The 56,160-nt window shown below is 60.0% G+C and carries 50 protein-coding genes and 2 tRNA genes (1 of these 52 only partly in view); 23 read left to right on the forward strand and 29 right to left on the reverse strand.

Annotated features, from left to right (window positions below):
- From ileS to ispH, 4 genes are all read left to right on the forward strand, one after another.
- Nucleotides 1-2,571 (forward strand): isoleucine--tRNA ligase (gene ileS / locus ACIGDJ_RS20615; protein ID WP_397504602.1); only part of this gene is annotated, 2,571 nt, incomplete at its 5' end.
- Nucleotides 2,564-3,076, forward strand: a complete 513-nt coding sequence (gene lspA / locus ACIGDJ_RS20620) for a signal peptidase II (RefSeq protein WP_101157573.1) — start codon at nucleotides 2,564-2,566, stop codon at nucleotides 3,074-3,076. The genes ileS and lspA, both read left to right, overlap by 8 nt.
- The gene (fkpB, locus tag ACIGDJ_RS20625; RefSeq protein WP_101157575.1) at nucleotides 3,069-3,521 is read left to right on the forward strand and encodes an FKBP-type peptidyl-prolyl cis-trans isomerase; all 453 of its coding nucleotides are present in this window, start codon (nucleotides 3,069-3,071) and stop codon (nucleotides 3,519-3,521) included. The genes lspA and fkpB overlap by 8 nt, the downstream gene beginning before the upstream one ends.
- Nucleotides 3,522-3,712: 191 nt before the next feature.
- Nucleotides 3,713-4,657 carry a 4-hydroxy-3-methylbut-2-enyl diphosphate reductase gene (gene ispH / locus ACIGDJ_RS20630; protein WP_313005357.1) on the forward strand — a complete coding sequence of 315 codons (945 nt, stop codon included), beginning with the start codon at nucleotides 3,713-3,715 and terminating at the stop codon, nucleotides 4,655-4,657.
- Here ispH and ACIGDJ_RS20635 read toward each other — a convergent pair.
- A complete protein-coding gene (locus ACIGDJ_RS20635) occupies nucleotides 4,614-5,183 on the reverse strand; it encodes a GspH/FimT family protein (RefSeq protein ID WP_101157577.1) in 570 nt (189 codons plus the stop codon). The two genes, ispH and ACIGDJ_RS20635, sit on opposite strands and share 44 nt — an antisense overlap.
- A 130-nt stretch (nucleotides 5,184-5,313) precedes the next feature.
- On the opposite strand from ACIGDJ_RS20635, the gene ACIGDJ_RS20640 reads away from it, so the two are divergent.
- Genes ACIGDJ_RS20640 through thiO form a run of 7 tightly spaced genes read left to right on the forward strand, consistent with a single transcriptional unit; the run spans nucleotide 5,314 to nucleotide 12,084 of the window.
- Entirely contained in the window at nucleotides 5,314-5,787 is a 474-nt protein-coding gene (locus ACIGDJ_RS20640; protein ID WP_101157579.1) for a GspH/FimT family pseudopilin, read from the forward strand.
- Nucleotides 5,784-6,233: a type IV pilus modification protein PilV gene (gene pilV / locus ACIGDJ_RS20645; protein WP_101157581.1), complete on the forward strand. Its 450-nt coding sequence runs from the start codon at nucleotides 5,784-5,786 to the stop codon at nucleotides 6,231-6,233. The genes ACIGDJ_RS20640 and pilV overlap by 4 nt, the downstream gene beginning before the upstream one ends.
- A complete protein-coding gene (locus ACIGDJ_RS20650) occupies nucleotides 6,230-6,943 on the forward strand; it encodes a prepilin-type N-terminal cleavage/methylation domain-containing protein (protein ID WP_313005352.1) in 714 nt (237 codons plus the stop codon). Before pilV ends, ACIGDJ_RS20650 begins: the two co-directional genes overlap by 4 nt.
- Before the next feature lie 10 nt (nucleotides 6,944-6,953).
- Nucleotides 6,954-7,433 carry a PilX N-terminal domain-containing pilus assembly protein gene (locus ACIGDJ_RS20655; RefSeq protein WP_313005449.1) on the forward strand — a complete coding sequence of 160 codons (480 nt, stop codon included), beginning with the start codon at nucleotides 6,954-6,956 and terminating at the stop codon, nucleotides 7,431-7,433.
- On the forward strand, nucleotides 7,420-10,509 hold the full coding sequence (locus ACIGDJ_RS20660) for a PilC/PilY family type IV pilus protein (protein ID WP_313005350.1): 3,090 nt from the start codon (nucleotides 7,420-7,422) through the stop codon (nucleotides 10,507-10,509). The genes ACIGDJ_RS20655 and ACIGDJ_RS20660 overlap by 14 nt, the downstream gene beginning before the upstream one ends.
- 15 nt (nucleotides 10,510-10,524) lie before the next feature.
- Entirely contained in the window at nucleotides 10,525-10,926 is a 402-nt protein-coding gene (locus tag ACIGDJ_RS20665) for a type IV pilin protein (protein WP_101157586.1), read from the forward strand.
- Between the two features lie 57 nt (nucleotides 10,927-10,983).
- Nucleotides 10,984-12,084, forward strand: coding sequence for a glycine oxidase ThiO (gene thiO / locus ACIGDJ_RS20670; protein WP_397479513.1), 1,101 nt, complete (start codon nucleotides 10,984-10,986; stop codon nucleotides 12,082-12,084).
- An 88-nt stretch (nucleotides 12,085-12,172) separates the two neighbouring features.
- On the opposite strand, the gene ACIGDJ_RS20675 is transcribed toward thiO, so the two are convergent.
- The 4 genes from ACIGDJ_RS20675 to ACIGDJ_RS20690 all read right to left on the reverse strand — a co-directional run bounded on the left by ACIGDJ_RS20675 (nucleotide 12,173) and on the right by ACIGDJ_RS20690 (nucleotide 16,471).
- Nucleotides 12,173-13,519 (reverse strand): sigma-54-dependent transcriptional regulator, encoded by a 1,347-nt coding sequence (locus tag ACIGDJ_RS20675; protein ID WP_397479512.1) that lies wholly within the window; start codon nucleotides 13,517-13,519, stop codon nucleotides 12,173-12,175.
- The gene (locus tag ACIGDJ_RS20680; RefSeq protein WP_397479511.1) at nucleotides 13,516-15,105 is read right to left on the reverse strand and encodes a sensor histidine kinase; all 1,590 of its coding nucleotides are present in this window, start codon (nucleotides 15,103-15,105) and stop codon (nucleotides 13,516-13,518) included. Before ACIGDJ_RS20680 ends, ACIGDJ_RS20675 begins: the two co-directional genes overlap by 4 nt.
- Nucleotides 15,095-15,328, reverse strand: coding sequence for a PP0621 family protein (locus ACIGDJ_RS20685; protein WP_101157594.1), 234 nt, complete (start codon nucleotides 15,326-15,328; stop codon nucleotides 15,095-15,097). The genes ACIGDJ_RS20680 and ACIGDJ_RS20685 overlap by 11 nt, the downstream gene beginning before the upstream one ends.
- Before the next feature lie 126 nt (nucleotides 15,329-15,454).
- A complete protein-coding gene (locus ACIGDJ_RS20690) occupies nucleotides 15,455-16,471 on the reverse strand; it encodes an outer membrane protein assembly factor BamD (protein ID WP_101157596.1) in 1,017 nt (338 codons plus the stop codon).
- Between the two features lie 151 nt (nucleotides 16,472-16,622).
- Here ACIGDJ_RS20690 and rluD point away from each other — a divergent pair, with 151 nt between their 5' ends.
- The 6 genes from rluD to ACIGDJ_RS20720 all read left to right on the forward strand — a co-directional run bounded on the left by rluD (nucleotide 16,623) and on the right by ACIGDJ_RS20720 (nucleotide 23,244).
- The gene (rluD, locus tag ACIGDJ_RS20695; protein ID WP_042610487.1) at nucleotides 16,623-17,585 is read left to right on the forward strand and encodes a 23S rRNA pseudouridine(1911/1915/1917) synthase RluD; all 963 of its coding nucleotides are present in this window, start codon (nucleotides 16,623-16,625) and stop codon (nucleotides 17,583-17,585) included.
- Nucleotides 17,582-18,304, forward strand: a complete 723-nt coding sequence (gene pgeF, locus ACIGDJ_RS20700; protein WP_397479509.1) for a peptidoglycan editing factor PgeF — start codon at nucleotides 17,582-17,584, stop codon at nucleotides 18,302-18,304. The genes rluD and pgeF overlap by 4 nt, the downstream gene beginning before the upstream one ends.
- Before the next feature lie 130 nt (nucleotides 18,305-18,434).
- Entirely contained in the window at nucleotides 18,435-20,999 is a 2,565-nt protein-coding gene (clpB, locus tag ACIGDJ_RS20705) for an ATP-dependent chaperone ClpB (RefSeq protein WP_016773142.1), read from the forward strand.
- 296 nt (nucleotides 21,000-21,295) lie between these two features.
- Nucleotides 21,296-21,371 (forward strand) — tRNA-Asn (locus ACIGDJ_RS20710).
- A gap of 9 nt (nucleotides 21,372-21,380) precedes the next feature.
- Nucleotides 21,381-21,457: transfer RNA gene (locus tag ACIGDJ_RS20715), tRNA-Pro, on the forward strand.
- Nucleotides 21,458-21,618: 161 nt separating this feature from the next.
- Nucleotides 21,619-23,244, forward strand: coding sequence for a methyl-accepting chemotaxis protein (locus ACIGDJ_RS20720; protein ID WP_313005939.1), 1,626 nt, complete (start codon nucleotides 21,619-21,621; stop codon nucleotides 23,242-23,244).
- Between the two features lie 152 nt (nucleotides 23,245-23,396).
- Here ACIGDJ_RS20720 and ACIGDJ_RS20725 read toward each other — a convergent pair whose 3' ends face one another.
- From ACIGDJ_RS20725 to ACIGDJ_RS20740, 4 genes are all read right to left on the reverse strand, one after another.
- Nucleotides 23,397-24,695: an NAD(P)/FAD-dependent oxidoreductase gene (locus ACIGDJ_RS20725; RefSeq protein ID WP_101157603.1), complete on the reverse strand. Its 1,299-nt coding sequence runs from the start codon at nucleotides 24,693-24,695 to the stop codon at nucleotides 23,397-23,399.
- Nucleotides 24,696-24,758: 63 nt separating this feature from the next.
- Nucleotides 24,759-24,932 (reverse strand): DUF3094 domain-containing protein, encoded by a 174-nt coding sequence (locus tag ACIGDJ_RS20730; protein WP_007909875.1) that lies wholly within the window; start codon nucleotides 24,930-24,932, stop codon nucleotides 24,759-24,761.
- Nucleotides 24,933-24,983: 51 nt separating this feature from the next.
- Entirely contained in the window at nucleotides 24,984-25,511 is a 528-nt protein-coding gene (locus ACIGDJ_RS20735; protein WP_101157605.1) for an MOSC domain-containing protein, read from the reverse strand.
- Nucleotides 25,508-26,134, reverse strand: a complete 627-nt coding sequence (locus ACIGDJ_RS20740; RefSeq protein WP_101157607.1) for a DUF1780 domain-containing protein — start codon at nucleotides 26,132-26,134, stop codon at nucleotides 25,508-25,510. The genes ACIGDJ_RS20735 and ACIGDJ_RS20740 overlap by 4 nt, the downstream gene beginning before the upstream one ends.
- A 189-nt stretch (nucleotides 26,135-26,323) precedes the next feature.
- Between ACIGDJ_RS20740 and ACIGDJ_RS20745 the strand changes: the two genes are divergently transcribed.
- The gene (locus ACIGDJ_RS20745) at nucleotides 26,324-27,013 is read left to right on the forward strand and encodes an energy-coupling factor ABC transporter permease (RefSeq protein WP_397479508.1); all 690 of its coding nucleotides are present in this window, start codon (nucleotides 26,324-26,326) and stop codon (nucleotides 27,011-27,013) included.
- 50 nt (nucleotides 27,014-27,063) lie between these two features.
- On the opposite strand, the gene yacG is transcribed toward ACIGDJ_RS20745, so the two are convergent.
- Genes yacG through pilB form a run of 5 tightly spaced genes read right to left on the reverse strand, consistent with a single transcriptional unit; the run spans nucleotide 27,064 to nucleotide 31,675 of the window.
- Nucleotides 27,064-27,264 (reverse strand): DNA gyrase inhibitor YacG, encoded by a 201-nt coding sequence (gene yacG, locus ACIGDJ_RS20750; protein WP_016773149.1) that lies wholly within the window; start codon nucleotides 27,262-27,264, stop codon nucleotides 27,064-27,066.
- Nucleotides 27,261-27,884, reverse strand: coding sequence for a dephospho-CoA kinase (coaE, locus tag ACIGDJ_RS20755; RefSeq protein WP_313005931.1), 624 nt, complete (start codon nucleotides 27,882-27,884; stop codon nucleotides 27,261-27,263). Before coaE ends, yacG begins: the two co-directional genes overlap by 4 nt.
- Entirely contained in the window at nucleotides 27,881-28,753 is an 873-nt protein-coding gene (locus ACIGDJ_RS20760) for a prepilin peptidase (protein ID WP_397479507.1), read from the reverse strand. Before ACIGDJ_RS20760 ends, coaE begins: the two co-directional genes overlap by 4 nt.
- Before the next feature lies 1 nt (nucleotide 28,754).
- On the reverse strand, nucleotides 28,755-29,972 hold the full coding sequence (locus tag ACIGDJ_RS20765; RefSeq protein ID WP_101157615.1) for a type II secretion system F family protein: 1,218 nt from the start codon (nucleotides 29,970-29,972) through the stop codon (nucleotides 28,755-28,757).
- Nucleotides 29,973-29,974: 2 nt separating this feature from the next.
- The gene (gene pilB / locus ACIGDJ_RS20770) at nucleotides 29,975-31,675 is read right to left on the reverse strand and encodes a type IV-A pilus assembly ATPase PilB (RefSeq protein ID WP_101157617.1); all 1,701 of its coding nucleotides are present in this window, start codon (nucleotides 31,673-31,675) and stop codon (nucleotides 29,975-29,977) included.
- A gap of 226 nt (nucleotides 31,676-31,901) precedes the next feature.
- Between pilB and ACIGDJ_RS20775 the strand changes: the two genes are divergently transcribed.
- Both ACIGDJ_RS20775 and ACIGDJ_RS20780 read left to right on the forward strand, forming a co-directional pair.
- Nucleotides 31,902-32,339 (forward strand): pilin, encoded by a 438-nt coding sequence (locus ACIGDJ_RS20775; RefSeq protein WP_101157619.1) that lies wholly within the window; start codon nucleotides 31,902-31,904, stop codon nucleotides 32,337-32,339.
- Between the two features lie 298 nt (nucleotides 32,340-32,637).
- Nucleotides 32,638-32,991, forward strand: coding sequence for a BON domain-containing protein (locus tag ACIGDJ_RS20780; protein ID WP_101157621.1), 354 nt, complete (start codon nucleotides 32,638-32,640; stop codon nucleotides 32,989-32,991).
- A 178-nt stretch (nucleotides 32,992-33,169) separates the two neighbouring features.
- Here the strand turns inward: ACIGDJ_RS20780 and ACIGDJ_RS20785 are convergent, their stop codons facing one another.
- The 14 genes from ACIGDJ_RS20785 to dksA all read right to left on the reverse strand — a co-directional run bounded on the left by ACIGDJ_RS20785 (nucleotide 33,170) and on the right by dksA (nucleotide 52,895).
- Nucleotides 33,170-33,469 (reverse strand): DUF2845 domain-containing protein, encoded by a 300-nt coding sequence (locus ACIGDJ_RS20785; protein ID WP_101157623.1) that lies wholly within the window; start codon nucleotides 33,467-33,469, stop codon nucleotides 33,170-33,172.
- The gene (locus ACIGDJ_RS20790) at nucleotides 33,466-36,417 is read right to left on the reverse strand and encodes a DUF748 domain-containing protein (RefSeq protein WP_397479506.1); all 2,952 of its coding nucleotides are present in this window, start codon (nucleotides 36,415-36,417) and stop codon (nucleotides 33,466-33,468) included. Before ACIGDJ_RS20790 ends, ACIGDJ_RS20785 begins: the two co-directional genes overlap by 4 nt.
- Nucleotides 36,418-36,637: 220 nt before the next feature.
- Nucleotides 36,638-37,654: a class I SAM-dependent rRNA methyltransferase gene (locus ACIGDJ_RS20795; RefSeq protein ID WP_101157627.1), complete on the reverse strand. Its 1,017-nt coding sequence runs from the start codon at nucleotides 37,652-37,654 to the stop codon at nucleotides 36,638-36,640.
- Nucleotides 37,655-37,797: 143 nt separating this feature from the next.
- Nucleotides 37,798-39,735, reverse strand: a complete 1,938-nt coding sequence (acs, locus tag ACIGDJ_RS20800) for an acetate--CoA ligase (protein WP_397479505.1) — start codon at nucleotides 39,733-39,735, stop codon at nucleotides 37,798-37,800.
- A gap of 248 nt (nucleotides 39,736-39,983) precedes the next feature.
- Nucleotides 39,984-41,648 carry a glucose-6-phosphate isomerase gene (gene pgi, locus ACIGDJ_RS20805; RefSeq protein ID WP_101157631.1) on the reverse strand — a complete coding sequence of 555 codons (1,665 nt, stop codon included), beginning with the start codon at nucleotides 41,646-41,648 and terminating at the stop codon, nucleotides 39,984-39,986.
- A 378-nt stretch (nucleotides 41,649-42,026) separates the two neighbouring features.
- Nucleotides 42,027-42,887 (reverse strand): pantoate--beta-alanine ligase, encoded by an 861-nt coding sequence (gene panC / locus ACIGDJ_RS20810; RefSeq protein WP_101157633.1) that lies wholly within the window; start codon nucleotides 42,885-42,887, stop codon nucleotides 42,027-42,029.
- On the reverse strand, nucleotides 42,884-43,684 hold the full coding sequence (gene panB, locus ACIGDJ_RS20815; protein WP_101157635.1) for a 3-methyl-2-oxobutanoate hydroxymethyltransferase: 801 nt from the start codon (nucleotides 43,682-43,684) through the stop codon (nucleotides 42,884-42,886). Before panB ends, panC begins: the two co-directional genes overlap by 4 nt.
- 398 nt (nucleotides 43,685-44,082) lie before the next feature.
- The gene (folK, locus tag ACIGDJ_RS20820) at nucleotides 44,083-44,568 is read right to left on the reverse strand and encodes a 2-amino-4-hydroxy-6-hydroxymethyldihydropteridine diphosphokinase (RefSeq protein ID WP_101157637.1); all 486 of its coding nucleotides are present in this window, start codon (nucleotides 44,566-44,568) and stop codon (nucleotides 44,083-44,085) included.
- A 3-nt stretch (nucleotides 44,569-44,571) separates the two neighbouring features.
- The gene (locus tag ACIGDJ_RS20825) at nucleotides 44,572-45,972 is read right to left on the reverse strand and encodes a polynucleotide adenylyltransferase PcnB (protein ID WP_178081161.1); all 1,401 of its coding nucleotides are present in this window, start codon (nucleotides 45,970-45,972) and stop codon (nucleotides 44,572-44,574) included.
- 736 nt (nucleotides 45,973-46,708) lie between these two features.
- Nucleotides 46,709-48,145 carry a sigma-54-dependent transcriptional regulator gene (locus ACIGDJ_RS20830; protein WP_397479504.1) on the reverse strand — a complete coding sequence of 479 codons (1,437 nt, stop codon included), beginning with the start codon at nucleotides 48,143-48,145 and terminating at the stop codon, nucleotides 46,709-46,711.
- Nucleotides 48,146-48,167: 22 nt separating this feature from the next.
- Complete coding sequence (locus ACIGDJ_RS20835; RefSeq protein WP_178081162.1) at nucleotides 48,168-51,122, reverse strand: sensor histidine kinase; 2,955 nt, start codon at nucleotides 51,120-51,122, stop codon at nucleotides 48,168-48,170.
- Nucleotides 51,106-51,282: a hypothetical protein gene (locus tag ACIGDJ_RS20840; protein ID WP_003176118.1), complete on the reverse strand. Its 177-nt coding sequence runs from the start codon at nucleotides 51,280-51,282 to the stop codon at nucleotides 51,106-51,108. Before ACIGDJ_RS20840 ends, ACIGDJ_RS20835 begins: the two co-directional genes overlap by 17 nt.
- 77 nt (nucleotides 51,283-51,359) lie before the next feature.
- Nucleotides 51,360-52,256 carry a tRNA glutamyl-Q(34) synthetase GluQRS gene (gene gluQRS, locus ACIGDJ_RS20845; protein WP_397479503.1) on the reverse strand — a complete coding sequence of 299 codons (897 nt, stop codon included), beginning with the start codon at nucleotides 52,254-52,256 and terminating at the stop codon, nucleotides 51,360-51,362.
- A gap of 195 nt (nucleotides 52,257-52,451) precedes the next feature.
- Nucleotides 52,452-52,895 (reverse strand): RNA polymerase-binding protein DksA, encoded by a 444-nt coding sequence (dksA, locus tag ACIGDJ_RS20850; RefSeq protein ID WP_101157646.1) that lies wholly within the window; start codon nucleotides 52,893-52,895, stop codon nucleotides 52,452-52,454.
- Nucleotides 52,896-53,228: 333 nt separating this feature from the next.
- On the opposite strand from dksA, the gene ACIGDJ_RS20855 reads away from it, so the two are divergent.
- Both ACIGDJ_RS20855 and sfsA read left to right on the forward strand, forming a co-directional pair.
- Nucleotides 53,229-54,398 (forward strand): pyridoxal phosphate-dependent aminotransferase, encoded by a 1,170-nt coding sequence (locus tag ACIGDJ_RS20855; protein ID WP_313005901.1) that lies wholly within the window; start codon nucleotides 53,229-53,231, stop codon nucleotides 54,396-54,398.
- On the forward strand, nucleotides 54,398-55,111 hold the full coding sequence (gene sfsA, locus ACIGDJ_RS20860) for a DNA/RNA nuclease SfsA (protein WP_101157650.1): 714 nt from the start codon (nucleotides 54,398-54,400) through the stop codon (nucleotides 55,109-55,111). Before ACIGDJ_RS20855 ends, sfsA begins: the two co-directional genes overlap by 1 nt.
- Here sfsA and ACIGDJ_RS20865 read toward each other — a convergent pair.
- Nucleotides 55,108-55,425 carry a Rieske (2Fe-2S) protein gene (locus ACIGDJ_RS20865; protein WP_101157652.1) on the reverse strand — a complete coding sequence of 106 codons (318 nt, stop codon included), beginning with the start codon at nucleotides 55,423-55,425 and terminating at the stop codon, nucleotides 55,108-55,110. The two genes, sfsA and ACIGDJ_RS20865, sit on opposite strands and share 4 nt — an antisense overlap.
- A gap of 164 nt (nucleotides 55,426-55,589) precedes the next feature.
- On the opposite strand from ACIGDJ_RS20865, the gene ACIGDJ_RS20870 reads away from it, so the two are divergent.
- Nucleotides 55,590-56,160, forward strand: partial view of a hemin ABC transporter substrate-binding protein gene (locus tag ACIGDJ_RS20870; RefSeq protein WP_101157654.1) — the 5' portion only. The gene runs 302 nt beyond the window's last position; 571 of the gene's 873 nt are visible here — the first part of the coding sequence; its start codon is at nucleotides 55,590-55,592; its stop codon lies beyond the right edge, outside the window.

Raw genomic sequence — 56,160 nt, forward strand, 5'->3', positions numbered from 1 at the left:
GACGCGCCGTATGTTCCGGGCTGGGACTGCCACGGCCTGCCGATCGAACACAAGGTTGAAGAGACCCACGGCAAGAACCTGGGCGCAGACAAGACCCGCGAACTGTGCCGTGCCTACGCCACCGAGCAGATCGAAGGGCAGAAGTCCGAGTTCATTCGTCTCGGCGTGCTGGGCGACTTCGCCAATCCGTACAAGACCATGAACTTCACGAACGAGGCCGGTGAAATTCGCGCCCTCGCCGAAATCGTCAAGGGCGGTTTCGTCTTCAAGGGCCTCAAGCCGGTGAACTGGTGCTTCGATTGCGGTTCGGCGCTGGCTGAAGCGGAAGTCGAGTACGAGAACAAGAAGTCCTCGACCATCGACGTCGCGTTCCCGATCGCTGATGAAGCCAAACTGGCTGCCGCGTTCGGTCTGGCCTCGCTGAGCAAACCTGCTGCGATCGTGATCTGGACCACCACCCCGTGGACCATCCCGGCCAACCAGGCGCTGAACGTGCACCCGGAATTCAACTACGCGCTGGTGGATATCGGCGACAAGTTGCTGGTACTGGCTGAAGAACTGGTTGAAGCCTGCCTGACCCGCTATGGCATCGAAGGCTCGGTCATCGCCACGACCACTGGTAAGCAACTGGAACTGATCAACTTCCGTCACCCGTTTTACGACCGTCTGTCGCCGGTGTACCTGGCTGACTACGTCGAACTGGGCGCTGGCACCGGCGTGGTTCACTCCGCCCCGGCCTACGGCGTGGACGACTTCGTGACCTGCAAGAAATACGGCATGGTCAACGACGACATCCTCAACCCGGTACAGAGCAACGGCGTGTACGTGCCGTCGCTGGAATTCTTCGGCGGTCAGTACATCTGGAAGGCCAACCCGGCGATCGTCGACAAGCTGACCGAAGTCGGTGCGCTGATGCACACCACGGTCATCGAGCACAGCTACATGCACTGCTGGCGCCACAAGACTCCGCTGATCTACCGCGCCACCGCGCAGTGGTTCATCGGCATGGACAAAGAGCCCACCAGTGGCGACACCCTGCGCGTGCGCTCGCTCAAAGCCATCGAAGACACCACATTCGTTCCGGCCTGGGGCCAGGCGCGTCTGCACTCGATGATCGCCAACCGTCCGGACTGGTGCATCTCGCGTCAGCGCAACTGGGGCGTGCCGATCCCGTTCTTCCTCAACAAGGAAAGCGGCGAGCTGCACCCACGCACTGTCGAGCTGATGGAAGAAGTGGCCAAGCGCGTCGAAGTCGAAGGCATCGAAGCCTGGTTCAAGCTCGACGCCGCCGAACTGCTCGGTGATGAAGCGCCGCAGTACGACAAGATCAGCGACACCCTCGACGTCTGGTTCGACTCGGGTACCACGCACTGGCACGTCCTGCGCGGTTCGCACCCGATGGGTCACAAGACCGGCCCGCGTGCCGACCTGTACCTGGAAGGCTCGGACCAGCACCGTGGCTGGTTCCACTCGTCCTTGCTGACCGGTTGCGCCATCGACAATCACGCGCCGTACCGCGAACTGCTGACGCACGGTTTCACCGTCGACGAAGCCGGGCGCAAGATGTCCAAGTCGCTGGGCAACGTGATCGCGCCGCAGAAAGTCAACGACACCCTGGGCGCCGACATCATGCGTCTGTGGGTCGCTTCGACCGACTACTCCGGCGAAATGGCGGTATCCGACCAGATCCTGCAACGTAGCGCCGACGCCTATCGTCGTATCCGTAACACCGCGCGCTTCCTGCTTTCCAACCTGACCGGTTTCAACCCGGCCACCGACCTGCTGCCGGCCGAAGACATGCTGGCGCTGGATCGCTGGGCGGTGGATCGCACGCTGCTGCTGCAACGCGAGTTGCAAGAGCACTACGGCGAATACCGTTTCTGGAACGTGTACTCGAAGATCCACAACTTCTGCGTGCAGGAGCTGGGTGGTTTCTACCTCGACATCATCAAGGACCGCCAGTACACCACCGGCGCCGACAGCAAGGCCCGTCGCTCGTGCCAGACCGCTCTGTTCCACATCTCCGAGGCGCTGGTGCGCTGGATCGCGCCGATCCTTGCCTTCACTGCTGACGAACTGTGGCAATACCTGCCGGGCGAGCGTAACGAATCGGTCATGCTCAACACCTGGTACGAAGGTCTGACCGAACTGCCGGAAGGCTTCGAGCTGGGTCGCGCCTACTGGGATCGCATCATGGAAGTGAAAGTCGCGGTCAACAAAGAGATGGAAATCCAGCGCGCGGCGAAAGCCGTCGGTGGCAACCTGCAGGCCGAAGTGACGCTGTTTGCCGAAGAGGCGCTGAGCGCCGATCTGGCCAAGCTGAGCAACGAACTGCGCTTCGTGTTGATCACCTCGACCGCCAGTGTTGCGCCGTTTGTTCAGGCTCCAGCGGACGCGGTCGCCACCGAAGTCAGCGGCCTGAAACTGAAGATCGTCAAGTCGGCATTCCCGAAATGTGCGCGTTGCTGGCATTGCCGCGAAGACGTCGGCGTGAACCCGGAACATCCGGAAATCTGCGGACGTTGCGTCGACAACATCAGCGGCGCTGGCGAGGTTCGCCACTATGCCTAATGCCGTTGGCCGTTTCGGACGGCTGAGCTGGCTGTGGTTGAGCTTGCTGGTCCTGGTCATAGACCAGGCCAGCAAGTTCTACTTCGAAAGCAAACTCGAAATGTTCCAGCAGATCGTGATCATTCCCGATCTGTTCAGCTGGACACTGGCCTACAACACCGGCGCTGCCTTCAGTTTCCTCGCCGACAGCTCCGGCTGGCAGCGCTGGCTGTTTGCCCTGATCGCGATTGTCGTCAGTGCCGTGCTGGTGGTCTGGCTCAAGCGCCTGGGCCGCGATGACACCTGGCTGGCCATCGCGCTGGCCCTGGTATTGGGCGGCGCGCTGGGGAATCTGTACGACCGCGTTGCCCTGGGCCATGTGATCGACTTCATTCTGGTGCACTGGCAGAACAGCTGGTATTTCCCGGCGTTCAACGTTGCCGACAGCGCAATTACGGTTGGCGCGATCATGCTGGCTCTGGACATGTTCAAATCGAAAAAAACCGAAGGGACCGCTCATGACTGATCCGCTATCGACTGAGCAACGCATCGGCCAGAACACCGAAGTCACCTTGCACTTTGCCTTGCGCCTGGAAAACGGCGACACCGTCGACAGCACCTTCGACAAGGCGCCGGCGACCTTCAAGGTCGGTGACGGCAACCTGCTTCCGGGTTTCGAAGCCGCGCTGTTCGGTTTCAAGGCCGGCGACAAGCGCACCCTGACCGTCGAGCCGGAAAACGCTTTTGGTCAGCCGAACCCGCAGAACGTGCAGACCATCCCGCGCTCGCAGTTCACCGACATGGAGTTGTCACCGGGCTTGCTGGTGATCTTCAACGATGCGGCCAATACTGAATTGCCGGGCGTGGTAAAAGAGTTCGACGACGCGCAAGTGACCGTTGACTTCAACCACCCGCTGTCCGGCAAGACATTGACCTTTGACGTGGAAATCATTTCAGTCAAAGCGCTATAACTGACCGCACGTGGTCAAAAATGTGGGAGCGGGCTTGCTCGCGAATGCTGACAGACATTCAAAATTGAAGTTGTCTGACACACCGCTTTCGCGAGCAAGCCCGCTCCCACATTAGATTTTTGCTGTTTTTGAGCATAGTGCTCGATCAGCAGGACGTACCTATATTTCGCGCGCAAGACACGAGGCACAGCATGCAAATCAAACTCGCCAACCCCCGTGGCTTCTGCGCCGGTGTGGACCGGGCGATCGAAATCGTCAACCGCGCCCTGGAAGTCTTCGGGCCGCCGATCTATGTGCGTCATGAAGTGGTGCACAACAAGTTCGTCGTCGAAGATCTGCGCAGCCGTGGCGCGATTTTCGTCGAAGAGCTCGATCAGGTGCCCGATGACGTAATCGTCATCTTCAGCGCCCACGGTGTTTCGCAAGCCGTGCGCAACGAAGCCGCCGGTCGTGGCTTGAAAGTTTTCGATGCAACCTGCCCGCTGGTCACCAAGGTGCACATCGAAGTCGCCAAATACAGCCGTGACGGTCGCGAGTGCATCCTGATCGGCCACGCCGGTCACCCGGAAGTCGAAGGCACCATGGGCCAGTACGATGCCAGCAACGGCGGCGCGATCTACCTCGTCGAAGACGAGAAAGATGTCGCCGAGTTGCAGGTGCGCAACCCGGACAAACTCGCCTTCGTCACCCAGACAACCTTGTCGATGGATGACACCAGTCGCGTTATCGATGCGCTGCGCACTCGCTTCCCGGCGATTGGTGGCCCGCGCAAGGACGATATCTGCTACGCCACCCAAAACCGCCAGGACGCCGTCAAGCAACTGGCCGACGAGTGCGACGTGGTGCTGGTGGTCGGCAGCCCGAACAGCTCCAACTCCAACCGTCTGCGTGAACTGGCTGAGCGCATGGCGACCCCGGCCTACCTGATTGACGGTGCCGAAGACCTGCAACAGAGCTGGTTCGACGGCGTCGAGCGTATCGGCATCACCGCTGGCGCCTCGGCACCGGAAGTGCTGGTGCGTGGCGTGATCCAGCAATTGCAGGCCTGGGGCGCGACCGGTGCAGACGAACTGGCCGGTCGTGAAGAAAACATCACGTTCTCGATGCCGAAAGAGCTGCGCGTCCGTTCAATCTGAGGTTTCTGCTTCTGTCGCACAATGCCTGTTCGGTCTCCTGACTGTTCAGGCGCACGCGACCGGTCGCCGCCAACACGATCTGGCGCTGGCTGACGGGTGCGCGCGGCGAGCAGATGTGTATCGTCCCCGCCTGGAATCGCCGTCCCGGCATCAGCGGCTGCCCCAGATGACTGAACCGCACGTAGCGGCTTACCCACCAGTTGCCGACAATCGGCACCTTCGCCTCACTGGCGCGCTCAACCAGCAGCGGGTTGCTGCTGTCCTGCGGCCCCTTGCCGCTGATATCCAGAATGATGCGCCAGCCCTGACTCCAGTCACCGTCGATGCCATGGATCACCACGACTTGATTGTGGGTCATAGCCAGTGTTCGAGCGTGGCGGATACCTTCGAGCAGCGACTGCGCGGCATGATCGCGTTGAGTCGCTTGCGTGAGCGCGGCGAACGCCGGGCTGACCAGCAGCAGAACAATTGCGGCAATCGCCAGTCCCATAAGCAGTTCAATCAGGCTGAAACCGTGTTGGGGCATGAAACATCCCTCCTTGGAATGGTATGAGCGGCGCAATCCGTGCGCCGCGCAGGGCAAATCAGTCGGCGCGTGCCGAGCGAATGTTCTAGCGTGTAGAAGCAGGTATAGCCGACGGCAACGGAGGGCATCGATGGATCTTCGTACAAAAGGTTTCACGCTGGTCGAGTTGCTGGTCGCCATCGCGGTGTTCCTGGTGCTGATCACGTTGGCGGTGCCGGCCTTTACCCGTACGATCCAGAGCAGCAAGGCGGATACCGAAGTCGGCGACTTGCAGCGCGCAATAAATTTCGCCCGGCTCGAAGCCATCAACCGTGGCGTGACCACGCGTCTGCGCCCGACCGCTGGCGGCAGTGTCTGGACCGGTGAGCTGGCGGTCTATGACAGTACTGGCAATCCGGCCAATGTGTTGCGGGTTGTTCCAGCAATGAGCAGTGGCGCGACTCTGACGCTACCCTCAGGAGTGACCGCACTGGATTTCAATAATCTCGGCGGCTTGGCGGCGCCGTCGACGGCGGTGGCCATCGGTTACACGCTGGGCACGCAAAGCAGGACGCTGAACGTGTGTTTGAACGGACGCATTCAACTGGGTGGAAATTGCGGATGAGGGCAGGGAGCAAAAACGCACAGGAGGGCATGACGCTGATCGAAGTGCTCGTCGCGTTACTGATTCTGACCGTTGGGCTGTTGGGCGCGGCAGCGGTGCAACTCAATGCGCTGAAGTACACCGACAGTTCACGGATGACCAGTCAGGCGAGCTTCATTGCCTATGACATGATGGACCGCATTCGCGCCAACTCCGGCGCTAACTACACCGTTACCCCACCAACCTCGGGCAATCTCAGTGTTGCGCGGGATCAGGATCTCTACGACTTCACCAGCAATATCGCAAGCTTCGGCGGCCCGACCGCGACGGGCAGCATCACCCTCAATCAACGGGTCTATACCATCACCATTACCTGGAGCGATGCTCGCGCGGCCAACGCTGCCAGCGCCCAGCGCAGTTTCGTGCTGACCAGCCGTGCGGCGGTCGACCCGGTGGCGACGCCATGAAGCACGCCAACCGCGGTTTCGGCCTGATCGAATTGCTGATCGCGTTGGCGTTGGGGCTGATCGTCGTGCTAGGTGTGGTGCAGATCTTCATCGCCGCGAAAAACACCTACGTCAGTCAGAACAGCGCCGCAGCAATGCAGGAAGACGCGCGTTTCGTTCTCAGCAAGATGATTCAGGAAATCCGTATGGTCGGCATGTTCGGCTGTCTCGGCACCATCACCGATTCGAGCAGCGCGGGCGATTTCAACACAGCGCAGCTCATTCCGATCGACTGGGATAACGCCAATCTCAAATTGACCCTGGTCACTGCCGATGTCGGCAGCGGCGGGGGGACACCAACGTGGACGGTGATCTCCGATTGTCGCAACAGCGCGGTCGCCTACAGCGGGTTGCGCAGCCCGACCACGGGGCAAATTGCTTTCCCGATCCGGCGCCTGATCTACAGTTTCAGCAATAACCAGATCCTCATGGGCACTGGCAGCGGCAATCCGGCGCAGCAAGTGCTGGTGAACAACGTCAGCGCCTTCAACGTCACGTTCGGCCTGGCCAGCTCGGCGACCGAAGTCGCAGCCTCAACCTACAGCAGTAACCCCGCCGATCCCGCGCGCATCCGCAGTGTGCGCCTGAGCCTGACCCTCACCGACCCGAACAACCGGGTGCGCAACCAAACCTTCAACGTGGTTGCGGCATTGCGCAACCGCTTGCAATGAGGGGGGGATGATGAGGATTTGCTTGCAACAACGTCAGGCACAGCGCGGCATGGTCTTGTTGGTCAGTCTGGTGTTCCTGCTGTTGCTTACCTTGATCGGATTGTCCTCAATGCAAAGCGCCAACCTGCAGGAAAAAATGGCCGGTAGCGTCAGCCTGCGCAATCAATCATTTCAGGCGGCCGAAGCGGCGCTGCGTGTTGGTGAGAGCGCTGTGCAACTGGACAGCTACTCTCTGGCAGTGTGCAGCGGCACGACTCAATGTTTGCCGCCGGCGGAATCGTCAGTGGTCAATGCGGCCGGCTTCAATTCAGCTTCCGGGGTGACCTGGATCGCCGCCGGTAACGGTTTTTACGGAGTGCAAAACATCGGCACGACCCTGACCGCGGTGAACGTACCTACCAACACCTCGGCGACCTTGTATCGAGTCACTGCGGTCGGCATCGCCGGCAATTCGCGTAGCGTGGTGGAGAGTGTCTATGCGAAGTATTGAGCGCGGCGTGTCGCTGCTGATCGGCATGCTGCTGAGTTTCTATCTGGCGGCGCCGGCCTGGGCATTCACGCCGTCCGATTCACCGCTGCTGAGCGCGGCAGCGGTGGCGCCAAACGTGATGCTGCTGATCGACGATTCGGGGAGTATGAACAGCATCATTTACGCCGCCGAGTTCAACCCGAACGTCAACCGCACGCCCGCCCGGCAGTGCAATGCTTTCCTCGGACTGTGCTCTGCACTCAATGCGCCGCAGATTACCGGCGACACGGTGTTTCTATCGAGCCTGCCAACCTCGGGTTGCTCGGGAGGCGCCTATGCGTTCTACAACAACAGTGTGGCGCCGTTGTGCCTCAAGCTCCCCGACCCCGTAGGCAACGAAAACACCCGGTATTCCGCCAATTACATTTCCTACATTGTCGGCCTGGCTAACAGCAACGGAACCCGCGACTTCACCACCGGGGCGATCCCCAACGATTACCGGATGAACGTGGCGCGCAACGTTTCCACTGCACTGGTGAGCAGCAATCGCACCTTGCGCATGGGCCTGTCGACGTTCAATCCGGCCACCAGCAGCAACCCGGGCAACGGCGGGTTTATCGCGCGCTCGATCACCGATTTGTCACCCGTCGCGGGCAGCGTCACCCAGGCCCAGGCAGACACCAACTACAACGCGCTGATTTCATCGATCAACGGCTTGAATGCGGTGGCCAACACGCCGTTAGCCGAGAGCTATTACGAAGTCACTCGCTACATGCGCGGCCTGGCGCCTTACTACAACGGCACGCCAGCGACCTACACCAGCCCGATTCAATATCGCTGCCAGAAAAACTACGGCGTGGTGATTACCGATGGCTTGCCGACCTATGACCGTACCTTCCCGACCAACGATCCGCTGGGAGGCGGTCGGTTACCGAACTGGGATGGCGTGAATAACGATGGCGACAACCTCAGTGGTGACGGTGAAGGCGACACGCTTTATCTGGATGACATTGCCAAATTCGCCTTCGACATCGACATGCGCTCGACCGGTACCGACGCCGCCGGCAAGAGCTGGAACGCCGTGGATTTTCCCAGGCAGTACATGAACACCTACACCGTGGGTTTCGCTGCGGATAACGACATGCTGTCCGACGCCGCCAGTTATGGGCAGGGCAGGTATTACCAGGCGACCGACAGTTCCGGGCTCAATGCGGCGTTGTCGTCGGCATTGAGCGATATCACTTCCAAAGCCGGCTCTGGTGGTGCCGGCGCTGCCAGCAGCAGCACGTTGACCAGTGGCAGCAGTTTTTACCAGACAACCTACGATCCCAAGGATTGGCGCGGCACGATCAGGTCGTTCGGCTTTACCTCGACCGGCACGGTAAATACCTCGACGGCGCAATGGTCGACCGACACCACGATCGTGCCCTCTGCCACGGCGCCGACTTTCCAGTCCTGGAACACGTTGAGCAATACGCCAATTGCTCTGGCATTCGGCAGCTTTTCCCCAGCCCAGCAGAACACGCTGAATCAGGGCTTGCCCACCGGCATCAGCGGCACTGAACTGGTGGAGTGGAGCAAAGGCACCAACAAGGCCGGGCTCAAAGTTCGCAGTGCGCTGCTCGGCGACATCATCAATTCGCCGCTGGTGCTCGCGTCGCCTTCGGACAAGACTGCATCTGATCTGACGGGTGACAGCAGTTACACCAACTACCTGACTACCAAGGCTGCGAACATGAATACCAGCCTGGTGGTGAACGCCAACGACGGTTTCGTCAATGTGATCAATTCGGCGAACGGCACGCGCCGTTACGCTTATATGCCCTCCAGTGTGCTGCCTTCGTTGCGTCTGATCGCGGACACCAACTACGTCAACGGCGTCAGCCACAAGTTTCTGGTGGACGGTCAGGTCGGCGTGTTCGATGCGCAGGCAGGCACCACCTGGAAAACCCTGGCCATTGGCGGAACGGGGGCTGGCGGTAAAACGTTTTATGGACTGCAACTGTTCGATGCCTCGGCAGGCAACGTGATCAAGGCACAGTGGGAAGTCAGTGCGCCGGCCACCGCCAACACGTCGAACGCGTTCAATGATCTGGGTTACGCCTACGCGCGTCCGGAAGTGGCACGCTTGGCCAACGGTCGCTGGGCGACATTCATTGCCAATGGCTACGGCAGCCATTCGGGGGTTGCAGCGTTGTATGTGCTGGATGCGCTGGATGGTTCACTGATCAGAAAAATCGTCGTCGACAGCACGGAGACCAGCAACGGTCTGTCCTCTGTGGAACTCAGGGTCAACTCTTCGAACGTGGTACAGGCGGCCTACGGTGGAGACCTGAAAGGACGCATGTGGAAATTCGACTTGAGCGCGACGGCGCCGGATAGCTGGGGCGTGGCGTTCGCCGGCAAGCCATTGTTCACCGCGCCGGGCGGGGCAACGCAGCCGATCACCGCGCAACCGCTGCTGGCGGATAACCCACAGGGCGGCAAACAGGTGTTTTTTGGCACCGGCAAGTTCAACGAGACTGCCGACAAGACCAACAAGGATCTGCAGGCGTTCTATTCAATCTGGGATGCAGAGGGTGGTGCCGGGCAAATCACCGCCAGCAGTTTGCAGGCCCAGGCGATCACCGGTTCGTTCTCCGGCAGCTCCGGGCAGTTCCTGACCACCAGCCAGAATGAAACGACGTATCCGGGAGAAAAAGGCTGGTACCTGCCGCTGGTGTATAACAACGTGCTGACCGGTGAACGCGTGATCAATCAGGCCAGTCTTGTGTTGGGGCGAGTGGTTTTCACCACTGCCAGCGTCGATACCACCGACCCTTGTTCGAGCTTTGGTACGGGCAGACTGGTCGAACTCGATGCGTTCAACGGTAAGATGCTCAACTACGCCGTGATCGACACAACCGGCGACCGTTTGGTCGACAGCAATGACACGATATCCAGTGGTGTGATTTTTACCAGCGGCAATCCGACCCTGAACTTCATTTCCGCTAACGGCGAGCGCAAGGGCACGATTGACACCAGCGGCGCGATCACGGTCATTGTGGAAAAGGGCGGCGGCGGAAGCCGTCGTATCATGTGGCGACAAATCCAGTAAGCGAGAATTTGAGGCATGCGCAGATCCAGCCGAGGTTTTACCCTGATCGAGATCATGATCGTCATCGCGATTATCGGGATCATCCTCACCATCAGCATCCCCAGCTACAACGAATACGTGAAGAAGGGCCGTCGCGCCGAAGTGGTCTCGCTGCTCTCGGAGCAGGCGCAGACCCTTGAGCGTTTCTACACCCGTAACAATGCCTACACCGGCGTTACTGGACTGAGCACGGGCAATGATTTCTACACCATCACCCCAACGCTGACGGACCAGACCTTTGTGCTCACCGCGACGCGTAAAACCGGCTCGGCGATGGCGACCGACAAGTGCGGGGATTTCACCCTGACCAATACCGGCGTGCGAAGCATGAACAACGCGATCGCCGGAGTGACCGCCAAGGATTGCTGGGGCCGCTGACGCATTCTTTTTCGGGCGCCTTTTGCGCCCACTGTCTTTTTTACGGTTGGATCAAACATGACCAGGCAACAGCAAGTGGTGATTGTCGGTGGCGGAGTGATTGGCCTGCTCACTGCCTACAATCTCGCCTCCGAAGTGCGCAGCGTGGTGCTGCTGGACCGCTCGAATGTCGGCCAGGAATCGTCCTGGGCTGGCGGCGGCATCGTCTCGCCGTTATACCCGTGGCGCTACAGTCCGGCAGTCACCGCGCTGGCGCATTGGTCGCAGGATTTTTATCCACAGCTCGGCGAGCGCTTGTTTGCCGACACGGGGGTTGATCCTGAGGTGCACACCACTGGCCTGTATTGGCTGGATCTGGACGATGAAGCCGCAGCCCTGGCCTGGGCCGAGCGGGAAAATCGGCCGCTGCGGGCTGTGGATATCTCGGCGGCACATGACGCGGTGCCGGTGCTCGGCAGCGGTTTCAGTCGTGCGATCTACATGGCCGATGTCGCCAATGTGCGCAATCCACGGCTGGTCAAATCGCTGAAAGCCGCTTTGCTGGCGCTGCCCAATGTCACGATTCATGAGCAATGCGAAGTTGCAGGCTTCGTCCGCGAGGGCGAGCGCGTGGTCGGCGTGCAGACTCCGACGGGCATGATCAACGGCGACCAGATTGTGCTGACGGCGGGAGCGTGGAGCGGTGATCTGCTCAAGACGCTGAACCTGTCGCTGCCGGTCGAGCCGGTCAAAGGCCAGATGATTCTTTACAAGTGCGCGGCTGATTTCCTGCCGAGCATGGTGCTGGCCAAGGGGCGTTATGCGATCCCGCGTCGCGACGGTCACATTTTGATCGGCAGCACGCTGGAGCACGAAGGTTACGACAAGACCCCGACCGACATAGCGCTGCAAAGCCTCAAGGCCTCGGCGATCGAATTGTTGCCGGCGCTGGCGGATGCCGAAGTGGTCGGGCACTGGGCCGGGCTGCGGCCGGGGTCGCCGGAAGGCGTTCCCTTTATTGGTCGGGTGCCGGGTTTCGAGGGGTTGTGGCTGAACTGCGGGCATTATCGCAATGGGCTGGTGTTGGCGCCGGCGTCGTGTCAGTTGTTTGCCGATGTGATGTTGGGTCGTTCGCCAATTATTGATCCGAAGCCGTATGCACCTGAGGGTCGCATCTAAAGCAAGACCAAAAGATCGCAGCCTTCGGCAGCTCCGACATTGAAATGCGTACCCGTAGGAGCTGCCGAAGGCTGCGATCTTTTGCGATCTAATCCAGCCCCAACTTCTTCAGCCGATAGCGCATCGACCGAAACGAAAGGCTCAACCGCTGCGCCGCCGCTGTGCGGTTCCAGCGGGTTTCCTCCAGCGCCTGCAAAATCAGTTTGCGTTCGACGCTCTCCAGATAATCCTCGAGATTGTCGATCTGCGTCAGATCGGCCAATGCGCCATCCGCCGAGCAATTGCCCTCGCTCAAACGCAGATCCTGCGCCTCGATCATGCGGTTTTCGCACAAGGTGTGCGCACGTTCGAGCACGTTCTCCAGCTCGCGCACATTGCCGGGAAAGCGATAGTTCTTCAGCGCCTCCAGCGCCTGCGGATGCAGGCGTGCTTCGGGTTGTCCGGTGTCTTTGGCCAGACGCTTGAGCACGTGCATGGCGAGCGCTTCGATATCATCGCGGCGTTCGCGCAGGGAAGGCACGCGCAATTCGATGACGTTGAGCCGGTAATACAGATCCTGGCGGAATCGCTCTGCCGCGACTTCTGCCTCAAGATCTTTATGAGTGGCGCAAAGGATGCGCACGTCGACGACCGTCTCCTGCTGCCCGCCGACGCTGCGCACGGCTTTTTCCTGAATTGCCCGCAGTAGTTTCACCTGCATCGACAGTGGCAGATCGGCAACTTCATCGAGAAACAGAGTGCCGCCATGGGCCGCCTGGAACAGCCCCGGCTTGTCCTCGACGGCACCGGTGAAACTGCCTTTGCGGTGACCGAAGAATTCGCTTTCCATCAGCTCCGACGGAATCGCCCCGCAGTTCACCGGCATAAATGGCTGGCCAGCTCGCGGGCCCTGTTCATGGATCAAACGGGCGACCAGCTCCTTGCCACTGCCGGATTCACCGCTGATGTACACCGGCGCCTGACTGCGCGCGAGCTTGTCGATCTGCTTGCGCAGATTGGCCATCGGCGGCGAGTCGCCCAGCAGCCGTCGTTCGATTGCCGTGCCCAGGCCACCCGCTGTCGGCATGCGCAGGGCCGAACTGACCAACTCGCGTAGACGCGGCAGTTCTACCGGTTTGGTGAGGAAATCGAACGCCCCGGCTTTCAGCGCATTGATGGCCGTTTCCAGGTTTCCGTATGCGGTGATCATCGCCACTGGCAGATGCGGATCGCGTTGCTGGATGTGTTGCACCAGATCCAGCCCGGTGCCGTCGGGCAGGCGCATGTCGGTCAGGCACAGGTCAAAGTGCTCGCGCTGTAACAGCGCCTGGGCCTCGCCCAGATTGCGTGCGCTGAAGGTCTCGAGTTTCATCCGTCCCAGGGTGATTTCCAGGAGCTCGCGGATATCCGGTTCGTCGTCGACGATAAGAATTTTTTGCCGTGGGCTTGTATTCAACTTTGTTTCCGTCCGTGAGCAAAGGTGATGCGAAAGCAGCCGCCGCCTTGGCGTGATTTGAAGTCTAGGCGTGCCTGGTTGCTTTCGCACAGCTCACGGGACAGATAAAGGCCAAGACCGGTGCCCTGGCTGCTGGTGGTGAAGAACGGTTCAAAGAGATGCGCCTGTTCATCGGCCGACACGCCGGGACCGTTGTCCTGCACTTCGAGCACTGCCAATTGGCTGTCGGGGTCGACGAACAGGGCCAGCCAGACTTCGGCCAGTTCGTGCAGTTGGGCACTGTGCCGCCAGGCGTTGCGTATCAGGTTGTCGAGAATCTGCCGCAGCTGGTTGGGATCCATCAGTGTGGTGAAGTCTCCGGAATTGATCCGCAGATGAATATGCTGGCGCTCGGTGGCCTGCTCGCGGGTTTCGGCGACGAAGTTTTCCAGCCACGGCTTGAGATCCAGCCGTTGCGGTGCGCTTTGCTGGCGGCGGGACAGTTGCAGGACGTTTTCGATGACTCGATTCATGCGCTGGGAGTGGTCTTGAATAATCTGCGTCAGACGCCGATCTGCCATATCGAGTTCCTCGGACTCGGCCAGCAGCTGCGCGGCATGACTGATCGCGCCCAGTGGATTGCGAATTTCGTGAGAGATGCCGGCGGTCAAACGCCCGAGGGCAGCGAGTTTGAGTTGCTGCGCCTGTTGGGTGATTTGCGCCAGATCTTCGAGAAACACCAGCGTCTGCTGGTTCGGGCTCTGCTCTAGAGCGATGAAGCTAGGCTGCAATTCCAGGCCAATGTCGGGGATCTTCAGGCTCTGCGGGCGCAAGGTCGGGTTGTTGCGCCACATTTGCAGGCGATCGACCAGCGCGGGGGAATACTCGTCGATCAAATGTCCTTGCAGGTGGCTATGGCCGAGGAGGCTCTGCGCACTGTGATTGGCCAGTTGCACCCGGCGTTGTTCGTCCAGCACCAGAATGCCGGTGCGCATGCGTTGCAGGATCAGCGCATTGAGCGCTTCCAGGCCGACTACTTCGCTGGCGCGTTGTTCGGCCAGGGTTTCGCTGACCTCCAATCGGCGAATCAGCCCCTGCACCAACAATGAGGCGGCGAAGCACAGCGCGCCGAGGGTGCCGGCTTGCAGGTAGGCGTTGGCGCTGAGGGGCTGGCTGAGACCCAGCAGAAAGCTCAGGCCGACAATGCCAATCGCCGCGATGGCGGCAATCAGCAGGCCGATTCGCCTGCGCAGTAACGTGTTGCTGATCGCCACCGAGACGACCAGCAAATTGCCCAGCGCACTGACGACGCCGCCGGCCGCGTAGAACAGGCCGCACAACAGCAGCACATCGACGAGGGCCAGGCCGAACAGTTGCGCCGGGCGGCGGGTGCTTTCGAGGAACACCACCAGCAGCATGTTGATGATCAGGTAAAGCCAACTGCCGCCGCGCAGCAGATCGTCGTTGGCCGACGTCAGCAGGCGGTTGTCCATGTTGCTGGAGATCAGCAGCACCAGGGTGATGCCGACACTCAATCGGTACAGGTGATAAAGGCGCAGCAGACGCTGAGCCTGTTTCTGGTCGGCTTGGGCGGCCTCAGCGACCACTGGCGCCCGGGCCTTGCTCGAGATGAGCCTGGCTGCAATACCATTGTTGCTGGTTGCCCAGCGCGCGGTCGCGCGGCAAATGCACGCCGCAGTGGGCGCAGCGCACCATCGGCGGGGCGTCCTGTTCGCGCGGCGTTTGAGTGGACGAGGCGGGGGCCTTGAATTTGCGCCAGAGCCAGATGGCGGCGAAGATCAGGGCAATCCAGAACAATAAACGAAGCATGATGAGCGGCTTTTCGACTGATGATCCGGCAGTTTAGCCAAGGACCGGATCAGCGCCCAGCCAATTAAAGCGCGGCAATAAAAAAGGGAGATCCGCAGATCTCCCTTTGTTGTTCAACCGATGTGATCAGTCGAACACGCCGAAGGTCATGTAGCTGAACCACGAGCGATCGGTGTCGCTGGATTCCGGCTCTGGCTCTTCGATCACGTCGCCATTCTCGTCTTTAGGCTTGAGCTCGTTCGGGATCGCATCTTTCGCTTCCTGGAACTGCTTCTGCACATCCTGGTTGGCGCGGGTTTCGCCCGGCGGCAGCGGTGGACGCGATTCGATCAGGCCCAAAGTCGCCTTGCTCAGGAACGAACGGTTGTCGGCTTCGGCCACGCGTGGCACGAACTGGCCGTCCTGCAGACTCGAGTGGTCCGGGTAGTTGAGCTTGAGGGTTTCCAGGCTGGTGGCCGCCAGATCGTCGAGGTGCAGACGCTGGTAGGCTTCGGTCATCACCGCCAGGCCGTCGCCGACCGATGGGGTTTCCTGGAAGTTCTCCACCACGTATTTGCCACGGTTGGCAGCGGCTACATAAGCCTGACGGGTCAGGTAGTAGTCAGCGACGTGGATTTCGTAGGCGGCCAGCAGGTTGCGCAGGTAGATCATGCGCTGCTTGGCGTCCGGCGCGTAGCGGCTGTTCGGGTAGCGGCTGGTCAGTTGCGCGAACTCGTTGTACGAGTCGCGGGCGGCGCCCGGATCACGCTTGGTCATGTCCAGCGGCAGGAAGCGCGCCAGCAGGCCGACGTCCTGGTCGAACGAGGTCAGACCCTTGAGGTAGTAGGCGTAATCCACGTTCGGATGCTGCGGATGCAAACGAATGAAACGCTCGGCGGCGGACTTTGCAGCTTCCGGCTCGGCGTTCTTGTAGTTGGCGTAGATCAACTCCAGCTGAGCCTGATCGGCGTAGCGACCGAACGGATAACGCGATTCCAGGGCCTTCAGCTTGGCTGTGGCGCTGGTGTAGCTGTTGTTGTCCAGATCAGTCTGAGCCTGCTGATACAGCTCGGCTTCGCTGAGGTTTTCGTCTACGACTTCCTTCGATGAGCAAGCAGCGGTCAATGCGAGGATGGCGATCAGCAGCAGGTGTTTCACTTGCATGGCGGCTTGCGTCCCTATGACGGCCGCTGTCTTGGGCGGGGCCGTCCTGTTATGATGAGCGCCCCGTTGAAAAGCCTCGGGGCAAAAGACGCCGTATTTAACCACAAGCGCGCAGCCGAAACCAAAGGCTGTGCCGACGCCCAGTCCGAGCATGTCCGATAAAATAGAACTTCGCGCAGAGGTGCCGTCCGAATTGGGCGGCCAACGCCTCGATCAAGTCGCCGCCCAACTCTTCGCTGAGCACTCGCGCTCGCGCCTTTCCGCCTGGATCAAAGAAGGTCGCCTGACTGTGGACGGGGCGGTGATCCGCCCGCGCGACATCGTGCATGGCGGTGCCATCCTTGAGCTGACTGCCGAGCAGGAAGCCCAGGGCGAGTGGATCGCCCAGGACATCGAACTCGACATCGTCTATGAAGACGACGACATTCTGGTGATCAACAAGCCTGCGGGCCTGGTGGTGCACCCGGCTGCCGGTCACGCCGATGGCACGTTGCTCAATGCCTTGTTGCACCATGTGCCGGACATCATCAATGTTCCGCGTGCCGGCATCGTCCACCGTCTGGACAAAGACACCACCGGTCTGATGGTGGTGGCCAAGACCATTCAGGCGCAGACCAAACTGGTTGCGCAATTGCAGAGCCGCAGCGTCAGCCGTATCTACGAGTGCATCGTGATCGGCGTGGTCACCGCCGGTGGCAAGATCAATGCGCCGATCGGTCGTCACGGCCAGCAGCGCCAGCGCATGGCGGTGATGGAGGGCGGCAAGCCTGCCGTCAGCCACTACCGCGTGCTCGAGCGCTTCCGTTCGCACACCCATGTACGGGTGAAGCTGGAAACCGGTCGCACGCACCAGATCCGCGTGCACATGGCGCACATCAACTTCCCGTTGGTCGGCGACCCGGCGTACGGCGGGCGTTTCCGCATTCCGCCAGCGGCGAACCCGACCATGGTCGAATCGCTCAAGCACTTCCCGCGTCAGGCCCTGCACGCGCGCTTCCTCGAACTCGATCACCCGACGAGCGGTGAGCGGATGAGCTGGGAATCGCCGCTGCCGGAAGATTTCGTCTGGCTGCTGACCCTGCTCAAGCAGGATCGCGAGGCCTTCGTCGGATGAACTGGCTGACGCCGGACTGGCCTGCGCCGGCCAGCGTCAAGGCCTGTGTCACCACCCGCGAGGGTGGTGTCAGCGAGGCGCCATTCGACAGCCTGAATCTGGGCGATCATGTCGATGATCGTCCGCAGGCCGTCGCCGAGAACCGTCGGCGTCTGACTGATCACTTCTCCATACAGCCTGCCTGGTTGCAGCAAGTGCACGGGATCACCGTGGCGCAAGCTGATCCGGGCACCGTTGCGACTGCAGATGCCAGTTGGACAGACAAGCCCGGTATCGCCTGCACGGCCATGACCGCCGATTGCCTGCCGGCATTGTTCTGCAATCGCGCCGGCACTCGGGTGGCGGCAGCGCATGCCGGTTGGCGCGGGCTGGCGGCGGGTGTGCTTGAAGCCACCCTCGACAGCCTCGATGTTGCACCTGAGAACGTGCTGGTCTGGCTCGGCCCGGCCATCGGCCCGCAAGCCTTTGAAGTCGGCGCGGAAGTTCGCGACGTCTTCGTCAATCAGTTGCCGGAAGCGGCAACGGCTTTCGTGCCGAGCGACAACCCCGGCAAGTTCATGGCCGACATCTATCAGCTGGCGCGCTTGCGTCTGGCCGAACGGGGTGTGACGGCGGTTTACGGCGGCGGTTTCTGCACCGTGACCGATCCGCGCTTCTTCTCCTATCGCCGTGCGTCGCGCACCGGTCGCTTTGCCTCCCTCGTTTGGCTCACCCGCTAGACTCTCTGATCTGCATCAACCCTCCGACGCTTGAATCTTGCAGAATCGACCGCATCTATAGCGGTATCTGGCAGGTTTCTTTATTCAGGATGGTTTCTTAGGTCCGGCCTGCTCAAAAGGAAGGTGACCCATGCGTATAGACCGTTTAACCAGCAAATTACAGTTGGCCTTGTCCGACGCCCAGTCGTTGGCGGTAGGCCACGATCATCCGGCGATTGAGCCGGCGCACTTGATGCAGGCCATGCTTGAACAGCAGGGCGGTTCGATCAAGCCGCTGCTGATGCAAGTAGGCTTCGACGTCAACAGCTTGCGTAAAGAGCTGACCAAAGAGCTCGACCAATTACCTAAAATCCAGAACCCGACCGGCGACGTCAACATGTCGCAGGATCTGGCGCGCCTGCTCAATCAGGCCGACCGTCTGGCTCAGCAGAAGGGCGATCAGTTCATTTCCAGCGAACTGGTGCTGCTCGCCGCGATGGACGAGAACAGCAAGCTCGGCAAGTTGCTGCTCGGCCAGGGCGTGAGCAAGAAAGCTCTGGAAAACGCGATCAACAACCTGCGTGGCGGCGAAGCGGTGAATGACGCCAACCACGAAGAGTCGCGGCAGGCGCTAGATAAATACACCGTCGACCTGACCAAGCGCGCCGAAGACGGCAAGCTTGATCCGGTGATCGGCCGTGACGACGAGATCCGCCGTACCATTCAGGTTCTGCAACGTCGCACCAAGAACAACCCGGTGCTGATCGGTGAGCCTGGCGTGGGTAAAACCGCGATCGCCGAAGGGCTGGCTCAGCGCATCATCAACGGCGAAGTGCCGGATGGCCTCAAGGGCAAGCGCCTGCTGTCGCTGGACATGGGCGCGCTGATTGCCGGTGCCAAGTATCGCGGTGAGTTCGAGGAACGCCTGAAAGGGTTGCTCAATGAACTGTCGAAACAGGAAGGGCAGATCATTCTGTTCATCGACGAATTGCACACCATGGTCGGCGCCGGTAAAGGCGAAGGCTCGATGGACGCCGGCAACATGCTCAAGCCTGCACTGGCGCGCGGTGAGTTGCACTGCGTCGGCGCGACCACGCTCAACGAGTACCGCCAATATATAGAGAAGGACGCGGCGCTCGAGCGACGTTTCCAGAAAGTCCTGGTGGATGAGCCGAGCGAAGAAGACACCATCGCCATTCTGCGTGGCCTCAAGGAACGTTATGAGGTCCACCACAAAGTGGCGATCACCGACGGCGCGATCATCGCCGCTGCCAAGCTCAGCCATCGCTACATCACGGATCGGCAGCTGCCGGACAAAGCCATCGACCTGATCGATGAGGCCGCCAGCCGTATCCGCATGGAGATCGACTCCAAGCCGGAAGTGCTAGATCGTCTGGAGCGGCGCCTGATTCAATTGAAGGTGGAATCCCAGGCGCTGAAGAAAGAGAGCGACGACGCGGCGAAGAAACGCCTGGAAAAACTTCAGGAAGAAATCGAGCGTCACGAGCGTGAATACTCCGACCTTGAAGAAATCTGGAACTCGGAAAAAGCCGAGGTGCAGGGTTCTGCGCAGATCCAGCAGAAGATCGAACAGTCGCGTCAGGAACTGGAAGCCGCGCGCCGCAAAGGCGACCTGAACCGCATGGCCGAGTTGCAGTACGGGGTGATCCCGGATCTGGAACGCAGCCTGCAAATGGTCGACCAGCACGGCAAAAGCGAAAACCAGTTGTTGCGCAGCAAGGTCACTGAAGAAGAAATTGCTGAAGTCGTGTCGAAGTGGACTGGCATCCCGGTGTCGAAGATGCTCGAAGGCGAGCGCGACAAGCTGATGAAGATGGAGAGCCTGTTGCACAAACGGGTAATCGGTCAGGAAGAAGCGGTCGTGGCTGTGGCCAACGCTGTGCGGCGTTCACGGGCCGGGCTGTCCGACCCGAACCGTCCAAGCGGCTCGTTCATGTTCCTCGGCCCGACCGGTGTCGGTAAAACCGAGCTGTGCAAAGCGCTGGCCGAATTCCTCTTTGATACCGAAGAGGCGATGGTGCGGATCGACATGTCCGAGTTCATGGAGAAGCATTCCGTGGCTCGTCTGATCGGTGCGCCACCGGGCTACGTCGGCTATGAAGAGGGCGGTTATCTGACCGAGGCCGTGCGTCGCAAGCCGTACTCGGTGATCCTCATGGACGAAGTCGAGAAGGCGCATCCGGATGTGTTCAACATCCTGCTGCAGGTGCTTGAGGATGGACGCCTGACCGATAGCCACGGGCGTACGGTGGACTTCCGCAACACGGTCATCGTGATGACGTCCAACCTCGGATCGATGCAGATCCAGGAGCTGGTCGGTGATCGTGAAGCGCAGCGTGCGGCAGTAATGGACGCGCTGACGTCGCACTTCCGGCCAGAGTTCATCAATCGCGTGGACGAAGTGGTGATCTTCGAGCCGCTGGCGCGCGATCAGATTGCCGGGATTACCGAGATCCAGTTGGGTCGTCTGCGCAGTCGTCTGGCCGAGCGCGAGCTGAAGCTGGAGCTGAGTCCGGAAGCGATGGACAAGCTCATTGCCGTCGGTTACGACCCGGTCTATGGCGCACGGCCGTTGAAGCGTGCGATTCAGCGCTGGATCGAAAACCCGCTGGCGCAGTTGATCCTGTCGGGTCATTTCATGCCGGGCGACACCGCCACCGGCAAGGTCGAGAACGACGAAATCGTTTTTGGCTAAGCCTCAGCGGCAATGAAACCGGGAAGGCCTCGCATTGCGAGGCCTTTTTTTCGCCAGGCTGTTGAACTCAAAGGAAAAGGCTTGTAAAGTGCGCCCCGCAGTCAGTCACCGACAGCGTTTCAATCCACTGGGTTGAAAACTGAAATAAGTTGCAAATCATTAACTTGAAAGCAATTTAGGGGGTTGACAGAGGTGTTCTAGGTTGTAGAATAGCGCGCCTCAGACACACGAACGCAGCGATGCGAAACGGTGTCGAGAAGCTTCAGGTTTCACTGTTGTAAATTGAAATATGTAGTTCCGTGATAGCTCAGTCGGTAGAGCAAATGACTGTTAATCATTGGGTCCCAGGTTCGAGTCCTGGTCACGGAGCCAATTTCAAACCGGGGTATAGCGCAGTCCGGTAGCGCGCCTGCTTTGGGAGCAGGATGTCAGGAGTTCGAATCCCCTTACCCCGACCATATTGAAAATCCTCGTATCGAAAGATACGGGGATTTTTTTTGCCCGGCGAAAGCCGAATCTCTTCAAGTCGTCATACAACTGGCCGATAGCCCGCTAACACGAGGGGACTGCCAACACTTCACCCCTTGATCTAGCCATTACAAGAATAAGGGCGTTCGTCATGTTGCTTCGTCAGTTGAATATTGCACCTCGGGCTGCCCTCGGATTTGCCTTGATCGCGGTGTTGGTGGCCTTGCTCGGGGTTTTTGCGCTGGGGCAGATGTCGAGCATTCGCGACAGCGAGGTGGCGGTGGAGAACCGCTGGTTGCCGAGCATTCGTGGCGGCGACGAGATTCGTGAACTGATGCTGCGCATCCGAACCATCTCCCTGCGCATGGCGCTCGATCAGGATCCGGCCAACATCGCCACCTATCGCGGCCAGATGGACACCCGCGACAAGGAGCTGAGCGAGAAGATCGCCGCCTACGACAAACTGGTCGACACTGCCGAAGGCCAGCAACTTTATGACCAGTTCAAGAAAACCTTCGCCGCCTATCGCACCGGTATTGCCCAGTCATTTACCCTCGCCGAGCAAGGCAAACGTGACGAGCTGACCAAATTGCTGCTCGTCGACATGAAGACCGTGGTCGACGGCTCCGGCAAACAACTCAACGATCTCGCCGATCTATTCGCCCGCCAGGTCGCCGCCGAAAGCGAGAAGTCCGCTGCGCATTATGAAACCTCGCGAACCATCGTCAGCCTGTTCATTGGTTTGGCTGCGCTGGCCACGGTGGCCCTGGCGATGTTGCTCACGCGCAGTATCGTGCGGCCGCTGAGCAGCGCCGTAAGCGCCGCAGAAAGCGTGGCTCAGGGTGATCTCACCCGACCGATCGAAAGCCATGGCAACGACGAAGTCAGCCGCTTGCTCAAGGCCCTTGCGACGATGCAGCAGAACCTGCGGGAAACGCTGCAAGGCATCAGCGGCTCGGCGACGCAACTGGCCACCGCCGCTGACGAGTTGAGCGCTGTCACCGTCGACAGCACCCGGGGCTTGCAAGAGCAGAACAACGAAATCGAGCAAGCCGCCACTGCAGTCAACCAGATGACCGCTGCGGTGGAGGAGGTCGCGCGCAACGCGGTGTCGACGTCCGATGCCACGCGTCAATCCAGTCAGTCGGCTCAGTTGGGCCAGGAGCGTGTCAGCGAAACCGCCAGCGCTATCAATGCGCTGGCCAGTGATGTGCAGAACACTGAGGAACTGGTGCAGTCGCTGGCCAATCAGTCACAGGACATCGGCAAAGTGCTCGATGTAATCCGCGCCATCGCCGAGCAGACCAACCTGCTGGCGCTCAATGCCGCCATCGAAGCGGCTCGCGCAGGTGAAAGCGGGCGTGGCTTTGCGGTGGTGGCTGACGAGGTACGTGCACTCGCGTATCGCACTCAGCAATCGACTCAGGAAATCGAGCAGATGGTGCAGGGCATGCGCAGCGGTTCGAGTCTGGCGCTGGAGTCAATGCAGGCCAGCGCTTCCCGTGCAGCAAGCACTTTAGCCTTGGCTGAGCGGGCGGGTGAGGCATTGGTGACGATCACGGCGTCGGTGCACGAGATTCACGAGCGCAACCTGGTGATCGCCAGTGCGGCTGAGGAACAAGCGCAAGTAGCGCGGGAAGTGGATCGCAACCTGGTGAATATTCGCGACCTGTCGGTGCGTTCCGCTGCTGGCGCTGATCAGACAAGCGCATCAAGCCATGAGCTGTCGCAACTGGCCAATGCCCTGCAGGGCATGGTGCGACGCTTCCAGCTCTGATCCACAACCTATGAAAAGCCCCGCTCGCTGCAGGGCTCGGAATAAAGATCAGAGGTGGGAGCGAGCCTGCTCGCGAATGCGCTGGATCTGCGAGCAGCATGTTGCCTGCCCCACCGCCATCGCTGGCAAGCCAGCTCCCACGGATGTTGGCCTTAGTGCAGCTTCAAACGCGGCTCGGTGCCACGGCCAATCTTGCTCCCCAGCATCAGCATCGCCGTGCGGAACGGCCCGTACAGCGCCATCTGGTGCATGCGGTACAGCGACACATAGAACATCCGCGCCAGCCAGCCTTCGAGCATCACGCTACCGGTCAGGTTACCCATCAAGTTACCCACGGCAGAAAAACGCGACAGCGAAATCAGCGAGCCGTAATCGGTGTATTTGTACTCCGGCAGGGTCTTGCCTTCGATGCGCAGTTTCAGCGACTTGGCCAGCAGCGAAGCCTGCTGATGTGCCGCTTGTGCCCTCGGCGGTACGTTGCGATCGGTGCCCGGTTGCGGACAGGCCGCGCAGTCACCGAAGGCAAAGATGTTTTCATCACGTGTGGTTTGCAGGGTTGGCAGCACTTGCAGCTGATTGATGCGGTTGGTTTCCAGACCGTCAATGTCCTTCAGGAAACCCGGCGCGCGAATACCGGCCGCCCAGACTTTCAGGCTGGCCTTGATCTCGCTGCCGTCGGCGGTGATCAGGCTGTCGGCGGTGACCTCGCTAACCGACGCATTGGTCATCACGTTGACCCCGAGCTTTTCCAGCGTCTTGTGCACCGGCCCGCTGATGCGCTCCGGCAGGGCGGGCAGTACCCGTGGGCCGGCTTCAATCAAAGTGATGTGCATGTTTTCCGGTTTGATCCGGTCCAGACCATATGCCGCCAGTTCATGCGCCGCGTTATGAAGTTCTGCCGCCAGTTCAACGCCTGTGGCGCCGGCGCCGACGATGGCCACGCTGATCTGCTCGACCACATCGGTCTGCCCGGCATGGGCGCGCAGATAGTGATTGAGCAATTGCTGATGGAAGCGCTCGGCCTGTTTGCGCGTATCGAGGAACAGGCAATGCTGCGCCGCGCCCTGGGTGCCGAAATCGTTGGTGGTGCTGCCGACGCTGATCACCAGCGAGTCATAAGCCACTTCACGCGCCGGCACCAGCTCGACGCCGTTTTCGTCGTAGGTTGCGGCCAGCTGGATTTTCTTCTGCGCGCGATCGAGCCCGCTCATGCGCCCGAGCTGGAACTCGAAGTGGTTCCATTTCGCCTGGGCGACATAGTTGAGTTCGTCTTCGGAGGAGTTCAGAGATCCGGCAGCCACTTCGTGCAGCAGCGGTTTCCAGATGTGGGTCAGGTTCGCGTCGACCAGCATGATGCTGGCCGTGCCGCGCTTGCCCAGAGTCTTACCCAGACGGGTAGCCAACTCCAGACCGCCGGCGCCGCCGCCGACAATGACAATACGATGGGACATAGGGATAACTCGCAAGGTTTTTAAAGGGAATCGGTGCGGTTACCCGAGCGAGCGCGAGGCTGCTCATAGCGTCAGGTAACTGATAAATCGGCTCAACAGGCCCAGACCAATGGTTACTGCCAGCACCAGCACCAGGAGCATCCACGGCCGGAAGGGCCGGCGCTCGACACGGTGTTGGGACAATTGCAGGTACTCTTCGACATGCTTTTGGTCTTCGGGGTTCAGGCGGCTGGTCATATTTGCCTCGTCAGGTAGACGTTACTGAATGAACACAGGCTACAGCGGTTTTCAGCCGGGGTGGAACGCAGCAAAGCCGCTGTCCGGAACCGGTTCGACGCACACGCTATCGTCGAGGCGAATGATGCCGCTTTGTAACACCCGGGCGGTGATTCCGCCATGCCCGCGCACGGCTTGAAAAGTGCCCGGGCCAAGGTTGTTCTGCAAACGTGCGCAAGGCTGACACCAGCCAGTGGTTTCGAGTATTGCCTGCCCGATGCGAAAGCGCCGCCCCTTGAGGCTAAACAAATTGATTCCGCTTATAACGAGATTGCGCCGCAAATCTTCAGGCCGGATCGGTTCGTCATCGGGGCGGCCCATCAAGGCGTTGATCACCGCCAGGTGCTCCCACTGAATCAGCGTGACCTGCCGCGCATTGCGAACGCCGGGGCGGGCGTGATCGCCGGTGAGCCCGGCTTCCAGGCGCGCCTCAACCGCGTCGAGCTCCAGCATCGGCCCTCGGGATTCGGGCCGCACGCCGATCCAGCGCACGCGGCCCGACTGGGGAACATCGGCAATCAATTGCTGCAGCGGCGTCACAGGCTGATGCCCACGTCGAAGACGATGCTACGGCCGAGGTTGCTGCGCAGAAAGTCCGGTGCGTCGGGGTGTGCGAACAGCACGCGGGCGAACGTCGGGCCGACCAGCGACAGCGAGCGCCAGCCCTGACGCAGATATTCGGTCGGTGGCGGAAAATGACTGTTGAGGTCCAGCACTTCGCGCTTGAGGCTGGCGAAGGCGATGATGTCCAACTCACCCAGATCCATGCCGCGTTCCTTGTAGTTATGTGCCTTCTTGCGCAGGGTCGGCGCCAGGCGCAGGAGGAATTCATTGGCCGGGATGCGTTTTGGCTTGGCTTCGCGGCGCACCAGTTGGCTTAGAGAGAAGGCGCTGCGTCGGCGCTGCAGTTCGTCGCGCCATTCATCGTTGAGGCGGCGGCCTTCATCGAGGACGAAAAAAACTTCGAAATTGGCATCGCGAAACAACACGTCCGGCGGCTCGCCGGCCGGGGCGAACTCGTCGGTACGGTAGGGGATATTCAAGCCTTGCAACAGGCGCTGGCAGACCCAACGCTCACGCTCCCATTTGCGGGCATTGGACAGGAAAGCGTTGGCTTGCTCGGCCGCGATGGTCAGCAGGCGTAAATAATCTGAATCATCCATAAGCCCAAGCTTAGCGTCCAAATGCGACATGCAGATAGCTTTGCATCGGCCCAGACATAAACGTCGCGCGATTGCGCCCTTGTAGGAGCTGCCGAAGGCTGCGATCTTTTGCTTTTATAAACAAGATCAAAAGATCGCAGCCTTCGGCAGCTCCTACAAAAAACGTGTCGAGTGGCAGGTGAGGGAATCATGATCGGTGCCGAACTGCTTTCAACGGCAAGCCTGACGCTCGGCTGGCTGATTTATCTGCCGGTGTTGCTCTGGGCGATCGTCCGCGCGCCATGGGTCGAGCTGTTCAGCGACAGCCGCCGGCAGCATTTGCTCTTCGGTACGGTGTTCGCGCTGTTCCTGCTGTGGCTGGTGCGCAGGGATTTCGATACCGGTGTGTCCTATCACTTCATTGGCATGACGGCGGTCACCCTGCTGCTCGATTGGCCGCTGGCGATCATTGGTGGACTGGTCGCGCAGGTGGGGCTGGTGCTGTTGGGCCGTCAGGATCTGGCTGCGGTCGGCGTCAATGGCGCTTTGCTGATTCTGCTGCCGGTGCTGATCACCGAGTGCGTGGCGATTCTGGTCGAGCGTGCGCAGCCACGAAATCCGTTCGTTTACATCTTCTGTTCGGGCTTTTTCGTCGCCGCGTTGTCCGGCCTGTTGTGTCTGATCCTGAGCCTGACACTGCTCTGGTACGACGGCCTCTTTGCCATGCCGGAATGGCTGGAGGATTTCGTCGGTTACCTGTGGTTGCTGCTGTTCCCCGAAGCTTTTATCAACGGCATGGTCGTCAGCGCGTTGGTGGTGTTCTGCCCCGAGTGGCTGGAGACCTTCAACCGCACCCGTTACCTGTCGGCACCGTGGAAAGACGACGATCCGAAATCCTGATCCACATCGAACCGCCGTGCTCGCGGGCTTTATGCGCGCCTGGACGGCGATCAGTGACGCGGGTCGAAATCGCCGGAAAACAGTTCGTCTTCAGCATCCGGGGCGACTGGAATCTTGTGTTCTTCCGAGGCCCAGGCGCCGAGGTCGATCAGTTTGCAGCGGTCGGAGCAGAACGGACGGAATTTGTTCGCCGGGGTGAACTCGACGGGGGCGCCGCAGGTTGGGCATTCAACGGTTGGAATCTGGCTCATGCTTGGCCTCCGGATAAAGTCAGGTAAAAGTGATGCAGGCGCTCGACCTCGCTGTGCAGCCACGCGAGGTCACGGTCGTTGACGATGACATCGTCGGCGCGGCTTACGCGGTCTTCACGGCTCGATTGCGCCTTGAGGATCGCCTGCACTTGTTGTTCGCTGGTCTGGTCACGCTGCAGGGTGCGTTCGATCTGCAGTTGTTGCGGCGCATCGATGACCAGGATGCGTTGTGTCATCGCATATTGCCCGGACTCGATCAGCAACGGCGAAACCAGAATCGCGTAAGGCGATTTTGCCTGCGCCAGATGATGAGCGATTTCTTCGCCGATCAGCGGATGCAGCAGCGCTTCGAGCCAACGCCGTTGTTCGGCGTCCTCGAAAATCAGCGTGCGCAGGGCGGCACGGTCCAGCGTGCCATCGGCCTGCAATACGCCGGAACCGAAATGTTCGGCGATCTTCGCCAGCGCCGGACGCCCCGGCTCGACCACCCAGCGCGCCGCATGATCGGCATCCACCACATGCACACCGAGGTCGATGAAGTGCTGGGCCGCCGCGCTTTTACCGCTGCCGATGCCGCCGGTCAGGCCAAGAATCCAGGGTTTTTCCACAGGGGTATTCATTTCAAACCGACAGACTGCCAATAGAAGTCGGTTATTTGACCACCCCAGAGCAAGGCAATCCAGCCGGCAATTGCCAGAAAGGGCCCAAACGGGATCGGCGTCGAGGTTTCCTGAGCGCGCAGACGCAGCATGACGACACCCAAAATCGCCCCCACCAAGGAAGACAGAAGAATCGTCAGCGGCAGGATCTGCCAACCACCCCACGCCCCAAGCAGGGCCAGCAGCTTGAAATCGCCATGACCGATGCCGTCCTTGCCGGTCAGCAGTTTGAACAGCCAGAACACCGACCACAGCGCCAGATAACCCGCGACCGCGCCCCACAATGCATCGGGCAACGCCACGAACACGCCGAAGCTGTTGACGATCAGCCCCAGCCACAGCAACGGCAGCACCAGCACATCGGGCAGCAGTTGATGTTCGCAGTCGATCAGACTCATCGCCAGCAAGCCCCACGTCAGCAAAATCAACAAACCTGCCGGCCAGCCAAAGCCCAGGTGCCAGGCGATGAATGCCGAGAGCAGGCCGCAGGCCAGTTCGGTCAGCGGGTAACGTTTGCTGATCGGCGCCGAGCAGGCCGAGCAGCGACCGCGCAGGCACAGGTAGCTGAGCAGCGGAATGTTTTCCCACGGCCGGATCCGATGTCCGCAATGCGGGCATGCGGAATGCGGCAGCATCAGGTTGTAAGTCGGCACAGGCGTTTCGGTGGGCAGGCCGAGCACATCATGGGCTTGCTGGCGCCAGTCGCGCTCAAGCATCTTCGGCAGACGCCAGACCACCACATTGAGAAAACTCCCCACCACCAGCCCGAGCAGCAGCGCGGTGACCACAAAGGCCAGCGGATACACGGCAAACAGTTCGTCGATAGGCATGTCAGATCGCTGAGCCGAGTTGGAAGATCGGCAGGTACATGGCCACCACCAGTCCACCGACGATGACTCCCAGCACCACCATAATGAACGGCTCCATCAGGCTGGTAAGGTTGTCGACCATGTTATCGACCTCGGCTTCATAGAAGCCGGCGACCTTGTCGAGCATGTCATCCAGCGCCCCGGACTCCTCGCCGATGGCGGTCATCTGCACCGCCATGTTCGGAAACACACCGGTGCTGCGCATCGAGAAATTCAGTTGCATGCCGGTCGACACGTCTTGACGAACCCTCAGCACTGCACGCTTGAACACCACGTTACCGGTGGCGCCGGCGACCGAATCGAGCGCTTCCACCAGTGGCACACCGGCTGCGAATGTGGTCGACAGCGTTCGGGCAAAACGCGCGACGGCGGACTTGTACATCAAAGTGCCCACCAGCGGCAGTTTCAGCAGCCACGCATCACGACGGTCGCGCAGGGCCTGTGAAGTCTTCAGCGCGTGGCGAGTACCGAAAAACGCCGCCACCAATACCAAAAGAATCGCCCACCACCACTGTTGCATGAATTCCGACAGGCTGATGATCATCAGGGTGAAGCCGGGCAGTTCGGCACCGAACCCGGAAAATACCGACTGGAACTGCGGCACCACTTTGACCAGCAGAATGCCCGTTACCACAGCCGCCACCAGCACCACGGCGGTGGGGTAAGTCATGGCTTTCTTGATCTTGGCCTTGAGCGCTTCGCTTTTTTCCTTATAGGTCGCGACCCGTTCGAGCAAGGTGTCGAGGGCGCCGGACTGTTCGCCGGCGTCGACCAGGTTGCAGTACAACTCGTCGAAGTATCGCGGCTTTTTGCGCAGGGCGGTGGCAAAGCTGTTACCTGCCGCGACCTCCTGTTTGACCTCATCGACCAGCTTGCGCATGGCCGGGTTTTCGAAGCCTTCACCGATGATGTCGAAGGACTGCAACAGCGGTACACCAGCCTTCATCATCGTTGCCATCTGCCGGGTGAAAAGGGCGATGTCCTGCGGTTTGATGCGTTTGCCCAAGGTCAGCAGGGACGCTGATTTCTTGCGCACCTTGCCGGGGTTGATCCCCTGTTTACGCAACTGCGCCTTGATCAGTGCGGGATTCTGCCCACTCAATTCTCCAGTGACCTTGCTGCCTTTGCGGTCTGTGCCTTCCCAGGCGTAAACGCTGACTTTCGCTGCCTTGACCGCCATGTTCAATCCTTGGTGACCCGGTTGATTTCCTCAAGGCTGGTGATGCCTTGCATGGCCTTGTGCAGCCCCGAAGTGCGCAGATCGGCGAAGCCGTCGCGACGCATCTGAATGTCGATTTCCAGCGAATTGCCCTCGGCCATGATCAGCCGTTGCAGGTCCGGTGTGTTCTTTACCACTTCATAAATCCCCACGCGTCCTTTGTAACCGCCGTTGCAGTGATCGCAACCGACCGGCTCGTAGATCGTGAAATGGCCGATGCGTTCCTCGGGAAAGCCTTCCTTGAGCAAGGTTTCGTGCGGGATTTCCAGCGGCCGCTTGCAGTGCGCGCACAACTTGCGCGCCAGACGCTGGGCGATGATCAGGCTGACCGAGGTGGCGATGTTAAAACCGGGAATGCCCATGTTGTGCAGGCGCGTGAGGGTTTCCGCCGCGCTGTTGGTGTGCAGGGTCGACAGCACCAAGTGGCCGGTCTGCGCAGCCTTGATCGCGATCTCGGCGGTTTCCAGGTCGCGGATCTCGCCGACCATGATCACGTCCGGATCCTGGCGCAGAAACGAACGCAGCGCCTGGGCGAAGTCCAGCCCTTGCCGAGGATTGACGTTGACCTGGTTGATGCCTTCCATGTTGATTTCCACCGGGTCTTCGGCGGTGGAAATGTTGATGTCGACGGTGTTGAGGATGTTCAGCCCGGTGTACAGCGACACGGTTTTGCCGGAGCCGGTGGGGCCGGTGACCAGAATCATCCCTTGCGGCTGTTTCAGCGCAGCGAGGTACAAGGCCTTTTGTTCGGTTTCGTAACCCAAGGCGTCGATGCCCATTTGCGCACTGGACGGGTCGAGAATCCGGATCACCACTTTTTCACCCCACAGCGTCGGCAGGGTATTGACGCGGAAATCGATGGATTTGCTTTTTGACAGACGCATCTTGATGCGCCCGTCCTGCGGTTTGCGCCGTTCCGAAATATCCAGACTGGCCATTACCTTCAAACGCGCGGCAATGCGCCCGGCCAACTGGATTGGCGGCTTGGCCACCTCACGCAGCATGCCGTCGGTGCGCATGCGCACCCGATAGTTTTTTTCGTAGGGCTCGAAATGCAGGTCGGAAGAGCCGCTCTTGATCGCATCGAGCAGCATTTTATGCACGAAGCGCACGACCGGGGCGTCGTCCGCATCGAGGCCGCCGATAACGTCCTTTTTGCTGTCATCGATGGATTCGACGTCGAGGCCGTCGAGATCGACATCGGCCATTTCTTCCAGGCCCGAGGTGTGGCTGTCGAAGAACTTGTCGATGGCGTCGCTGAGCTTGTCGTCCTCGACCAGAATCGCTTCGGTGCTCAGGCCGGTGCTGAACTGGATGTCGCTGATCGCCTGCTGATTGCTCGGATCGGAAAGCCCCACGAACAGTTTGTTGCCGCGCCGCCACAGCGGCAGGGCGCAGTGCTGACGAACCAGTTTTTCACTGACCAGCCCCTTGGGCTGGGTTTCTTTGTCCAGGCAATGCAGATCGAGTAGGGCCATGCCGAAATGTTCGGAAGCGATCTCGGCGATCTGCCGGCTGTTGACCAGTTTGTTGTGCACCAGGTAATTGACCAGCGACACACGATTGCGCTGGGCCTGCGCCCAGGATTGCCGGGCACTTGTTTCCGTGAGCAGTTCGGCCTGGACCAATTGCTTGGCCAGACCGCTCAGAGCGATGTCATTCATGGGGATCCCGCACGCTTGCCGTTCATGACTTATAGCCTAGTCAAGTGACAGCGCCAAACACGGCCCGTGCAGGTGACAAAAAGTGTCAGATAGTGCGGTTACAGGTTGTAGGAAACGGCACAGCGGATTGCGCGCGCCCAGCGGGCGGGGCCTGAAAGGCGTTGGCATGGGCTGTGCTGAGCCTTGTTCAGATCATGAGATTTCGACTCATGCATGGAGCGTGTTTATGAAAAAACAACAAGGTTTCACATTGATCGAGCTGCTGATCGTTGTGGCGATCATCGGTATTTTGGCGACGATCGCCCTGCCGCAGTATTCGAAGTATCAGGCGCGGTCGAAGGTGACGGCGGGGTTGGCGGAGATCAGTGCATTGAAAGTGCCGTTCGAGGACACGATCAATCAGGGCACCGCGCCGAGTCTGGCCAACGTGGCTAACGGTACGACTGCCACTTCCAACTGTACGTTGGCAGTCACGGGTACAGCGGCGACTGGCGAAGGTTCGATTACCTGCACTCTGCTCAATGCACCGGGTCCGGTATTGGGGAGAACCGTGACTCTCTCTCGTTCCGGTGCTGCTACGGGTAATACCTCCGGAGTATGGACCTGCGCGACAACCGTAAACTCGGACTACGCTCCTCGAGGCTGCACGGCCAGCGGTGCGTAATCACGTTGCTGTCCGAACTGGAAATGCCCCGCACTGCGGGGCATTTTCGTTTCAGACCCCTTCACAAAAGCTCCAATAATTTCAGCGACTTATGAACTTTCCGGAAAACCGCAACTTGCATGTGAATTTCACTCGAGTCATGCATTTTGCATGAAAATGAAATTCACGGTTTTTCATAACTCATTGTTTTTAAACGATTTTATACGACGGAAAAAGTTGGCACAGCGTTCGCACTATCTCCGGTAACCCTGCTGACAAGCGTTACAGCAGACTTCCAGTAAAAACAGGAGTTACTCGTATGAAGAAGTTCGCTATCACTGCCGCTGCTACCGCTCTGACCCTGACCATGGCTGGTGGCGCTTTCGCCCAGACCACTCAGGCTACCCAGTCGCCAATGGTTCTGGCTGCCGGTGAAATGACTCAGGCCAAAGAAGCTACTTCTGACACCTGGATCACTACCAAAGTGAAAAGCGATCTGGTTACCGAAAAAGGTATTCCAGGCACCGACATCAAAGTCGAAACCAACAAAGGTGTAGTTTCCCTGTCTTCTGACGTAGCTGTTACCGAAGCTCAGAAAACCACCGCTGTGAACATCACCAAGAAAATCAAAGGCGTTAAAGCGGTCTCCGCTGACGGCCTGAAAGCCGAGTAAGGCAAGACTTCTCGCCTGAACCGGGAGAAGACGCGACAGACGGGCCGAGCAATACGTCTGCCGCAACTTTAGAGTTCATGCGAACGGTCACACGGATGTGACCATTACAGGCCCCGGCACTTGTGTCGGGGCCTGTTCTATTTGGAGAATCAAAAGATCGGACGATCTTTTGATCTTCTCAGTTACCGCGTTTGCTGTTGATCTGCCGCAGGCGGTTACCTTCAAAGCGCAGGTATTGGTACATGCCGTTGTTCGGGCCGTAGGACCATTCCTCGACCTGAAACTCCTCGCGGCGATTGGCACTGCGCTTGTAGCCAAGCACGTCACGGCTCACCGGCTCTCCACACTTTTGCAGCACCTCGCTTGCGCGGTCGCCGAGGCTGATCAACTGGCTGCCACAGCGCAATGTATCCGAAGCCGACGCGTGGCCGGCGGCGCACGTCAGAGCGAGCACCGCCAGCCAGTTACGCACGGTCATTCTGCATCCAGGTGCATTTGTGTAACCACGCGGCCATCGCTTTCGGCCTCGCCGAGGTTGGCGTCGATGAAATACACGCGGTCATCCTCGAGCTTGCCCTTGTCGACCAGGTAATCCTTGATGGTGCTGGCGCGATCCTGGCCCAACTGACGCAGCAGCACATCGCTGCCGCTCCAGAACGCGATAACGCCCTGGCGCATTTTCGCCGTGCGTTCCTCTTTGCCCAGGTCTTTCCATTCTGCCGGTGGCTGGGTTTTCAGGCGGGTGCGGTAGATGCCTTCGAGCAAGGCTCCTTTCTCGCTTTCAGGTACTTGCAGCAGTGAGGCCTGGGCCGGGACTTTGTCGCCACGGCGCTGAAGCATCTTGTAGTAGTTGTACTGATATTCACGTTCGAGACGTTGCTCGGCCAGCAACGGTCCGTCACTGCTTTTTGCGGCAGTGCCTTCGATCTCCAGGCGCAGCGCCGGACGTTCCTTGAGTGCTTGCGACAGTTTCACCAGCGCCGCTTCGGCGTCCTTGCTCAAATCGCTGGAACCCGGCGCGAAGGATACGGTGCCGAGGTCTTCGGAGCCGCCGCCACTGACCAGTCCGCCAATCATCTTGAACGGTGCGGCGGCGGCCTTGACGATCAGGTTGCGCAGCGTCTGCCAGACGATCGGCATCACGCTGAACTGCGGATTATTCAGATCGCCGGTCACCGGCAATTCGATGGAGATCTTGCCGTCGACATCCTTGAGCAGGGCGATCGCCAGTTTAAGCGGCAGACTCACCGCATCGGGGCTGTCGACTTTCTCGCCCAGTTGCAGTTGCTCGACGACAACTTTGTTCTCAGCCTTCAATTGACCCTTGGTGATCAGGTAATGCAGGTCAAGGTTGAGCCGGCCCTTGCGGATGCGGTATCCGGCGAATTTGCCGGAGTAGGGCGTCAGGGTCGTCAGTTCGACGCGCTTGAAGCTGGTGGCGATGTCGAGGCTGGCCATCGGGTCGAACGGATTGACCGCACCCTTGATGGTCACCGGCGCGTAGCGGTCGACCTTGCCTTTGATGTCGACGCTGGCCGGTTTTGCCTGGCGACTGTCGATGGTACCGATCTGGCCGTTGAGCTGCTGCACGGCGGTGGCGAAATTCGGCGTCAGGCTGAAGTCGGCGAAGTTGGCCGAACCGTCGTTGATAGCGATCGCGCCGACGTGAATGCCCAGCGGCTTGTCCTTGCCGGCCGGTTTGGCTGCGGTGCTTTTTGCTCCGCTGTCGGCCGGTTGCGGGATCAGCAGGTCGTCGACGTTGGTGGTGCGATCATCGTTGATCATGAATCGCACATAGGGCTGCAACAGGTTGACCTTGTCGATCGACAGGCTGTCGCCGTGCTGATAGTTGATGCCGTCGACCACCACTTGCTGCCATTTGAGGAAGTCGCGGGTCTTGAGCGTATCGAGGGTGTGCAGTTGATCGATCTGCGCGCGGCCGGTGACGCTGAGCGCCAGTGGTTCGGTGCTTTTCAGGTCGACCTTGAGGTCACTGCCGAGCATGCCGCTGCGCAGCTCCAGACGAATGAACGGGTTGATGTAGGACTGCGCGACGCGCAAGTCGACGTCTTGGGTTTTTACGTTGAGTTGCGCGTTGACCGGGGCCAGATTCACCGTGCCGTCTGCGCTGATCTTGCCTTGTTTGCCCAGGCCGCTGTCGAGCTTGATTTTGAAAGGCGAGCCATTGAGGCTGTCGAAATCCTGCAGGTCGACGTTCAGCGGGGTGATGTCCAGCGCCACCGCCGGTTGCGCCGAACGATCAGCGAGATGAACCGTGTAGTTGCGCAGTTGCACATCCTTGACCAGCACCTGCCATGGCTTGCTCGCTGCAGTCGATTCAGGCTTCGGCGAGTCGGCGGCAGCCGGGGCATCGGCCGGTTCGGCGGCGGCTTTGGCAGCAGGTTTCGAAGGCTGACTGGCGAACAGCTTCTGCCAGTCCAGTTGTCCGTCGGCTTCCAGCGCGGCCCAGGTTTCCAGTTTGTTGCTGCGGATCTTGCCGACCACCACTTGCTGCCTGGCAAGGTCCAGCGAGGTTTCGCTGACGTCGAGACGTTCGAGCCTGGCCAGTGGGCGTCCATCCGGGGCCTTGATGGCGAACGGAGCGATGCTCACCGCAACGTTGTTCAGCAGTAATTCGGTCTGTTTCGACAAATTGAGTTTGTACTCGGTGCTGAGGCTGACTACGCCGTTTTCCAGCACCAGCGGCACCGCGTCGCGTACGTAAGGCCAGAAGGATTTCATCTGGCCATCGGTGACTTTCAAGGTACCTTCGGAGGTGAACGGGATCAGGCTGAAGTTGCCAGTCCAGTCGATCCGTCCGCCAGCGGGGCCGATCGCGACGAGGGTCATGTCGGCGCTGTCCTCGGGCAGAGTGCTGAGGTTTTTCAGCTCGAAACTGAGATCGTCGTATAGGAATTCGATCGGCTCGCTGGGGCGCACATCTTCGAAATGCACAACGCCGCCGGCCAGTTTGATGTTGTCGATGCGCAGCGGAAACGGCTTGGCGTCGGGATCGGCGGGTGTGGGCTCACTCGGCGGCACGTTGAACAGACCCAGCAGGTTGAGCTTGCCGTCCTTGGCAAAAAGGATTTCGCTCTTGGGTTTGTCCAGTTCGATGTCCGACAGGTGCAGCGCCTTGGTCCACAGGCTGTCGATTTGCAAGTTGGCATAGAGGCGATCGAAGCCGACCTGCTCCTTGCCCGGCTCGCCGATGACCAGGCCCCACAAGGTGACCTCAAGGCTGAACGGGTTGAGCTCGATGCGCTGCAGATGCGCTGGCACCGTCGCGTAGTTCGCCAGTTGCTGGTTGACCACGCGCAAGGCAATGCCCGGCAGGATCAGAAACCCCAGCAGGCTGTAGAGGGCCAGGGCTGTCAGCAGTGCGCCAATCGCGCGAATCAATCCTTTGGGCATGTGCGGCTTCATCTGTCTGAATCGGAGTGCCTTGGAGTATGGCACGCGATTCTGGTTCCGAAGTGCTTGATGTGGGCCAGGATTGTTCAGAAATCTCTGTAGGAAAATATTCCATGTTGGGGCGGCGTGCTCGCGAAGCCGTCGGATCAGGCAGCCTTTTTGATGACCGATACACCGCTTCCGCGAGCAAGCTCGCACCCACAATGGAGTGTGGCTAATCGTGAATCGGCAATCACAGTTGCAAAATCAACGTCTTCAACGGCGGTTGTTGATCCTGCGAAGGGAAGTCGGCGCCCGGGGGCATCACGCTCCACTCGCGCACCGGCCGCCCGGCCTTCTCGGCGCAGCGCAACACTTGTTCGCGCCAGTCGTCCATGCTGACTTTCGCCAGGTTGTTGCAGCAGATCAGCACGCCGTTGTCGGCGGTGGTCAGTAGCGCCGGTTTGAGCAGGCTTTGATAATCGCGCAGCAGATCGACCGTGCCGAACGCGCTTTTCGCCCATGCCGGCGGGTCGAGCAGCACCAGATCGTATTGGCGCTGTTCGAGGCGCTGATAGCTCGGCAGTTTCTGCCCGCGCCGTTGGCTGATCGGCAGGCCGGCGAGTTGGCGGATGGCTGGAAAGTAATCGGATTGAATGAATTGCATCGGCGGCAGTTGCGGGTTGAGTAAGCCGTTCTCACGACCAACCGCCAGATTGCCCTCGGCGAAATCCAGATTGCACACTTCGCGCGCACCGCCCGCCGCAGCGCTGAGACCAACGCCACAGGTATAGGCGAACAGGTTGAGCACGCTTTTGCCTGGCGCGTGATCCTTGACCCAGCCGCGGGTGTTGCGCAGATCCAGGAACAGCAGCGGATCCTGCCCGGCATGACGCCCGCGCACGCGGTAGTTCAGGCCCCATTCATGTCCGACCAGATCGGCCAGTGCAGCGTCATCGGCTTTATAGACGCTGTCTTCGCGATCGATCCGCGAGTTGCCACGGGAGCGGTCGTTGTAGACCAGCAGGCTGTCGAAGCCCAGCGTCTGGTTGACCATGGCGTGCAGTTGCAGCAGATCATCACGTTCGAGGGTCTGGTGAAAACTCTGCACCAGCAGTTGCGGGCCGTAGCGGTCGATGGTCAGGCCACCGGCGCCTTCCTGGCTGCCGTGGAACAGCCGATAGCAATCGGTGCCCTGGCTGTGCAGCGCAGCAAGCAGGTCCTGGCGTTGATCGAGGGCGGCGCGCAGCGCCTGATTCAAGGAAGACATGCGGGCGCCTTGCTGAGAGGAATTGGGGCGCGGGAGTTTAACAGTTTGCCGGTGGATCGCGTGATGGCCTTCACGAGCAGGCGCGCTCCCACAGTGCAATGCGATCACCTGTGGGAGCGAGCCTGCTCGCGAAGCTTTTGAAGCTATTGATTCAAACGCTTGTCGACCAGATCCTGCACCACACTCGGATCAGCCAGGGTTGAAGTGTCGCCTAGACTGTCGAGTTCATTGCAGGCAATCTTGCGCAGGATTCGCCGCATGATCTTGCCCGATCGGGTTTTCGGCAGCGCCGGCGCCCACTGAATCAGGTCTGGTTTGGCGAAGCTGCCGATCTCCTTGCTGACGTGCGCCAGCAGGTCGTTTTTCAACGCTTCGTTGGCCTCGGTGCCGTTCATTGGTGTGACGAACGCGTAGATGCCCTGGCCTTTGACGTCGTGGGGATAACCGACCACGGCGGCCTCGGCGATGCTGTCGTGCAGCACCAGCGCGCTTTCCACTTCGGCGGTGCCGATGCGGTGACCGGAGACGTTGATGACGTCGTCGATGCGTCCGGTGATCCAGTAATCGCCGTCCTCGTCGCGGCGGGCGCCGTCGCCGGTGAAGTAATAGCCGGGATAGGGCTTGAAGTAGGTATCGATCATCCGCTGCGGATCGCCGTAGACGCTGCGAATCTGCGCCGGCCAGCTCGACTTGATCGCCAGCACGCCGCTGCCGGCACCTTTGATTTCCTTGCCGACTTCGTCGAGCAACACCGGTTGCACGCCGAACATCGGTTGCGTCGCGCAGCCGGGCTTGATTCGTTGGGCACTGACCAGCGGGCTGAGCATGATGCCGCCGGTTTCTGTCTGCCACCAGGTGTCGACGATCGGGCAGCGCTGTTCACCGACGGCATTGAAATACCATTCCCACGCTTCGGGGTTAATCGGCTCACCGACGCTGCCGAGCAATCTGAGGCTGGCGCGCGAAGTTTCCTTCAATGGTTCGGCGCCTTCACGCATCAACGCACGCAGGGCGGTCGGCGCGGTGTAGAAAATGTTCACCTTGTGCTTGTCGATCACTTGCCAGAACCGCGAACTGTTTGGGTAGCTCGGCACGCCTTCGAACATCAATGTCGTCGCACCGTTGGCCAGCGGCCCGTAGACGATGTAACTGTGGCCGGTGACCCAGCCGACGTCGGCGGTGCACCAGAACACTTCGCCGTCGCGGTAATCAAGTACGTATTTGAAGGTCATCGCTGCTTGCAGCAAATAGCCGCCGGTGGTGTGCAGCACGCCTTTGGGTTTGCCGGTGCTGCCGGAGGTGTAGAGGATGAACAACGGGTCTTCGGCGTCCATTGGTTCCGGCGGGCAGTCGTCGCTGACCTCGCGCACCGCCTGGTGATACCAGAGGTCGCGGCCTTCGACCCAATCGACTTGGCCTTGAGTGCGCTCGACCACCACCACGGTGCTGACGTTCGGGCAACTTTGGAGGGCTTTGTCGACGTTGCTTTTCAGTGACACAAAGCGGCCGCCGCGCACGCCTTCATCGGCCGTGATCACGGTACGGCAGTCGGCGTCGAGGATGCGGTCGCGCAGCGAATCCGGGGAGAATCCGCCGAACACCACCGAATGAATCGCGCCGATTCGCGCGCAGGCGAGCATGGCGTAGGCGGCTTCGGGAATCATCGGCATGTAGATGCAGACCCGATCGCCTTTCTTCACGCCACGGCTTTTCAGCACGTTGGCCAGCCGGCAGACGTGGTGATGGAGTTTGTTGTAGGTGATCTGCGCAGATTCGCCAGGGTCATCGCCTTCCCAGAGCAGGGCCGTCTGCTCGCCGCGTTGGTCAAGGTGACGGTCGATGCAGTTGTAGCTGACGTTGAGCTTGCCGCCGGCAAACCAGGCCGCTTCGCCGGTTTTCAGGTCATAGCGCTGCACGGTCTGCCACGGTGTGCTCCAGTCGAGAAAACGTGTGGCCTGCTCGGCCCAGAAAGCGCTGGGGTGTTCAATCGATTCGCGGTACAGGCGCCGATACTCGTCCTGGCTCAACTGAGCAGCCTGGCGCACGGCATCGGCTTTGGGGAACGTGCTGATATCGAACATGACGATTCCTTATTCTTGTGGTGCGACACGAATAAAGATGCGCCGAGAGGGCGAAGGGTTCAAGCCTGAACAGGAAGTCGATGGCGATTATGGAATTCAGGTATACACAGAACAACTGTGGAGCGGGCTTGCTCGCGAATACGGTGTGTCAGTCAACAGAGAGGCTGAATGATTCACCGCGTTCGCGAGCAAGCCCGCTTCCACATTCGGACCACGTTGACCACAGTTTTGTGGCCAATTTAGTCATATCACCCGCGATGACGCCCGCGGAAGTAGTTGATCAGGCCCTGAGTCGAGGCGTCATCGGCAACGGTTTCATCGCTGCCGACCAGACGGTTGTAGACGCCTTTGCCCAGCTCCTTGCCCAGTTCCACGCCCCACTGATCGAAGGCATTGATGCCCCAGACCACGCTCTGCACGAACACTTTGTGTTCATACATGGCAACCAGTGCGCCGAGGCGACGCGGACTGATGCGCTCGACCACCAACGTGTTGCTCGGACGGTTGCCCGGGATCACCTTGTGCGGCGCAAGTTTGCGCACGTCGTCTTCGCTCATGCCTTTGTCGCGCAGTTCGGCTTCGGCTTCTGGCAGGGTCTTGCCGAGCATCAGTGCCTGGCTCTGCGACAGGCAGTTGGCGTACAGCCACTGATGGTGGTCGGAAACCGGATTGAAGCTGACGATCGGCACGATGAAGTCAGCCGGAATCAGCTGGGTGCCCTGGTGCAGCAACTGGTGGTAAGCGTGCTGACCGTTGCAGCCGACGCCGCCCCAGATTACCGGACCGGTATCGGTCGATACCGAGGTGCCGTCCTGACGCACGCTCTTGCCATTGGATTCCATGTCCAGTTGTTGCAAGTGCTTGGTGATGTTGCGCAGGTAGTGGTCGTACGGCAGGATCGCGTGGCTTTGCGCGCCCCAGAAGTTGCCATACCAGACGCCAAGCAGGGCCAGAAGCACCGGCATGTTCTGTTCGAACGGCGCGGTCTGGAAATGCTGGTCCATGGTGTAGGCACCGGACAGCAGTTCCTTGAAGTTGGACATGCCGATGGCCAGGGCAATTGGCAAACCAATCGCCGACCACAGCGAGTAACGGCCGCCAACCCAGTCCCACATCGGGAAGATGTTTTCTTCGCGAATACCGAACGCCACGGCTGCCGCGTTATTACTCGAGACGGCGATAAAGTGACGATACAGCTCGGCTTCCGAACCGCCCTGCGCCAGGTACCACGCACGGGCAGCCTGGGCATTCTTCAGGGTTTCGAGGGTGTTGAACGACTTCGACGAAACGATGAACAGCGTGGTCTCGGCGCGCAGTTTCTGCGTCAGCTCGTGAAACTCACTGCCGTCGATGTTCGCCAGATAGTGGCAACGCACGCCTTTCTGCGCGTAGGAAAGCAGCGCTTCGGACACCAGTTCGGGGCCAAGGAACGAGCCACCGATGCCGATGTTGACCACGTCAGTGATCGGCTTCTCGGTGTAGCCGCGCCACAGGCCGTCGTGGATGCGGCCGACCAGATCGGTGATCTGGTTGAGTACCTTGTGCACTTCCGGCATCACGTTGACGCCGTTGACCGACAACTTGTCGCCGACCGGGCGGCGCAGGGCGGTGTGCAGGGCCGGACGGGCTTCGGAGGCGTTGACGATTTCGCCGTCGAACAGCGCTTTGATTGCGCCCTTCAGATCGACTTCGTTGGCCAGACCCACCAGCAGGTTGCGGGTCTGGGCGTTGATCAAATTCTTCGAATAATCGAGAAACAGGCCGCAGCTGCTGAGAGTGAACTGATTGAAACGCTGCGGATCGGCGTTGAAGGCTTCGCGCATGCTGAAATCCTGCATCGCTTGGCGGTGATCTTTCAACGCTTGCCAGGCGGGCAGAGCGGTAACGTCGTGAGGAGTGCGGTAGTACGCCATCGCTGCGGTTTTCCTTTTTACTTGAACGGCCTTTTGAACACGGTACAGATCAACCATGCCTTTTATCGCATGGGATCAACTGCGTCGACACGATAACTGGACACAGGGCGAATACAGTAAACCTCGCGCTGCGTTCTGTCTTGACTTTGTCTGACCAGATCCCTGTACTTTTTTAACATTCGCAGTGGAATCTGCCCGACAAACGGAGATGCGCGGAAGACTTCCACCCACCCGGCATGCCCGACGATAATTTCTGCAGCACCGAAAACACCTGTGGGAGCGAGCCTGCTCGCGAAGGCGTCGTGTCAGTCAACTTATAAGTCGCTGATACACCGCCTTCGCGAGCAGGTTCGCTCCCACAGGGAAATTCGTTGCTGTTTAAATCGGGCTGTCGAGATTCAGATGCAGGTTGTCGATCAACCGCGTGGTGCCGAGGAACGCTGCTACCAGAATTACCAGATCGCGATCTTCCGCCGTCGCCGTACGCAAGCTCAGGCCATGGCGGATCTCCAGATAATCCGGACGCAGACCCGCGGCTTCCAGCACTTGCAACTGCGTAGCGATCAGCGCCGGATAGCCGCGTTCGCCTTGCTTGATCGCTTCGGCAATGTTGCTCAGCACGCGGTAGACCACCGGTGCCACGGCACGCTGGTCTTCATTGAGAAAACCGTTGCGCGACGACAATGCCAGACCGTCCGCTGCACGCACGGTCGGCTCGCCGATGATCTGAATCGGCATGTTCAGGTCATGCACCAGCGCGCGGATGACTGCCAGTTGCTGGTAATCCTTCTGGCCGAAAATCGCCAGATCTGGCTGGACCATGTTGAACAGCTTGCTGACCACCGTCGCCACGCCTTCGAAGTGCCCCGGACGGCTGGCGCCACACAGACCTTCGGATAATTGCGGCACGCTGACCCGGGTCTGACCGGCCATGCCATCGGGATACATTTCTTCAACGGTTGGCGCAAACAGCAGATCGCAACCGGCTTCGAGGAGTTTTTCCTGATCGGCTGCGAGGGTGCGCGGGTATTTGTCGAGGTCTTCACCGGCACCGAATTGCAGCGGGTTAACGAAAATACTCGCGACCACGAAGTCCACTCGCTGTGTGGCCTTGGTGATCAACGCAACGTGGCCGCTGTGCAGGTTGCCCATGGTCGGCACGAAGCCGATGCGCTTGCCTTCACTGCGCGCGCGGGCGACGGCGGCGCGCAGTTCGCGTACGGTTTTGACGGTGTTCATGCAGAGAATCCGTGTTCGATGCCGGGGAACGTAGTGGCTTTGACTTCGTTGACGTAAGCCTTCAACGCAGCCTGGATGCTGTCCTGACCGTGCATGAAGTTCTTGACGAATTTGGGTACACGGCCGGTGATCGACAGGCCGAGCATGTCGTGCAATACCAGTACCTGGCCGTCGGTAGCGTTGCCGGCGCCGATGCCGATCACCGGAATGCTCACGGCCTGGCTGATTTCCGCTGCCAGTTCGCTCGGCACGCATTCGAGCAGCAGCATGGCCGCGCCGGCCTGCTCCAGCGCGATCGCATCGGCACGCATCTGGCGCGCCTGGTTCTCGTTGCGGCCCTGCACTTTATAGCCACCGAGGAGGTTCACCGCCTGCGGGGTCAGGCCCATGTGCGCACACACCGGGACACCGCGTTCGGCCAGCAGGCGGATCGACTCCGCCAGCCACAGCTGACCTTCAACTTTGACCATGTGCGCACCGGCCTGCATCAGCAGGGCGCTGTTGGTCATGGTTTGTTCGAGGGTGGCATTGGCCATGAACGGCAGGTCGGCGAGGATCAAGGCATCGCCATTGCCGCGCTTGACGCTGGCGACGTGGTAGGCCATTTCCGCCGTGGTCACCGGCAGAGTGCTGTCGTGACCCTGCAGGACCATACCGAGGGAGTCGCCGACCAGCAGCACTTCGACACCAGCCTCATTGCAGGCATGTGCGAAGGTCGCGTCATAGCAGGTCAGCATGGTGATCTTTTCACCTTTCTGCTTGAGGCTCTGGAGCGTGGTCAGGGTGATGGCTGGCATGTAAAAAATCCTCGTTCAGGCGCTCTGGAAACTGCTGCGAGTCACGCGCGTGATTTTTCATCTACTCAGGCGCACGGTCTTGTGTCGTGCTTTGAAAGGCCTGGATTGCGCCCGTTCATGCCGGGTTGGCGGCAGCGGGACGCCTATAGTCGTGATGAGCCAACAGGAAGTCAATTGCGTGTGTTACCGCATTGTTACGCGGGCAGTGTTACCGGCGTTACTGATGCGATTCAGCGGCGCGGCGGGCCTGATTCGGGGGATTTTTGTCTGACAAGAATCATGAATATCGCCCGATCAACTGTAGGAGCTGTCCAGTGAAACGAGGCTGCGATCTTTTGATCTTTAGAATAAAGATCAAAAGATCGCTGCGTTCCGCAGCTCCTACAGGGGAATTTGGGTCAGGGCTGGAAGATGCGTTCAAGGCCGACGAACGGGCAGGCGGCGAGCAGGTCGGAGAGGGCGCGGCCATCGGCAAGCCGCAGGTCTTGCGGCGCCAGTTCTGCGAGAGGATAGAGTACGAACGCCCGCTCCTGAATCTGATAATGCGGGACTTTCAGCCGTGGCTCATCGATCAGGCGATCGCCGAACAGCAGAATATCCAGATCCAGCGTGCGTGGCCCCCAACGCTCCAGACGCTCACGTCCCTGCTCATTCTCGATCGCCTGCAAGGCGTCGAGCAGCTCGATCGGAGCAAGCGAGCTATCGAGGGCGACGACAGCATTGGTGTAACGCGGCTGGCCGGGCAACAGCGAATCGCTTTGATAAAAGCTGGAAACGCCAGCGAGGGTGGTCTGCGGCAATTGCTCCAGCGCCGCGACGGCGCTGCGCAATTGTCCGGCCGGGTCAGCGAGGTTGCTGCCCAAGCCAATATAGATGCGCTCCATGGCTTATTCGCCCGTTGCGCTCGATGCGCCGGCGCGCTTGCGCTTGGAACCGCCGCTGCGGCGACGTTTGCGCGGTGCGCCGCTGGCATCGTCACCCTTGCCGCTGAGGTCGCGGATCATGTCGCGGCGCTCGCTGTCGTTGGCGTCCTGATAATCGGTCCACCATTCGCCGAGGCCGTCGGTCTCCTCACCGGCGCTTTCACGCAGCAGGAGGAAATCGTAACCGGCACGAAAGCGCGGGTTGTCCAGCAACAGATCGGCGCGTTTGCCACTGCGGCGTGGCAGGCGTTCCTGCATGTCCCAGATTTCGCGGATCGGCATGGTGAAGCGCTTCGGAATCGCGATGCGCTGGCACTGCTCGGCAATCAGTTCGTGAGCGGCTTCCTGCATCGCCGGAATCGGCGGCATGCCACGTTCCTGCAGACGCAACACGCGCGCCGGTAGCGCCGGCCACAACAGCGCAGCGAAGAGGAACGCCGGGGTTACCGGTTTGTTCTGCTTGATGCGCAGGTCGGTGTTGGTCAGGGCTTCGCTGATCAGCGTGTGGGTGTATTGCGGATTGTATTCCAGCGCTTCGGCACTGGCCGGGAACAGCGGGGCGAACAGTTGCAGATCGACCAGCATTTCAAAGGTGATCGCGCCGTGACCGGAGAGGAACAGCTTGAGCACTTCTTCGAACAGCCGCGCCGACGGGATCTCGCGCAGCATCGGCGCCAATTCGCGGATCGGCTGCACGGTGTGCTTTTCGATGCCGAAATTGAGCTTGGCGGCAAACCGTACGGCCCGCAGCATGCGCACTGGGTCTTCCTGGTAACGCTGCTTCGGGTCACCGATCAGACGGATCAGATGATTGCGGATGTCGTGCACGCCATTGGCGTAATCGAGAATGCGCTCGCTGACCGGATCGTAATACAGGGCGTTGATGGTGAAGTCGCGGCGTTGCGCGTCTTCTTCCAGGGTGCCGTAGACGTTATCGCGCAGAATCCGCCCGCTCTCGTTGCGCGAAGACTGATTGCTGTCTTCGTCGTGTTCGTTGACCGGGTGATTGGCGCGGAAGGTCGCGACTTCAATGATTTCGCGACCGAAATGGATATGCACCAGCTTGAAGCGACGGCCAATGATCCGCGCATTGCGGAATTCGGCGCGGACCTGCTCGGGGGTGGCGCTGGTGGCGACGTCGAAATCCTTGGGCGTGATGCCCAGCAGCATGTCACGCACGCAACCACCGACCAGGTAAGCCTGGTAACCGGCACCTTGCAGGCGTTCGACGATATTCACCGCATAGCGGCTGAATTGCGTTTTCTGCAGCGAGTGTTGGCCGCTGTTGAGCACTTCAGGGGTGCTGCGGATGTGTTGCGTACGACGCACGGGAGTTCGGAATGACTGGAACAGCTTCTTCAGCATGGGATGCACTGTTTGAAGGAATGTTCGGCCATACCAAAAGAATGACCGCATGATGGGCGCAGATTCTAGCATTTAGTCGGGGGATGGTGTAGGAGACAGCAGATTCAAGCTGAAAGCCGCAAGTTACAAGGGGGCGAGCGGGGTAGACCGGAGGATTTTTTACAGAAGGGAGAAACTACAAGGGGAGCCGAAGCTCCCCAAGAAGTAGTTGCGTGCTCTTTTTATTATTGATTCGGGCTTCTTGTTTTTGTTGAGTGCCCTCGCCACGAAGTGCTTCCTTCGTGACCCTCCCAATCGGGAGCCAAGAGCAAACGGATTGCTTTGGTCGCTGAATTGCAGTGATCTGTCGATCCAACCAGTACAGGCTCTGTCTTAGGACAGTTTTTGTTGTTCTCGGCCTGGTCGTGGGGCAAGCCCCAAATACAACGCCTCTCCAAAAGAATCAGTTAGCTGCGCCTCTCGCCGTCTTGTTTTTATTGTGCGTGAGTCGATTCGTCTTATTTTTATTGTCTTGTGCATTGCTTGTTATTGTTCTTGTACCAAACATATAGCAGGGTGCGTGCCAACTTTTGCGAACCCCAACAAAACAAGGGGTTAGGTCGTTATGGCCGTTTTCCAGGGACGAAAAAAAGCCGGGGTTTCGTTACCGATAACCCCGGCTTCTGTTACGTGAATCGACTGCGGTAACAGTTTTTTCACAATCTCGTGCGTTACCTGCGCAAGCGACAGGTAACGTTCAGCTCTCGCTCGCTACGCCGGTCTTGCGCCGTGGAATGCCCAGACGCTGGCGGCGTTCCCACAGGCATTTGCGACTCACACCCAGTTTGCGCGCCAGTTCGGTTTCGGTCATGTGGTCCTGGTGCTCGAGGACGAAGTGCTGGAAGTAGTCTTCCAGGGACAGGTCTTCGGTCGGCTCATGGCTGTTGTTGCTGGCGTTACCTGCGGTTTGTGGCGGCAGGCCGATGAACTCGTCGTCGTCCAGATCGCTCAGTTCGATGTCGATACCCAGCAGGTCGGCCGAGATTTCCGGGCTTTCGCTGAGAATCACGGCGCGCTCTACGGCGTTTTCCAACTCTCGCACATTACCCGGCCAGGAATAATGCCGGATGGCCTGTTCGGCATCGGCGGCAAATCTCAGATCGGTACGATTGATGCGCGCGCTCTGGCGAGCGAGGAAAGCATTGGCGATTTCGTTTACGTCGGCGCCACGCTCGCGCAGCGGCGGCAGTTTCAGAGCAATCACGTGCAGACGGTAATAAAGGTCTTCACGGAACTGGCCGATTTTCGCCAGGCTTTTCAGATCGCGGTGGGTTGCAGCGATCAGGCGCACATCGACTTTCTGCGACTGCACTGAGCCGACCCGGCGAATTTCGCCTTCCTGCAAGACGCGCAACAGGCGGGCCTGGGCTTCCAGTGGCAGTTCGCCGATCTCATCAAGGAACAACGTGCCGCCGTCCGCCGCTTCGACCAGACCGGCACGCCCGGCGCTGGCGCCAGTGAACGCGCCTTTCTCGTGGCCGAACAGTTCGGACTCGATCAGGCTTTCCGGAATGGCTGCGCAGTTCACCGAAATCATCGGCGCCTTGGCGCGTTTCGACAGATTGTGCAGAGCGCGGGCCACCAGCTCTTTACCGGTGCCGGATTCGCCCTGGATGAGCACGTTGGAATCGGTTGGCGCGACCTTGCGGATCTTGCTGTAAAGATCCTGCATCGGCGGGCACGAACCGATGATGCCGATTTCGCCATTGCTGTTATCCACAGCGGCTTTCCCGTTGCCGGTGGCAGGCTTGCTCGCGGTGGCTTCGCCGGCAGCTGGCGTCGACTGGCGATCGCGCAGGATCCGCGCAACGGCCTGGAGCATCTCATCGTGGTCGAACGGTTTGGCAATGTAATCGACAGCGCCCATTTTCATCGAGTCGACCGCCGAGCGCAGGCTGGCGTAACTGGTCATGATCAGCACCGGCGTGCCCTGGCCGAGCTTGATCAGCTCAGTACCCGGGGCGCCGGGCAGGCGCAGGTCGCTGACGATCAGGTCGAACGTAGGAATGGTGAAGCGCTCTTGTGCTTCCTGCACTGATCCGGCTTCGCTGACCTGGTACTGATTGCGTTCCAGCAGGCGGCGCAAGGCGGAGCGGATAATGGTTTCGTCTTCGACGATCAAAATGTGCGGCATTGATTCGATACTCTCGACGGTCTCAGTTCACAGCGGACGTCGCTTCGACATGACGCGGTAAGGTCACCCGGATACGGGTGCCGCGTTGGCTTTGTACATCAGCCGGGCTGTCGATGGTGATTTGTCCATAATGCTCTTCAACGATGGAATAGACCAGTGCAAGGCCCAGACCGGTGCCTTCACCCGGATCCTTGGTGGTGAAGAAAGGTTCGAACAATCGGTCCATGATGCTCGATGGAATACCGCTGCCTTCGTCTTCGACGATCAGATCGACCGTGTGTTCGCCGGCTTCGCTCTTGACCCGTACCGCACTGTGCGGCGGCGAAGCGTCGCGGGCGTTGGAGAGCAGGTTGATCAGCACCTGGGCGAGCCGTTGCGGGTCACCTTCGACCCAATGGTCGGGATCACACAGGTTGTAGAACTGCACTTCGAAATTACGCCGGTTCAGCGCCAGCAGGCCGATGGCGTCCTGCGCGACTTCGGCCAGACACACCGGTTCGTCACTGTGCTGATGGCTGCCGGCATGGGCGAAACTCATCAGCGACTGAACGATGCGCGAGACGCGTTTGGTCTGCTCGAGAATCTGCCCGCTGATTTCCGTCAGCTCGCCGTCGTCTTCGCGCTCCTCGCGCAGGTTCTGCGCCAGACAGGCGATGCCGGTGATCGGGTTGCCGATTTCGTGGGCCACCCCCGCCGCCAGCCGACCGATGCTGGCCAGGCGTTCGGAATGCACCAGTTTGTCTTCGAGCATCTGCGTTTCGGTCAGATCTTCCACCAGCAACACCAAACCACTGTTACCTGGCGCCAGCGGTTCATCGATCGCCGCTTTATGCAGGTTCAGCCAGCGCGTCTGGCCATCGAGTGTCAGGTGCTGTTTGTGTAAATGCTCATCGGGCAGGTTGATGAAGCCCTGCAGCAGATCTTTCCATGGCTCGCCAATGGTACTCAAGCGCGAGCCGACGACACGCTGCGCGGCAATCCCGGTGAGTTCCTCCATGGCCCTGTTCCACATCAGGATTTCCTGATCCTTGGCCAACGAGCAGACGCCCATCGGCAGTTCCTGCAAGGTCTGGCGGTGATAGCGGCGCAGCGCATCGAGTTCGGCGGCAAGCCCGGTAAGGCGCGAGTGGTAATCCTCGAGCCGGCTTTCAATGAAGTGAATGTCTTCGGTGACGTAGTTTTCGCCACCCGCCTTGTACGGCAGGAAGGTTTCCACCATGTCCTGGGCCACGCTCGGGCCCATCAGCCCGGACAGGTTGGCCTCGATGCGGTCGCGCAAACGGCGCAAGGCGTACGGGCGGCGCTCGTCGAAGGGCAGATACAAGTCGCGCAACGCTTGCTCGACTTCCTTCTGCGCAGCCTTGGCACCCAGCGGTTTGGCCAGTTGCGTAGCGAACTCCTGCGGAGAGGCGGCGTGCAGCTCTCGACGTTGCGGGCGGCGCACGTTGTCCACCGCACAGGCTTCGGCCGCGCTGGCTTCTTCCGGGCTGGCGTTGGTGAACAGCGAAATCAAAGTGAACATCAACACGTTGGCGGCCAGCGAGGCAATGGCCGCCATGTGCCAGCTGGTGTCGTCGAGCACGTAGATCATGTTCAGCAGCGGAATGTAAAAACCCTGCAGATTGCCGACCAGCGGCAGCAGCATGGTCACCACCCAGACCGTGATCCCCGCCAACAGACCGGCAATGAAGCCGCGGCGGTTGGCGGTCGGCCAGTACAACACCGACAACACCCCGGGCAAAAATTGCAGGGTCGCAACGAACGCGACGATGCCGAGGTTGGCCAGATCCTGTTCGACGCCGAGCATCAGGTAGAAACCGAAACCGGCCATGATGATCGCCACGATCAGCGCCCGGCGGGTCCATTTCAGCCAGCGGTAGATATTGCCCTCGGCCGGCGGCTGATAGAGCGGCAGCACCAGATGGTTCAGCGCCATGCCCGACAAAGCCAGCGTGGTGACGATGATCAAGCCGCTGGCAGCGGACAGACCACCGACGTAGGCAAGCAAAGCCAGCGGTTTGCTGTTGGCGGCGATGCCGATGCCGAGGGTGAAATATTCCGGGTCGGTGGTAGCACCCAGTTTCAGCCCGGCCCAGAGAATCAGCGGTACGGCGAGACTCATCAGCAGCAGAAACAGCGGCAGGCCCCAACTGGCGCTGACCAGCGAGCGTGGGTTGAGGTTTTCGGTGAAAGTCATGTGATACATGTGCGGCATCACGATCGCCGAGGCGAAGAACACCAACAACAGCGTGCGCCACGGGCCTTCCTGCAACGGCGTGTGCAGAGCAGCGAGGGCAGTCTGGTTCTGCAGCAGCCACAATTCGAGTTGTTGCGGGCCGTCGAACACGCCATACAGCGCATACAGGCCAACGCCGCCGAGGGCGATCAGTTTGATGATCGACTCAAAGGCAATCGCGAACACCAGCCCTTCATGTTTCTCGCGCGTGGCGATATGCCGGGAGCCGAAGAAAATCGTGAACAGAATGATCAGCGCACAGAACGCCAGCGCCACGCGGCTCTGCACGCGCTCGCCGGTCAGGATGCCGATGGAGTCGGCCACTGCCTGGATCTGCAGGGCCAGCAACGGCAGCACGCCGATCAGCATGAAAATCGTGGTCAGCGCACCGGCCCAAGTGCTGCGAAAGCGGAAGGCAAACAGGTCGGCCAGCGACGACAGTTGATAGGTGCGGGTGATCTTCAGGATCGGATATAGCAGCACCGGCGCCAGCAGAAACGCACCGGACACGCCGAGATAGCTGGACAGAAAGCCGTAACCGTACTGATAGGCCAGGCCCACTGTGCCGTAGAACGCCCAGGCACTGGCGTAAACCCCCAGCGACAAGGTGTAGGTCAACGGGTGGCGAATGATCGCGCGCGGGATCATGCCCCGTTCGCTGACCCAGGCAACGCCGAACAGCGCCGCCAGGTACGCGGCGCTGATCAGGATCATCTGGGTCAGGCTAAAGCTCATCGGCATCTTTTTGGCTCTGCAGGATGAAGGTCACAACAATCAGGATCAGCCAGAGCAGATAAGGGCGATACCAGGCGCCCGTCGCGTCGATCCACCAATCCATGATGGCGGGGGAGAACAGGTAGATCCCGACGACCAAAAGCAGGACCAAGCGATAGATGTACATCCCGGCCTCTCTTTTTTATGCACGTGCCCGAAAACGTGCGGCGATGGTAACGGATGGGCGCGCGACTGCAAGTGTCGTCATTGCAGTTGCGCTTCGGGCAGGGTCAGTGTGCGCGGGATCTTTTCGGCATCCCAGTGCGCGCAGCCCCAGGCCAGCAGTTCGCGCGGCGAAGCGTGCGCCAGCTCGCTGCCAGGATTCTGCCCCAGCGCGCGCAAGGCCCGCAGCAGCAACGGCGTGGCCTGATCGGCTTCAAGCGGTGGCGAGCGGTAGGACTTGCCGAGTTTGTTGCCGTCCGGTTGGGTGATCAGCGGCAGATGCAGATAGCGCGGCTGTTTCATACCGAGCAGTTCCTGCAGATACAGCTGTCGCGGCGTGGAATCGAGCAGATCGGCGCCACGGACGATGTCGGTAATGCCTTGCCAGGCGTCGTCGAGCACCACCGCCAATTGATAGGCGTATAGACCGTCGCGCCGACGAATGACGAAGTCGCCGACGTCGCGGCCCAGGTGCTGGCGGTATTCGCCCTGCACGCGATCGATAAAGTGGTATTCAAGCTCCGGCACGCGCAGGCGGATCGCGGCGTCGTGCTGATCGTGGCCGGCGTTGCGGCAAAACCCCGGATAAATGCCGTGATACGGCTCCAGTTGTTTTCGCGAGCAGGTGCAGGCATAGGCCAGACCGTGATTGAACAGCCTGTCGAGCACCTCGGCGTAGGCCGCATTCCGATCGCTCTGGCGCACCATTTCGCCGTCCCATTCGAAGCCGTAACTCTCCAGCGCCTTGAGAATCGCCGCTTGCGCACCGGGCTCTTCGCGCGGCGGGTCGAGATCTTCCATGCGCACCAGCCAGCGCCCGCCAACCGAGCGGGCATCGAGATAGGACGCCAGCGCAGCAACCAGCGAACCGAAGTGCAGGTGACCACTGGGGGTAGGGGCAAAGCGGCCGATGTAGGCGAGGGATGTCTTGGCAGTCATGGAGGCGATAAGAGCTATTCAGAATTTACGCAGGTTACCCCTGTGAGAGCGGGCTTGCTCGCGAAAGCGTCAGTTCAGACAACCTGGATGTTGAATGACACACCGCATTCGGGAGCAAGCCCCCTCCCACAAAAGCAGGAACCGCACAAACAAAAACGGAGCGTTCGCACGCTCCGTTTTTCGTTCAGATCGAGATTACTTGCCGACCTGCTTTTCCTTGATTTCCGCCAGGGTCTTGCAGTCGATGCACAGATCCGCAGTCGGACGGGCTTCGAGGCGCTTGACGCCGATCTCGATGCCGCAGGACTCGCACCAGCCGTACTCTTCGTCTTCGATCAGTTGCAACGTCTTGTCGATTTTCTTGATCAGCTTGCGCTCGCGATCGCGGGCGCGCAGTTCGAGGGCGAATTCTTCTTCCTGGCTGGCACGGTCGGCCGGGTCGGGGAAGTTGGCCGCTTCGTCTTTCATGTGATCAACCGTACGGTCGACTTCCTGCATCAAGTCCAGTTTCCACTTGTTCAGGATCTTGGTGAAATGCGCGCGCATCGGGGCGCCCATGTACTCTTCACCCGCCTTCGGAACGTAAGGTTCGAAGCCGCTGATCGTCGCTTGCTGCTGTTGCTTTGCTTGGGTGGACATGAAATAGACCGCCTCTACTCTTGTAATCCATTGCGCAGGATTGCTCCATCACCGACACCTGCCGGCCCTGCGGCTGCAAGCGGGCGAACTTACCAGATCAAATCAGCCTGCGCTACTCCCGGATGTCGAGCCCCCGGCGGGTGGCGCTTGCAGATGTTTGGCAAGCCGTGTCTGTGGGGTTGGAGACCTGTTCAATCACTGATTTTAGTCAATCCTGGAGCGTACGTTCAGATCGTTACAGTCCAGCGTTCTTGAGGCTGTGACCTTCACGGGTTCTCGCTCGTTCCGGCAGACAGGTAGAATCGTCTCTTTTTTCCTGTCGAAGGCAATCCAATGGCCCCCTACAGTGCGCGCAGTCGTGCGATCGAACCGTTCCATGTGATGGCGCTGCTGGCGCGGGCCAATGAATTGCAGGCTGAAGGCCACGACGTGATTCATCTGGAAATCGGCGAGCCGGATTTCACCACCGCCGAACCGATCATCCGCGCCGGACAAGCTGCGTTGACGGCGGGCAAGACTCGCTACACCGCTGCCCGTGGCATTCCCGAACTGCGCGAGGCGATCGCCGGGTTTTACCAGTCGCGCTACGGCCTGAATATTGACCCGCGGCGGATTCTGATCACACCCGGCGGCTCCGGCGCGCTGTTGCTCGCCAGTGCCCTGTTGGTCGATCCGGGTAAACACTGGCTGCTCGCCGACCCGGGCTACCCGTGCAATCGGCATTTCTTGCGGCTGGTCGAAGGTGCGGCGCAACTGGTGCCGGTCGGGCCGGAGGTGCGTTACCAATTGACCCCGGATCTGATCGAGCGGCATTGGGATCACGACAGTGTCGGCGCCCTTGTCGCTTCGCCGGCCAACCCGACGGGCACTTTGCTGACTCGTGATGAACTGGCCGGGTTATCCACAGCGATCAAAGCCAGACACGGGCATCTGGTGGTGGACGAGATCTACCACGGCCTGACCTACGGCACTGATGCCGGCAGTGTGCTGGAAGTCGATGACAACGCTTTTGTCCTCAACAGTTTCTCCAAGTATTTCGGCATGACCGGTTGGCGCCTGGGCTGGCTGGTGGCGCCAGACGCGGCGGTCAGCGAACTGGAAAAACTCGCGCAGAACCTCTACATCAGCGCGCCGAGCATGGCGCAGTACGCAGCGCTGGCCTGTTTCGAGCCGGCCACCATCGTGATTCTTGAAGAGCGCCGCGCCGAATTTGCGCGCCGTCGCGACTTCCTCCTGCCGGCGCTGCGTGAACTCGGTTTCAACATCGCCGTTGAGCCGGAAGGCGCGTTTTACCTGTACGCCGATATCAGCCGTTTCGGCGGTGATGCCTTCGCGTTCTGCCGACATTTCCTCGAAACCGAGCACGTCGCCTTCACACCCGGACTGGATTTCGGCCGCTACCAGGCCGGCCATCACGTGCGCTTCGCTTACACACAAAACCTCGCACGTTTACAGGAAGCCGTGGAGCGCATCGCGCGCGGTTTGAAGAGCTGGCAAGGCTGATGCGCTTTTATCCAGCTCTGGAAGAGGCGCGACTGATCCGTCGCTACAAGCGTTTTCTTGCCGATATCGAAACCGTTAGCGGCGAGTTGCTGACCATTCACTGTCCGAACACCGGTTCGATGCTCAATTGCCAAGTCGAGGGCGGGCAGGTCTGGTTCAGTCGCTCCAACGACCCGAAACGCAAATTGCCTGGCACTTGGGAGATTGGCGAAACCCCGCAGGGTCGGCTGTTCTGCGTCAACACCGGGCGCGCCAATGGTCTGGTCGAGGAAGCCTTGCAGGCCGGTGTGATCACCGAACTGGCCGGGTTTACCGCATTGAAGCGTGAAGTTGCGTACGGGCAGGAAAAAAGCCGCATCGACTTCCGCCTCGAATATCCCAGCGGCCCGGCGTATGTCGAAGTGAAAAGCGTCACCCTCGGCTTCGACGGCACGGCGGTAGCGGCGTTTCCCGATGCGGTGACCCAGCGCGGCGCCAAGCATCTGCGTGAGCTGGCGCATCTGGCGCGCGACGGCATTCGGGCGGTGCAGTTTTACTGTGTGAACCTCACCGGCATTGACGCCGTGCGCCCGGCCGAGGAGATTGATTGGGCTTACGCCGAGGCGTTACGTGAGGCGGTCGCCTGCGGTGTCGAGGTGCTGGCTTACGGCGTGCGTCTCGACCATGAAGAGATGGTCATCGACCGTCGACTTGATGTGCGGCTGAACGGTTAAACATCGACCCACACGCCTTGTGTATCTTCCCGGCATTTGATCGCCGTGAGCGATTGCCCGGCGCACGGGCCGGCAACGCACTCGCCGTCCTCGATCAGAAACAGTGCGCCGTGGCTGGCGCACTGGATCAGGCTGTTGCTCGGGTCGAGAAACTGGTCGGGCTGCCATTCAAGTCCGACGCCGCGATGCGGGCAGCGATTGAGATAAACGTAGGCCTGCCCGCCGCGACGCACGGCAAACAGCTTTTTGCCTTCGATAACGAAACCGCGACTGTCGGCCTCGGCCAAATCGCAGCCGGTGCAAAGGAACTTCATGGCTATCCTCTAGTGTCCGCTCGTGTCTGGATATGTCCGAGCTTGACGTTCAAATGCAAACAATTATCAAATGGCGGCCTTCTCCCAAAGGGAGTCTGGCCGTTGCCGAGGATACTTGGCTCGCTGCGCCGATGCCCGGGAAACCTTGTTCAAGGAAGCTGTATATGCGCCCGAAAACCCGCGTTGCCATGCTGTGCGCCGGCCTTTTGCTCAGCCATCAGGCGGCCGCAGCGGATTTACCGCAACGCTGGGTCAGCGCCGGCGGCGCGCTGTCGGAATGGGTCAGCGCGTTGGGCGGCGAGTCGAAGCTGGTTGGGGTCGACACCACCAGTCAGCATCCCGAATCGATGCAGGCGCTGCCTAGCATTGGCTATCAGCGCAGCCTGTCGGCCGAAGGCATCTTGAGCCTGCGCCCGGACATTCTGATCGGCACCGAAGAAATGGGCCCGCCGCCGGTTTTGGCGCAAGTCAAAGCCGCCAAGGTGAATGTCGAGTTGTTCTCGGCACAGCCTGATCTGCCGACGCTGGAAAAGAATGTCACTCATCTGGGCCAGTTGCTCGGTGCGCAAGAGGAAGCGGCGCAACTGCTGCAGACTTATCAACAGCAACTCCAAGCGCAGGAAGTGCGAGTTGCCCAAGTGCAAACCACACGCAAAGCCCCGGACGTGTTGCTGCTGGTTGGGCACGCCGGCGGCAAGCCGTTGATCGCCGGCAAGGACACTGCCGCCGATTGGC

The sequence above is a fragment of the Pseudomonas sp. NPDC079367 genome, from assembly GCF_044542195.1.
Lineage (GTDB): Bacteria > Pseudomonadota > Gammaproteobacteria > Pseudomonadales > Pseudomonadaceae > Aquipseudomonas.

What these genes read in the sequence shown, in the direction of transcription:
- ACIGDJ_RS20720 (WP_313005939.1), top strand. Translation starts at nt 21,619, where the DNA reads ATGTTGCTTCGTCAGTTGAATATTGCACCTCGGGCTGCCCTCGGATTT.
- ACIGDJ_RS20685 (WP_101157594.1), bottom strand. Translation starts at nt 15,328, where the DNA reads ATGCTTCGTTTATTGTTCTGGATTGCCCTGATCTTCGCCGCCATCTGG.
- rluD (WP_042610487.1), top strand. Translation starts at nt 16,623, where the DNA reads ATGTCCGATAAAATAGAACTTCGCGCAGAGGTGCCGTCCGAATTGGGC.
- ACIGDJ_RS20650 (WP_313005352.1), top strand. Translation starts at nt 6,230, where the DNA reads ATGAAGCACGCCAACCGCGGTTTCGGCCTGATCGAATTGCTGATCGCG.
- sfsA (WP_101157650.1), top strand. Translation starts at nt 54,398, where the DNA reads ATGCGCTTTTATCCAGCTCTGGAAGAGGCGCGACTGATCCGTCGCTAC.
- ACIGDJ_RS20830 (WP_397479504.1), bottom strand. Translation starts at nt 48,145, where the DNA reads ATGCCGCACATTTTGATCGTCGAAGACGAAACCATTATCCGCTCCGCC.
- thiO (WP_397479513.1), top strand. Translation starts at nt 10,984, where the DNA reads ATGACCAGGCAACAGCAAGTGGTGATTGTCGGTGGCGGAGTGATTGGC.
- ACIGDJ_RS20795 (WP_101157627.1), bottom strand. Translation starts at nt 37,654, where the DNA reads ATGTCTTCCTTGAATCAGGCGCTGCGCGCCGCCCTCGATCAACGCCAG.
- ACIGDJ_RS20765 (WP_101157615.1), bottom strand. Translation starts at nt 29,972, where the DNA reads ATGGCGGTCAAGGCAGCGAAAGTCAGCGTTTACGCCTGGGAAGGCACA.
- ACIGDJ_RS20655 (WP_313005449.1), top strand. Translation starts at nt 6,954, where the DNA reads ATGAGGATTTGCTTGCAACAACGTCAGGCACAGCGCGGCATGGTCTTG.
- clpB (WP_016773142.1), top strand. Translation starts at nt 18,435, where the DNA reads ATGCGTATAGACCGTTTAACCAGCAAATTACAGTTGGCCTTGTCCGAC.
- pilB (WP_101157617.1), bottom strand. Translation starts at nt 31,675, where the DNA reads ATGAATGACATCGCTCTGAGCGGTCTGGCCAAGCAATTGGTCCAGGCC.
- ACIGDJ_RS20775 (WP_101157619.1), top strand. Translation starts at nt 31,902, where the DNA reads ATGAAAAAACAACAAGGTTTCACATTGATCGAGCTGCTGATCGTTGTG.
- ACIGDJ_RS20855 (WP_313005901.1), top strand. Translation starts at nt 53,229, where the DNA reads ATGGCCCCCTACAGTGCGCGCAGTCGTGCGATCGAACCGTTCCATGTG.
- ACIGDJ_RS20635 (WP_101157577.1), bottom strand. Translation starts at nt 5,183, where the DNA reads ATGCCCCAACACGGTTTCAGCCTGATTGAACTGCTTATGGGACTGGCG.
- pilV (WP_101157581.1), top strand. Translation starts at nt 5,784, where the DNA reads ATGAGGGCAGGGAGCAAAAACGCACAGGAGGGCATGACGCTGATCGAA.
- ACIGDJ_RS20785 (WP_101157623.1), bottom strand. Translation starts at nt 33,469, where the DNA reads ATGACCGTGCGTAACTGGCTGGCGGTGCTCGCTCTGACGTGCGCCGCC.
- ACIGDJ_RS20730 (WP_007909875.1), bottom strand. Translation starts at nt 24,932, where the DNA reads ATGACCAGCCGCCTGAACCCCGAAGACCAAAAGCATGTCGAAGAGTAC.
- pgeF (WP_397479509.1), top strand. Translation starts at nt 17,582, where the DNA reads ATGAACTGGCTGACGCCGGACTGGCCTGCGCCGGCCAGCGTCAAGGCC.
- ACIGDJ_RS20835 (WP_178081162.1), bottom strand. Translation starts at nt 51,122, where the DNA reads ATGCCGATGAGCTTTAGCCTGACCCAGATGATCCTGATCAGCGCCGCG.
- ACIGDJ_RS20665 (WP_101157586.1), top strand. Translation starts at nt 10,525, where the DNA reads ATGCGCAGATCCAGCCGAGGTTTTACCCTGATCGAGATCATGATCGTC.
- ACIGDJ_RS20760 (WP_397479507.1), bottom strand. Translation starts at nt 28,753, where the DNA reads ATGCCTATCGACGAACTGTTTGCCGTGTATCCGCTGGCCTTTGTGGTC.
- ACIGDJ_RS20690 (WP_101157596.1), bottom strand. Translation starts at nt 16,471, where the DNA reads ATGCAAGTGAAACACCTGCTGCTGATCGCCATCCTCGCATTGACCGCT.
- ACIGDJ_RS20840 (WP_003176118.1), bottom strand. Translation starts at nt 51,282, where the DNA reads ATGTACATCTATCGCTTGGTCCTGCTTTTGGTCGTCGGGATCTACCTG.
- pgi (WP_101157631.1), bottom strand. Translation starts at nt 41,648, where the DNA reads ATGGCGTACTACCGCACTCCTCACGACGTTACCGCTCTGCCCGCCTGG.
- ACIGDJ_RS20825 (WP_178081161.1), bottom strand. Translation starts at nt 45,972, where the DNA reads ATGCTGAAGAAGCTGTTCCAGTCATTCCGAACTCCCGTGCGTCGTACG.
- ACIGDJ_RS20740 (WP_101157607.1), bottom strand. Translation starts at nt 26,134, where the DNA reads ATGGATGATTCAGATTATTTACGCCTGCTGACCATCGCGGCCGAGCAA.
- gluQRS (WP_397479503.1), bottom strand. Translation starts at nt 52,256, where the DNA reads ATGACTGCCAAGACATCCCTCGCCTACATCGGCCGCTTTGCCCCTACC.
- ACIGDJ_RS20640 (WP_101157579.1), top strand. Translation starts at nt 5,314, where the DNA reads ATGGATCTTCGTACAAAAGGTTTCACGCTGGTCGAGTTGCTGGTCGCC.
- ACIGDJ_RS20745 (WP_397479508.1), top strand. Translation starts at nt 26,324, where the DNA reads ATGATCGGTGCCGAACTGCTTTCAACGGCAAGCCTGACGCTCGGCTGG.
- ACIGDJ_RS20780 (WP_101157621.1), top strand. Translation starts at nt 32,638, where the DNA reads ATGAAGAAGTTCGCTATCACTGCCGCTGCTACCGCTCTGACCCTGACC.
- coaE (WP_313005931.1), bottom strand. Translation starts at nt 27,884, where the DNA reads ATGAATACCCCTGTGGAAAAACCCTGGATTCTTGGCCTGACCGGCGGC.
- panC (WP_101157633.1), bottom strand. Translation starts at nt 42,887, where the DNA reads ATGAACACCGTCAAAACCGTACGCGAACTGCGCGCCGCCGTCGCCCGC.
- yacG (WP_016773149.1), bottom strand. Translation starts at nt 27,264, where the DNA reads ATGAGCCAGATTCCAACCGTTGAATGCCCAACCTGCGGCGCCCCCGTC.
- ACIGDJ_RS20660 (WP_313005350.1), top strand. Translation starts at nt 7,420, where the DNA reads ATGCGAAGTATTGAGCGCGGCGTGTCGCTGCTGATCGGCATGCTGCTG.
- folK (WP_101157637.1), bottom strand. Translation starts at nt 44,568, where the DNA reads ATGGAGCGCATCTATATTGGCTTGGGCAGCAACCTCGCTGACCCGGCC.
- dksA (WP_101157646.1), bottom strand. Translation starts at nt 52,895, where the DNA reads ATGTCCACCCAAGCAAAGCAACAGCAGCAAGCGACGATCAGCGGCTTC.
- acs (WP_397479505.1), bottom strand. Translation starts at nt 39,735, where the DNA reads ATGTTCGATATCAGCACGTTCCCCAAAGCCGATGCCGTGCGCCAGGCT.
- panB (WP_101157635.1), bottom strand. Translation starts at nt 43,684, where the DNA reads ATGCCAGCCATCACCCTGACCACGCTCCAGAGCCTCAAGCAGAAAGGT.
- ACIGDJ_RS20790 (WP_397479506.1), bottom strand. Translation starts at nt 36,417, where the DNA reads ATGAAGCCGCACATGCCCAAAGGATTGATTCGCGCGATTGGCGCACTG.
- ACIGDJ_RS20865 (WP_101157652.1), bottom strand. Translation starts at nt 55,425, where the DNA reads ATGAAGTTCCTTTGCACCGGCTGCGATTTGGCCGAGGCCGACAGTCGC.
- fkpB (WP_101157575.1), top strand. Translation starts at nt 3,069, where the DNA reads ATGACTGATCCGCTATCGACTGAGCAACGCATCGGCCAGAACACCGAA.
- ACIGDJ_RS20725 (WP_101157603.1), bottom strand. Translation starts at nt 24,695, where the DNA reads ATGTCCCATCGTATTGTCATTGTCGGCGGCGGCGCCGGCGGTCTGGAG.
- lspA (WP_101157573.1), top strand. Translation starts at nt 2,564, where the DNA reads ATGCCTAATGCCGTTGGCCGTTTCGGACGGCTGAGCTGGCTGTGGTTG.
- ispH (WP_313005357.1), top strand. Translation starts at nt 3,713, where the DNA reads ATGCAAATCAAACTCGCCAACCCCCGTGGCTTCTGCGCCGGTGTGGAC.